The 52447-nt window shown below is 70.0% G+C and carries 48 protein-coding genes and 1 rRNA gene; 23 read left to right on the top strand and 26 right to left on the bottom strand.

Translation table 11 applies throughout. The annotated features are described in order from the left end of the window. Positions 1–3 precede the first annotated feature (3 nt). Together rrf and G3I60_RS21960 are read left to right on the top strand one after the other, a co-directional pair. Positions 4–120, top strand: a 5S ribosomal RNA gene (gene rrf, locus G3I60_RS21965). A 90-nt stretch (positions 121–210) separates the two neighbouring features. After that, positions 211–720, top strand: coding sequence for a GNAT family N-acetyltransferase (locus G3I60_RS21960; protein WP_164295088.1), 510 nt, complete (start codon positions 211–213; stop codon positions 718–720). 24 nt (positions 721–744) lie between these two features. On the opposite strand, the gene G3I60_RS21955 is transcribed toward G3I60_RS21960, so the two are convergent. Continuing rightward, complete coding sequence (locus tag G3I60_RS21955; RefSeq protein WP_239070073.1) at positions 745–1749, bottom strand: hydroxyacid dehydrogenase; 1005 nt, start codon at positions 1747–1749, stop codon at positions 745–747. A 309-nt stretch (positions 1750–2058) separates the two neighbouring features. Between G3I60_RS21955 and G3I60_RS21950 the strand changes: the two genes are divergently transcribed. The 4 genes from G3I60_RS21950 to G3I60_RS21935 all read left to right on the top strand — a co-directional run bounded on the left by G3I60_RS21950 (position 2059) and on the right by G3I60_RS21935 (position 6738). Then, the gene (locus tag G3I60_RS21950; protein WP_164295101.1) at positions 2059–2913 is read left to right on the top strand and encodes a sugar ABC transporter permease; all 855 of its coding nucleotides are present in this window, start codon (positions 2059–2061) and stop codon (positions 2911–2913) included. Beyond that, positions 2910–3797 carry a carbohydrate ABC transporter permease gene (locus G3I60_RS21945; protein WP_164295087.1) on the top strand — a complete coding sequence of 296 codons (888 nt, stop codon included), beginning with the start codon at positions 2910–2912 and terminating at the stop codon, positions 3795–3797. Before G3I60_RS21950 ends, G3I60_RS21945 begins: the two co-directional genes overlap by 4 nt. A gap of 61 nt (positions 3798–3858) precedes the next feature. Further along, entirely contained in the window at positions 3859–5514 is a 1656-nt protein-coding gene (locus G3I60_RS21940) for an extracellular solute-binding protein (RefSeq protein ID WP_164295086.1), read from the top strand. Between the two features lie 141 nt (positions 5515–5655). After that, a complete protein-coding gene (locus G3I60_RS21935; RefSeq protein ID WP_138358453.1) occupies positions 5656–6738 on the top strand; it encodes a LacI family DNA-binding transcriptional regulator in 1083 nt (360 codons plus the stop codon). A 53-nt stretch (positions 6739–6791) separates the two neighbouring features. On the opposite strand, the gene G3I60_RS21930 is transcribed toward G3I60_RS21935, so the two are convergent. From G3I60_RS21930 to G3I60_RS21905, 6 genes are all read right to left on the bottom strand, one after another. Continuing rightward, positions 6792–8549, bottom strand: a complete 1758-nt coding sequence (locus G3I60_RS21930; protein ID WP_164295085.1) for a type VI secretion protein — start codon at positions 8547–8549, stop codon at positions 6792–6794. Between the two features lies 1 nt (position 8550). Beyond that, complete coding sequence (locus G3I60_RS21925; protein ID WP_164295100.1) at positions 8551–9954, bottom strand: ATP-binding protein; 1404 nt, start codon at positions 9952–9954, stop codon at positions 8551–8553. Positions 9955–9973: 19 nt separating this feature from the next. Then, positions 9974–11518 carry an SCO6880 family protein gene (locus G3I60_RS21920; protein ID WP_138358457.1) on the bottom strand — a complete coding sequence of 515 codons (1545 nt, stop codon included), beginning with the start codon at positions 11516–11518 and terminating at the stop codon, positions 9974–9976. Further along, the gene (locus G3I60_RS21915; RefSeq protein WP_164295084.1) at positions 11515–12852 is read right to left on the bottom strand and encodes a hypothetical protein; all 1338 of its coding nucleotides are present in this window, start codon (positions 12850–12852) and stop codon (positions 11515–11517) included. Before G3I60_RS21915 ends, G3I60_RS21920 begins: the two co-directional genes overlap by 4 nt. Beyond that, positions 12842–13666 (bottom strand): hypothetical protein, encoded by an 825-nt coding sequence (locus G3I60_RS21910; protein WP_138358461.1) that lies wholly within the window; start codon positions 13664–13666, stop codon positions 12842–12844. Before G3I60_RS21910 ends, G3I60_RS21915 begins: the two co-directional genes overlap by 11 nt. An 80-nt stretch (positions 13667–13746) precedes the next feature. Next, positions 13747–14055 carry a hypothetical protein gene (locus tag G3I60_RS21905; RefSeq protein WP_138358463.1) on the bottom strand — a complete coding sequence of 103 codons (309 nt, stop codon included), beginning with the start codon at positions 14053–14055 and terminating at the stop codon, positions 13747–13749. 321 nt (positions 14056–14376) lie between these two features. Here G3I60_RS21905 and G3I60_RS21900 point away from each other — a divergent pair, with 321 nt between their 5' ends. Further along, positions 14377–15384: a bifunctional lytic transglycosylase/C40 family peptidase gene (locus G3I60_RS21900; RefSeq protein ID WP_138358465.1), complete on the top strand. Its 1008-nt coding sequence runs from the start codon at positions 14377–14379 to the stop codon at positions 15382–15384. 186 nt (positions 15385–15570) lie between these two features. Further along, positions 15571–16245 carry a phosphatase PAP2 family protein gene (locus G3I60_RS21895; RefSeq protein ID WP_138358467.1) on the top strand — a complete coding sequence of 225 codons (675 nt, stop codon included), beginning with the start codon at positions 15571–15573 and terminating at the stop codon, positions 16243–16245. Positions 16246–16307: 62 nt separating this feature from the next. On the opposite strand, the gene G3I60_RS21890 is transcribed toward G3I60_RS21895, so the two are convergent. Together G3I60_RS21890 and G3I60_RS44645 are read right to left on the bottom strand one after the other, a co-directional pair. Next, positions 16308–17858, bottom strand: coding sequence for an FAD-binding oxidoreductase (locus G3I60_RS21890; RefSeq protein WP_164295083.1), 1551 nt, complete (start codon positions 17856–17858; stop codon positions 16308–16310). Between the two features lie 180 nt (positions 17859–18038). Beyond that, positions 18039–18200 carry a hypothetical protein gene (locus tag G3I60_RS44645; protein ID WP_187144964.1) on the bottom strand — a complete coding sequence of 54 codons (162 nt, stop codon included), beginning with the start codon at positions 18198–18200 and terminating at the stop codon, positions 18039–18041. 196 nt (positions 18201–18396) lie between these two features. Between G3I60_RS44645 and G3I60_RS21885 the strand changes: the two genes are divergently transcribed. Together G3I60_RS21885 and G3I60_RS21880 are read left to right on the top strand one after the other, a co-directional pair. Continuing rightward, complete coding sequence (locus G3I60_RS21885) at positions 18397–19272, top strand: hypothetical protein (protein WP_164295082.1); 876 nt, start codon at positions 18397–18399, stop codon at positions 19270–19272. A gap of 133 nt (positions 19273–19405) precedes the next feature. Continuing rightward, the gene (locus G3I60_RS21880; protein WP_138358473.1) at positions 19406–19606 is read left to right on the top strand and encodes a hypothetical protein; all 201 of its coding nucleotides are present in this window, start codon (positions 19406–19408) and stop codon (positions 19604–19606) included. Positions 19607–19769: 163 nt separating this feature from the next. Here the strand turns inward: G3I60_RS21880 and G3I60_RS21875 are convergent, their stop codons facing one another. Beyond that, positions 19770–20132, bottom strand: coding sequence for a metal-sensitive transcriptional regulator (locus G3I60_RS21875; protein WP_164295081.1), 363 nt, complete (start codon positions 20130–20132; stop codon positions 19770–19772). 217 nt (positions 20133–20349) lie between these two features. Between G3I60_RS21875 and G3I60_RS21870 the strand changes: the two genes are divergently transcribed. Beyond that, the gene (locus tag G3I60_RS21870) at positions 20350–20970 is read left to right on the top strand and encodes a DUF47 domain-containing protein (protein WP_138358477.1); all 621 of its coding nucleotides are present in this window, start codon (positions 20350–20352) and stop codon (positions 20968–20970) included. A 6-nt stretch (positions 20971–20976) separates the two neighbouring features. Continuing rightward, positions 20977–21969 (top strand): inorganic phosphate transporter, encoded by a 993-nt coding sequence (locus G3I60_RS21865; protein ID WP_138358479.1) that lies wholly within the window; start codon positions 20977–20979, stop codon positions 21967–21969. A gap of 187 nt (positions 21970–22156) precedes the next feature. On the opposite strand, the gene pstB is transcribed toward G3I60_RS21865, so the two are convergent. From pstB to G3I60_RS21820, 9 genes are all read right to left on the bottom strand, one after another. Beyond that, a complete protein-coding gene (pstB, locus tag G3I60_RS21860; protein WP_138358481.1) occupies positions 22157–22933 on the bottom strand; it encodes a phosphate ABC transporter ATP-binding protein PstB in 777 nt (258 codons plus the stop codon). 38 nt (positions 22934–22971) lie between these two features. Next, complete coding sequence (gene pstA / locus G3I60_RS21855) at positions 22972–24045, bottom strand: phosphate ABC transporter permease PstA (protein WP_138358483.1); 1074 nt, start codon at positions 24043–24045, stop codon at positions 22972–22974. Next, on the bottom strand, positions 24042–25022 hold the full coding sequence (gene pstC / locus G3I60_RS21850) for a phosphate ABC transporter permease subunit PstC (RefSeq protein WP_138358485.1): 981 nt from the start codon (positions 25020–25022) through the stop codon (positions 24042–24044). Before pstC ends, pstA begins: the two co-directional genes overlap by 4 nt. A gap of 93 nt (positions 25023–25115) precedes the next feature. After that, on the bottom strand, positions 25116–26243 hold the full coding sequence (pstS, locus tag G3I60_RS21845) for a phosphate ABC transporter substrate-binding protein PstS (protein ID WP_138358487.1): 1128 nt from the start codon (positions 26241–26243) through the stop codon (positions 25116–25118). Between the two features lie 326 nt (positions 26244–26569). Beyond that, complete coding sequence (locus G3I60_RS21840) at positions 26570–27013, bottom strand: NUDIX hydrolase (protein WP_138358489.1); 444 nt, start codon at positions 27011–27013, stop codon at positions 26570–26572. Between the two features lie 6 nt (positions 27014–27019). Next, a complete protein-coding gene (locus G3I60_RS21835) occupies positions 27020–28207 on the bottom strand; it encodes a CHAD domain-containing protein (RefSeq protein WP_343241253.1) in 1188 nt (395 codons plus the stop codon). A gap of 31 nt (positions 28208–28238) precedes the next feature. Then, positions 28239–30614: an RNA degradosome polyphosphate kinase gene (locus G3I60_RS21830; RefSeq protein ID WP_164295079.1), complete on the bottom strand. Its 2376-nt coding sequence runs from the start codon at positions 30612–30614 to the stop codon at positions 28239–28241. 182 nt (positions 30615–30796) lie between these two features. Continuing rightward, complete coding sequence (mshD, locus tag G3I60_RS21825; protein WP_164607641.1) at positions 30797–31726, bottom strand: mycothiol synthase; 930 nt, start codon at positions 31724–31726, stop codon at positions 30797–30799. Positions 31727–31830: 104 nt separating this feature from the next. Further along, the gene (locus G3I60_RS21820; protein WP_203673451.1) at positions 31831–33129 is read right to left on the bottom strand and encodes an MFS transporter; all 1299 of its coding nucleotides are present in this window, start codon (positions 33127–33129) and stop codon (positions 31831–31833) included. A 252-nt stretch (positions 33130–33381) separates the two neighbouring features. On the opposite strand from G3I60_RS21820, the gene G3I60_RS21815 reads away from it, so the two are divergent. From G3I60_RS21815 to G3I60_RS21805, 3 genes are all read left to right on the top strand, one after another. Continuing rightward, positions 33382–35193 (top strand): bifunctional UDP-sugar hydrolase/5'-nucleotidase, encoded by a 1812-nt coding sequence (locus tag G3I60_RS21815; RefSeq protein WP_164295077.1) that lies wholly within the window; start codon positions 33382–33384, stop codon positions 35191–35193. A gap of 188 nt (positions 35194–35381) precedes the next feature. Next, positions 35382–39992, top strand: coding sequence for an RHS repeat-associated core domain-containing protein (locus G3I60_RS21810; protein ID WP_164295076.1), 4611 nt, complete (start codon positions 35382–35384; stop codon positions 39990–39992). 7 nt (positions 39993–39999) lie between these two features. After that, complete coding sequence (locus G3I60_RS21805; protein WP_164295075.1) at positions 40000–40635, top strand: hypothetical protein; 636 nt, start codon at positions 40000–40002, stop codon at positions 40633–40635. A 22-nt stretch (positions 40636–40657) separates the two neighbouring features. Here G3I60_RS21805 and G3I60_RS21800 read toward each other — a convergent pair whose 3' ends face one another. The 6 genes from G3I60_RS21800 to G3I60_RS21775 all read right to left on the bottom strand — a co-directional run bounded on the left by G3I60_RS21800 (position 40658) and on the right by G3I60_RS21775 (position 46240). Next, positions 40658–42085 (bottom strand): cell wall metabolism sensor histidine kinase WalK, encoded by a 1428-nt coding sequence (locus tag G3I60_RS21800; protein WP_164295074.1) that lies wholly within the window; start codon positions 42083–42085, stop codon positions 40658–40660. After that, positions 42082–42816 carry a response regulator transcription factor gene (locus tag G3I60_RS21795; protein WP_164295073.1) on the bottom strand — a complete coding sequence of 245 codons (735 nt, stop codon included), beginning with the start codon at positions 42814–42816 and terminating at the stop codon, positions 42082–42084. The genes G3I60_RS21800 and G3I60_RS21795 overlap by 4 nt, the downstream gene beginning before the upstream one ends. 44 nt (positions 42817–42860) lie before the next feature. Continuing rightward, positions 42861–43118, bottom strand: coding sequence for a hypothetical protein (locus G3I60_RS21790; RefSeq protein WP_138354045.1), 258 nt, complete (start codon positions 43116–43118; stop codon positions 42861–42863). Positions 43119–43161: 43 nt separating this feature from the next. Next, entirely contained in the window at positions 43162–44283 is a 1122-nt protein-coding gene (locus tag G3I60_RS21785; protein WP_164295072.1) for a S1C family serine protease, read from the bottom strand. 122 nt (positions 44284–44405) lie between these two features. Further along, on the bottom strand, positions 44406–45428 hold the full coding sequence (locus tag G3I60_RS21780) for a LacI family DNA-binding transcriptional regulator (protein ID WP_138354047.1): 1023 nt from the start codon (positions 45426–45428) through the stop codon (positions 44406–44408). A 32-nt stretch (positions 45429–45460) separates the two neighbouring features. Next, positions 45461–46240 (bottom strand): response regulator transcription factor, encoded by a 780-nt coding sequence (locus tag G3I60_RS21775; protein WP_164295071.1) that lies wholly within the window; start codon positions 46238–46240, stop codon positions 45461–45463. A 287-nt stretch (positions 46241–46527) separates the two neighbouring features. Here G3I60_RS21775 and G3I60_RS21770 point away from each other — a divergent pair, with 287 nt between their 5' ends. The 8 genes from G3I60_RS21770 (at position 46528) to G3I60_RS21740 (ending at position 51907) form a co-directional block, all read left to right on the top strand. After that, positions 46528–47322, top strand: coding sequence for an alpha/beta fold hydrolase (locus G3I60_RS21770; protein WP_343241252.1), 795 nt, complete (start codon positions 46528–46530; stop codon positions 47320–47322). Between the two features lie 120 nt (positions 47323–47442). Continuing rightward, on the top strand, positions 47443–47736 hold the full coding sequence (locus tag G3I60_RS21765) for a MoaD/ThiS family protein (protein WP_138354050.1): 294 nt from the start codon (positions 47443–47445) through the stop codon (positions 47734–47736). Between the two features lies 1 nt (position 47737). After that, the gene (locus tag G3I60_RS21760) at positions 47738–49012 is read left to right on the top strand and encodes a hypothetical protein (protein WP_164295069.1); all 1275 of its coding nucleotides are present in this window, start codon (positions 47738–47740) and stop codon (positions 49010–49012) included. Between the two features lie 145 nt (positions 49013–49157). After that, a complete protein-coding gene (locus tag G3I60_RS21755) occupies positions 49158–49871 on the top strand; it encodes a DUF2993 domain-containing protein (RefSeq protein WP_164295068.1) in 714 nt (237 codons plus the stop codon). Positions 49872–50031: 160 nt separating this feature from the next. After that, on the top strand, positions 50032–50112 hold the full coding sequence (locus tag G3I60_RS47100; RefSeq protein WP_358789501.1) for an Ms5788A family Cys-rich leader peptide: 81 nt from the start codon (positions 50032–50034) through the stop codon (positions 50110–50112). Between the two features lie 136 nt (positions 50113–50248). Next, positions 50249–51088 carry a sulfurtransferase gene (locus G3I60_RS21750; protein WP_138354053.1) on the top strand — a complete coding sequence of 280 codons (840 nt, stop codon included), beginning with the start codon at positions 50249–50251 and terminating at the stop codon, positions 51086–51088. Positions 51089–51133: 45 nt separating this feature from the next. After that, complete coding sequence (locus G3I60_RS21745; protein ID WP_138354054.1) at positions 51134–51424, top strand: DUF1416 domain-containing protein; 291 nt, start codon at positions 51134–51136, stop codon at positions 51422–51424. 162 nt (positions 51425–51586) lie between these two features. Next, positions 51587–51907 carry a DUF3099 domain-containing protein gene (locus G3I60_RS21740; RefSeq protein WP_164295067.1) on the top strand — a complete coding sequence of 107 codons (321 nt, stop codon included), beginning with the start codon at positions 51587–51589 and terminating at the stop codon, positions 51905–51907. 10 nt (positions 51908–51917) lie between these two features. Here the strand turns inward: G3I60_RS21740 and G3I60_RS21735 are convergent, their stop codons facing one another. Beyond that, positions 51918–52280 (bottom strand): DsrE family protein, encoded by a 363-nt coding sequence (locus G3I60_RS21735; RefSeq protein WP_138354056.1) that lies wholly within the window; start codon positions 52278–52280, stop codon positions 51918–51920. Between the last annotated feature and the right edge of the window lie 167 nt (positions 52281–52447).

Raw genomic sequence — 52447 nt, 5'->3', positions numbered from 1 at the left:
TGTTTCGGTGGTCATAGCGTTAGGGAAACGCCCGGTTACATTCCGAACCCGGAAGCTAAGCCTTTCAGCGCCGATGGTACTGCAGGGGGGACCCTGTGGGAGAGTAGGACGCCGCCGAACAATCATTGGCCTCAGGCCCGGGATCTCTGATCCCGGGCCTGAGGTTTTTTTGCGTTGCGATGCTGCCCGGACGGCTGACACGATCGCCCTATGGGATACGAGATACGTGCCACCCAGCCGCACGAGTGGAAGCAGCGGAGGCAGCTGAGGCTGGCCGCGCTGCTGGATCCGGCGAGCAGCGTGGCCTTCGTCAACACCTACGAGACGGAAGCGGCCTTCCCCGAGGAGACGTGGCAGCGCAGAGGGACCACCCCCGGGTTCGTGGCCGTCAACGAGGCCGGCGAATGGGTGGGTTCCGCAACCGTGCTGGTGGAGGTCGGAGCGGCGTTCCCGGTCCCGCAGACCCATATCGTCGGCGTCTACATGGCGCCGGAGGGCCGCGGCAACGGGCTGTCCGAGCGGATGCTGCGGGCCGCGATCGACTGGTCCTGGGAACTGCCCGAGAAGATCGGCCGGGTCCGGCTGTGGGTGCACGAGGACAACGCGCGGGCGCAGGCGTTCTACGCGCGGCTGGGGTTCACGAGGACCGGCGAGACGATGGCGTTCCCGCTCGACGAGTCGCAGACCGAGTACGAGATGGAGCTCCCCCGCCCTTCCTGAGCACGAGCCCACGCAACCGCGGGCCTACGCGATGCGCTCCAGGTCGGCCGCGCTGACCTCGCCGAACAGACGCTCGCCCCGGGTCCAGCGCCGTACTTCGTCGACGGCGTAGGCACCGAGCCGGCGGACCTCGCTGCCCTGGCAGCCGGCGATGTGCGGCGTGACCAGGACGTTGGGGAGGCCGAACAGCGGGTGGCCGTGAGGAAGTGGCTCCGGTTCCGAGACGTCGAGGTAGGCCTCCAGGCGGCCGGTGGAGCATTCGCGGACCAGGGCGTCGGTGTCGATGAGCCGGCCGCGGGCGGTGTTGATGAGTGCGGCGCCGTCGCGGAGCAGGGCCAGCCGCCGGGCGTCGAGCAGATGGTGCGTCTCGGGCAGATCCGGGGCATGGACGGTGACGACGTCGGAGGACCGGCACAGGTCGTCCAACTCCACGAGCCCGACGCCGAGTTCGGCGGCCGTCTGCGCCGATACATACGGGTCGGCGAGGAGCACGCGATAGCCGGCGCTCGCGGTCGTGAGGCGGTCGATGACGCCTCGGCCGATACGGGAAGCCCCGATGACGCCGATGGTCGCACCGTCGCCCCCCTGACGTTCGCCGAAGCCCGGCAGGTCGCCGCGGGCGTACTGGGATGCGGTGCCCAGGGTGCGGCGGGCGGCCAGCACGATGGTGGCCAGAGCGAACTCGATGACCGGGCCCGCGTTGGCGTCGGCCGCGGAGGAGACGGAGATTCCGCGCTGCCAGACGGCCGGGTGCACATGGTCCTTGACGGTGCCGGCGGCGTGGATGACGGCGCCCAGCCGGGGGGCCGCGGCGAGGGTGTCCGGGCCGATGAGGGGGCAGCCCCAGCTGGTGATGAGCAGGTCCGCGGCGCGGAGTGCCGTGCGGGCCGCGAGGGTGTCGAAGCCGCTGGTGATGACGTCGGGATGGAGTCGTACGCAGCTCTCGAGCCGGGCCCGCAGATCGGCGGGGAGTACCGCGTCGACCACGTCCGCGCGCATGGCCAGGACTGCGGTCGGTCGGTCCGGCATGACAACCCCCACGATGTAAACGGTTACTTGATGTTGATCGGAGGCTAGAACGGCCAGCCCCTCAGGTCAAGAACGACACTGGTTCAAGGTCTTGACCCCGCGTAGTAACCGGTTTAGTTTCCTCCCACCTTGACCGTCAGGGAGGACGCGATGGCGATAGCCAATCCGGGCGCCACCGACCGCAGTCATGCGGTCGTTGCGCCCTTCGAGGAGCAGGAACGGGAGGGGCGGGCGGCCGAGCCGGGTGGGCCGCCCCGCCGGGACTCGCGGTGGAAGCGGTTTCGCAAGGACCGGGTCCTGCTGCTGCTGATGCTGCCGGGACTGGCGTACTTCCTGCTGTTCCACTACGGCGCGATGGCCGGCAACGTCATCGCGTTCAAGGACTACGTGCCGTTCGACGGGCTGTGGGCCAGCCAGTGGATCGGGCTGGAGAACTTCCAGCGGATGGTCGAGGACACCGACTTCTGGGCGTCCGTTGTCAACACCCTGTGGATAGCGCTGCTGCAGCTGACGTTCTACTTCCCCGTCCCGCTCGCGCTCGCCATGCTCCTGCACAGCCTGACGAGGGACAGCGTCCGGCGTTTCGTGCAGAGCGTCGCGTATCTCCCGCACTTCCTGTCCTGGGTGATCGTCGTCGCGCTCTTCCAGCAACTGCTGGGCGACACCGGCCTGCTGAACAGCGCGCTCGGCGACGCCGGGCTGCACAGCGTCGACATCATCGGGAACCCCGACGCCTTCAAACCGCTGGTCGTGGCGCAGGTGATCTGGAAGGACGCCGGCTGGGGGACGATCATCTTCCTCGCCGCGCTCGCCCAGGTCGACGAGCAGCAGTACGAGGCGGCCGCGATCGACGGCGCCGGACCGTGGCGGCGCTTCTGGCACGTCACGCTGCCCGCCGTGCGGCCCATTGTCGTGCTGCTGCTGATCATGCGGCTCGGCGACGTGCTGTCCGTCGGCTTCGAGCAGATGCTGCTGCAGCGCCCGGCCGTGGGGCCGGAGGCGGCGGAGATCATCGACACCTTCGTCTACTACAAGGGCATCATCGGCGGCGACTTCGGGTTCGCCGCCGCCGCGGGGCTGTTCAAGGGCCTGGTCGGTGCCGCGCTGGTCTACACGGCGAACAAGATCGCCCATCGTCTCGGGGAGCAGGGGGTGTACCGATGAGCGCCGTCCGACCCAGCTGGATGGAGAAGCCGCGGCCGGTCACGCGGGCGGCGAAGGCCGTGGCGCTGACGGCGGTCGTGGCGCTGGTCCTCGTCCCGTTCCTGATCATCGTCTCGACCAGTCTGGCCTCCCACCAGGAGGTCGTGGACAACGGCGGCTGGGTGCTGTGGCCGCAGCACCCGACCCTGCGCGCCTACCACCAGATCTTCGACGGCGGGATCGTCGGCCATGCGCTGATGGTGAGTGCCGGGGTGACGATTGTCGGTACGGCTGTGAGCCTCGCGTGCACCATCGGCCTGGCCTACGCGCTGAGCCGCCCCGGGGTCTTCGGCGGCCGCCCGGTGCTGCTGCTGATCCTCTTCACGTTTCTCTTCCCGCCCTGCATGATCCCCGGCTTCCTGCTGGTCAAGGGGCTGGGCATGCTGGACAGCTACTCCTCGCTGGTCGCTCCCGTGCTGATCAACGTCTTCAATCTGATCGTGCTGCGCGGCTTCTTCCAGTCGGTGCCCGAGGAACTGTACGAGGCGGCCCGGCTCGACGGGGCGGGGGACTGGACGGTGCTACGGAAGATCGTCCTTCCGCTCTCCAAAGCGGCACTGGCCGTCGTCGGGCTCTTCTACGCGGTCTCCTACTGGAACGCCTGGTTCTACGCCTCGATCTATCTCAACTCCGACCACTGGCCGCTGCAGCAGGTGCTGCGGACGTATGTGATCAACGGCGCGCAGATCGCCGACACCGGGGTGAGCGAGGCGGGCATGGTGTCGGCGCCGCAGACGATCCAGATGGCGGTGCTCGTCGTGGCCACGGTGCCGATCCTCGTCGTCTACCCCTTCCTGCAGAAGTACTTCACCAAGGGCGTGCTCACCGGCGCCATCAAGAGCTGAGCTCCCCGCCCACCTTCGCGAGTCCTCCGTTGCGAGTCTTCCTTCCGAAAGGACACCTCCGTTGAGTTCCTCGTCGTACTCGCGGCGTACCCTGCTGCGCTCGATCGCCGCCGGTGGCGCCGCCCTCGCGGTCCCGTCCGTCCTCACCGCCTGTTCGTCCTCCGCGGGCGGGCACGACGTCTCCAACGCCGGCAAGAAGCTGGCCGCCTGGCCGACGCATCTGCCCTTCCAGGGGCCGGTGCCCGACCTGCCGGGTTCGGCGAACGGTGTGCAGGCCGGCTTCACCTCCTACCCGAAGAACCTGGTGCGGGCGGTGGCCGCCAAGCCGGGTGACGGCAGCACGATCAAGGTGCTGACGATCACGTACGGGACGCCGCCCAAGGCGGCCGCGCAGAACAAGTTCTGGACGGCCGTCAACGAGGCGCTGGGCGTGAAGATCGAGTACACGGTCGTCCCGGACTCGGACTACCCCAACAAGATGGCGACGCTGATGGCCGGCGACGACCTGCCGGACATCATCAACATCGGCGGCGGGTACGTGCTGCCGCGCGAGGCCGAGTTCGTGCAGTCCAAGTGCGCCGACCTGTCGGAGTTGCTGTCGGGCGACGCCGTCAAGCAGTACCCGAACCTGGCGAACATCCCCACGTACGCCTGGCAGGACATGGGCCGTATCGGCGGCCGGATCTTCGGGGTGCCGGTGGAGCGCTCCAAGCCCGGCAACCAGCTGTGGATCAACCGGAACCTGTTCGCCGGGGCCGGGATGAAGGACGGCTGGACCGCGGACGACTTCCTGGCCGTGTCGAAGGCCGCGACCAAGGGCAGGACGTACGCGCTGGGTGCCTCGCAGCAGGGCGTGTTCGGGCTCAACGTGCACGCGATGGCGTTCGGTGCGCCCTACGAGTGGAAGGTGGAGGGCGGCACGTTCACCGACGCGTACGCCACCCCCGAATTCCGGGCGGCCATCGAGTACATGGCGAAGCTGCGGTCGGCCGGGGTGTTCGAGCCGAACGCCTCGGCGACCTCGCAGGTGGATCTCAAGACGCAGTTCTACAACGGCACCGTCGGCTCGATGACGGACGGTTTCGGCGCGCTGATCAGCAACGTCCAGGGCATCAAGGGGAAGTTCGACCTGGACGTCGCGCTGCCGTACGACGCGAGCGGCTCGGGCGGTGCGAAGCCGGCGATCCAGCAGGCGCGCAACATCTTCGGCTACACCGTGCTGAAGAAGGCGTCGAACGACCGGATCAAGCTCATGCTGCGGGTGCTGGACTATCTCGCCTCGCCGTTCGGCAGCAAGGAGTACGAGCTGCTGCACTTCGGCGTCGAGGGCACCCACTTCAGCCGCGGTGCCGACGGGTCGCCGAAGCTGAACGACCTGGGGCTGCTGGAGGGCAACACCAACCTGCCGTTCAAGTACCTGTGCGACGCGCCGCAGGTGCTCTTCATACCCGGCCGGCCGGAGGCGGTCCGGATCAACCACGCGTGGCAGGTCAAGGCCATGCCGATGATGGTCCGCAATCCGCGCTTCGGACTGCAGTCGGCGACGCTGAGCCGGGTCGGCGCCACTATCGACCAGTATCTGAAGGACAGCGTGATGAGCATCGTGGCCGGACGGAAGCCGATCGGCGAATGGGACGCGGCGGTCAAGAAGATGCGCAACGACGGCCGCGCGAAGATGGCCGACGAGCTGGCGAAGGACTACGCCGCCAACACCTGAGCGGGCGCCTGGGCGGGCGGGGGGATCGGATCCGCTCTGCGGATCAGTGGGTGTGGAGGGCGCTGCCGCCGGGCGTGGCACGACTACGCTGGGTGGCAGCGTGGGGTGGGGCGCACGGAATCGGACGGCAGGCATGCGGGCATGACGGAAGCAGCATCACGGGCCGGCGGTCAGCGTCGGGTGACCATCCGGGACGTCGCCGAGCGGGCGGGCGTATCGGTCGCGACGGTCTCGCGGGTCCTGGCCGGGAACTATCCGACGTCCGCCGCGGCGCGCGCGAAGGTGCTGCGGGCGGTGAAGGACCTGGACTACGTCATCGACGCGCGGGCGCGGGCGCTGGCCGGGACCGGTCCGAAGACCGTCGCGGTGATCGTGCAGGCCGTCGACAGCCCGTTCTACGCCGAGGTCGCCCAGGGCGTCGAGCAGGAGGCCGCGGCCCGCGGCCGGCTGTGCCTGGTGTGCAGCCACGGCGGGGACATCGCGCGGGAGCTGGCGCTCGTGCAGATGATGCGCGAGCAGCGCGCCGAGGTGGTGGTGCTGGTCGGCGGCGCCGTCGAGGACGAGCCGTACCGGGCCCGGCTGAACGAGTACGCGCACGCGCTGTCGGCGGCCGGGTCCCGGCTGGTGCTGTGCGGCCGCCCGGCGCCCACCCCGGACATGCCGGTGCTCGTCGTCGAGTACGACAACGAGGCGGGCGCCTATGCGATCACCAGCCATCTGCTGTCGGCCGGGCATCGGCGGATCCTGTTTCTCGGCGGGATCCCGGGCCACAGCACCTTCGAGCCGCGCCTCTCCGGGTACCGCCGGGCGCTCGCCGACCACGGTCTGGACCCGGAGCCGGCGCAGGTCTCCGGATCGGGCATGGGGCGGGACAACGCCTATGCGGCGGTCCGGTCCATGATCGCGGTCTCGGGCGGCAGACCGGAGTTCACGGCGGTCTTCGCGGGCGACGACCTGGTCGCGGCGGGTGCGATGTCCGCGCTGCGCGACGCCGGACTGCGGACTCCCGAGGACGTGTCGGTCGTCGGCTACAACAACGAGCATTTCGCGCAGGACCTCAACCCGCCCCTGACGACCGTGCATATCCCCTCGTACGAGCTGGGGCGCGAGGCGGTCAGGATCGCGCTGTCCGAGGACGTGTCGGGCGGGCCGGCGCAGCGCCGCCATCTGCTGGGCACGCACATCGTGGTGCGCGATTCGGTGGGACGGGCGCCGCGGGGCTGATCGTCCTGCCGGCCCATCAGGAACGGTGACGGCAGGAACGGTGACGGTTCGGGTTAGCCGAGCCGGACGGCGTCCGGGATCTCGTCGGCGATCGCGCCGACCGGATCGCCCAACGACAGTCGCACGTCCGCCTGTTGCCAGAGCGCCGTCCGCCAGCGGTCCCTGGCCTGTTCCGGCGAACGGAACACCGCGAGCACCGGAAGCCCGTCGGCCTGTCCGGTGGCAAGCAGCGCGGGCAGCTCCGGGATCGGAGCCAGTGCCGCGATGTCGTCGAGGACCAGCGTGATTGGTGGGTCGAGCCGACCGGCAGATGACCTCGCAGCCATGGACCGGCCGTGCTCGACCACGCTCGATACGAGTGCGGTCAGCAGTGGCATCGCACCCGGGCGGGCTCGTGGATCCTCGATCGCTTCACCCACCACGTAGAGCGTTCCCCTCTCGGAGACGAACGACTCCCAATCGGGTGCACCGGCTCGACCGGGATTGCAGGCGTCCCTGATATGGATGGAGTTGAGGCACTCCAGCCCCCGGTGTATCAGCGCTTGCGCGGCATCCCGGCGCTCGGGGTGGGCGTGGAGTATCGACTCCAACTCGCCGCTCCAGCCGGGAGCGGCCGTTCGCGCCGTACGCAGGATCCGTACTGCCTCGCCGCCCGCGGCGCCGCCCGCCGCCCAGCGGTGCACCTGACGGAACGGCAGTCCGTCGACGGCCGCCGCGTGCAGCCAGCAGCGCAGCAGGGTCTCCGCCGCCGCGAACGTCAGGGAGTCCAGGCTGCTGGTGGGCCGCAGCGGTGCGAGGAGTGCGGCGGCGCGGGTCGCCGCCTTCGGCGCGTCCTCGCAGCCGGTGTGCGGGGCCCAACGGAGGCGGCCCGGAAGGTCGATCAGATGCGCCGGATCGTAGACGGTGACCGGGCCCAGCTTGCTGCGGTTGCCGACGGTCCTGCGGTACGTCTCGGCGTCGGCGGTCGTGACGATCACCGCGCCGGCGGCGTTCAGGATCGCGGGCTCCACGGCCCGCTTGGCCTTGTCGCCGCGCGGGGCCGCGAACAGGGCGTACGTACGGGTCAGTTCACCGCCGGCGAGCGGGTCGGCCGCGGGCGGGGCGAGCGGCGGTATCCCGTGTCCCGTGGGGACGGCGGCGTTCTGCTGGCCGGGAGCGCCCTGGCCGCCCGGTACCGGGGCGAACTCCGGCTGGACGGGGGTGCCGTGGCCCTGCGGCGGCGCGGGGGCGGTGGCCGGGGGCTGCGCCTCGTAGGCCGTGGGTACGGCGGGCGTCGGCTCCGGCCGCCGCTCGGGTTCGGGCTCCGGCTGACGTTCCCGCTCGGGGTCGGACTCGCGGTCGGGCTCACGTCGCCGGGGGCGGGGTACGCCGCCGATGTCCTCGGACTGTTCTCCTCCGGCGGTGTCCTGGGCGGCTTTCGCCGCCGCGCGGGCCTCGCGGTGGTTGGCGCGCACCACGCGGTACCGGGTGAGGACACCGATCAGGAAGACCGTCAGGACGAAGAGAACCATCAACTGGCCGATGAAGATGCCCCAGAAGAGCCCGGAGCCGGGGAGCTCGGGCGGCGGCGACTCCGGCCAGGCGCCGGGGATGTCGTGCGGGTCGCCGATGAGGTGGCGCATGGCCAGCGGGGTGCGGGTGAAGTGCACCGCGGTGGGCCACTGGCCGTGGGCGAACAGCCCCGCGATGCCGGTGGCCGTCCAGACCATGATGGTCATGCCCAGCAGAAAGCCGAGGATCCCGAGGATCAGCCCGTCGGGGACACCGCCCTCGGCCCGCCGCTCGGCGGTCCCGCGTCGCTCCGCCGCCACGTCAGGCCACCGCGTCGTCGGCCAACTGCTTCGCGAGCGAGACCTCCGCGGCCGCGGCCGCGTCGGCCACCGCCTCCGCCTCGACCTGGGCCGTGTGGTCGACGGACGACTGGGTCATCGCGCTGTCCGTGAAGACCAGCGGGCGTTCGGACTCGGTGATCAGGTGCTTGACGACCTGGACGTTGCCGTTGACGTCCCAGACCGCGATACCCGGGGTGAGCGTCGGGATGATCTCCACCGCCCACCGGGGCAGGCCGAGGACCAGACCCGTCGCGCGAGCCTCGTCGGCCTTCTGGGCATAGATCGTCCGCGTCGAAGCCATCTTCAGGATGGCGGCGGCCTCCTTGGCCGCTGCGCCGTCCACGACGTCCGACAGGTGGTGGACGACGGCGACGAAGGACAGGCCGAGGCGGCGGCCGAACTTCAGCAGCCGCTGGAAGAGCTGGGCCACGAACGGGCTGTTGATGATGTGCCAGGCCTCTTCGACCAGGAAGACGCGCTTGACCCGGTCGGGCCGGATCCAGGTGTGCTCCAGCCACACGCCGACGATGGCCATCAGGATGGGCATGGCGATCGAGTTGCGGTCGATGTGGGAGAGGTCGAAGACGATCAGTGGCGCGTCCAGGTCGATGCCGTTGGTCGTCGGGCCGTCGAACATGCCGCGCAGGTCACCGTCGACCAGCCGGTCCAGCACGAGAGCCACGTCCAGGCCCCATGCCCGGACGTCGTCGACATCGACGTTCATCGCCTCGGCGGAGTCCGGCATGGGATGTCGGAGCCGCTCGACGATGTCGGTGAGGATCGGCTGCCGCTCGGTGGTGGTCTCCGTGACATACGCGTGGGCGACCTTGAGGGCGAAGCCGGACCGCTCGTCCAGGGCGCGCCCCATCGCGACCTCGATGATCGTGCGGAGCAGCGCGAGCTGCCCGGTCGCGGCGATCGCCGGGTCCAGCGGGTTGAGCTTGATGCCGCCGTTGAGGGCGGCCATCGGGTCCAGGCGGATGGGAGTTATTCCGAGCGCCTTCGCGATCAGGTTCCACTCGCCGACGCCGTCCTCGCCCTGGGCGTCGAGCACGACGACCTGGCGGTCGCGGAAGCGCAGCTGGCGCAGCACGTACGTCTTCTCCAGCGCGGACTTGCCGTTGCCCGACTCACCGAGCACCAGCCAGTGCGGGGCGGGCAGCTGCTGGCCGTAGAGCTGGAACGGGTCGTAGATGTAGCCCTTGCCGGAGTACACCTCGCGGCCGATGATCACGCCGGAGTCGCCGAGGCCGGGGGCCGCGGTGGGCAGGTACACGGCCTGCGCCTGTCCGGTGGAGGTGCGGACGGGCAGCCGAGTCGACTCCACCTTCCCGAACAGGAAGCCGGTGAACGCGTCGGTGAGCGCGGCGAGGGGGTCCAGCATGGGCATGATGGGCCTCCTGTTAGCGGCGGATTCCGGTCGCGAACGGCAGCGTGTTCACGAACGCACGGTGGTGCTCGCGGTCGCACCACTCCAGTTTCAGATACGACTTACCCGCTGAGGCGCGGATCGTGCGCTTGTCACGCGCAAGGGCTTCGGGCGAGCGGGAGGAAACGGTGATGTAGCCGACGAGGTTCACTCCGGCGGCCCCGCTGGCGAGGTCCTCGCCGCGCTGGTCGACGCGGCCGTGGTGGGCGACGTCGCGCGGGTCGATCACCCGGTTCATCTTGGCGGCGCGGCTGGCGTCCGCGTCGTCGTTCGTCTTCTCGGTCAGCATCCGCTCGATGGCGACATCGGTCGGCTCCAGGTCCATGCAGACCGCGACCGTGCGGATCACGTCCGGGGTGTGGACGAGCAGCGGGGCGAGGAAGTTGACGCCGACGGGCGTCATCGGCCATTCCTTCACCCAGGCCGTGGAGTGGTGCCAGGGCGCGCGGGTGGACGATTCGCGGGTCTTGGCCTGCAGATACGTCGGCTCCGTCGCATCCAGCTCGGCCGGCCAGGCGTTGCGCCGGGTCATCGCCTGGATGTGGTCGATGGGGTGGTCCGGGTCGTACATCGAGTGGACGAGGGACGACAGCCGGGCCTGGCCGAGCGGCTGGCGGACCCGGATGTCCGCCTCGGCGAGCCGGGCGCAGATGTCGGTGAGCTCACGGGCCATGACGGCGGCGAGCCCCGCGTCCTTGTCGACCTCGGAGCGGCGGGTGACGGTCGCGCGGGCCAGCGCGTGGCCCTCGGCGGCCAGCTCGCGGGTGAAGTGCATACAGGCGACGAGATAGGCCCGGTGCTGCTCGGAGGAGGTCGACACCATCGACTGCAGCTGCTCGTAGGAGTCCTTGAGCCAGGACTCGGCCTGTGGGTCACCGCGCAGCGAGACGTCCTTCGCGTGCGCGTCCGGGTCGGCGGGCAGCGTACGGGCCAGCATCTGGAGGCGGGTGACGTAGCCGTCGCCGTTCGCCACGTGCTTGAGCAGCGTGCCGAACCGTTCCACCAGGGCTTCCTGGTCCTCGCTGTCGCGCAGCCCGACGCCGGGGCCCTCGATCTCGATCGCGGCGGTCACGGTCCTGCGGTCGATGTGCAGCAGTACGGCGATCTCGTCGGGGCCGAACGGCGCCGACAGCCAGTTGATCCGGCCGATGCCGGGCGGCGGCCCGACCTCGACCTCACGCCCGTCGAGCCCGATACCGGCCTCGGAGACCGCGGACCGGTAGGCGGGGGAGCGGCGCAGCGTACGGCGGTAGGTGCGGTTGATCTCGAACCAGCGGTAGAACGTCCGCCGCCGGTACGGCATGTAGACGGCGGCGAACGCCAGCAGCGGCCACCCGACGAGGGTGAGGATGCGCAACGGGAGTATCGGGACCAGCAGGCCGCACATCATGCCCAGGAACGCGCCGACGACGATCAGCGCGATCTCCCCGGTCTCCCGGTTCTTGCCGACGATCGCGTTCGGGCGGGCCTTGCCGATCAGATATGTGCGGCGCGGCTGGGTGAAGGGCTGGGACGTCACCGGCGATCACCTCCGTGCTTGTTTCCGTTGCCGTTGCTGTTGTTCCCGCGGTCCGGTGTGGTGCGGGGCGCGGGCGCCGCCGGGACGCCGTTCGAACCGCCGCCACCGCCTCCGCCGCTCGGGCCGGGGTTGCCGTTGCGGCTGCCGTGGGCGGCCACGCCGCCGGACACCGGGTTGGACGGCTGGCCGCCCCCACTGGTTGCCTGCTCCTGCGGACCACCGCGCGCGCTGTGCGTCTTGATGCCCTGCTTCACCAGCGCGGCGGGCGAGGAGATCACGGCCGCGGCCTGGGCGCCGCCGGCTTCCTTGCGGTTGTTCTTCAGGCTCACGACGTCATCGCCGAAGCCCGGCACGAAGCGGTAGATCATGAAGCTCGCGAAGATCGCCAGCAGGATGATCGCCAGTCCCGAGACGACGGCGGAGAACGAGTTCGGCCCGTCGGACGCGCTCAGCGCCCCCGCCAGGCCCAGCACGATCACGATCACCGGTTTGACGAGGATGACCGCGATCATGATGCCCGCCCAGCGGCGGACATGGCCCCACATGTTCTTGTCGACCAGCCCGGAGTACACCGCGGTGCCGAGCAGCGCGCCGACGTAGAGCAGCGCGGCCCTGATCACCAGCTCCAGCCACAGCACGCCGGCGGCCAGCACCGACACCATGGACACGACGATCAGCATGATCGGGCCGCCGCCGATGGCGTTGCCCTTGGCGAGGGCCGCGGAGAAGTTCCCGAAGAACGTGTTGGTGTTCTGCGAGGTGCCGGCGGCGATCACGTCCGTCACGGCGTCCGTCGCCGAGACCACCGTGTACAGGACCAGCGGCGTGAACGCCGAGGCCAGCACGGTCAGCCACAGAAAGCCCACGGCCTCCGTCAACGCTTCCGTGAGCGGAACACCGCGCACGGCGCGCTTGGCGACGGCCAGCAGCCAGAGGATGAGGGTGAGGATGGTGGAGGCGGCGAAGACGATCTCGTACTGGGTCAGGAAGGTGCTGTTGGTGAAGTCCACCTGGGTGGTGGAGTTGATCGCCTTGGAGAGCTGATCGATCACATAGGTGGCCGCGTCGGCACAGCCCTTGGCGACGGCGCTCAGGGGGTCGAGGGTGTCGGGGAGGGGGTTGGAGGGACCGCCACCGCCGCCTTTGCCCTTTTCGCAGTACTCCTTGGCCGGGCCCGAGATGAGCGCGCAGGGGTCGCTGCTCGCCGTGGGGGCCGGCGTCGGAGTAGGGGTCGGGGCCGCGGCGGCGCGGGTCGCCAGGAGAACGGCGGCGGTCTGGATGCCCGCCACGACTCCTGTGAGGGAAAGGGCACGTAGACGTCGGCTACCGCGCATACGTGAACCCTCCGAAACCCTTGACCGCGTCCGCGATCTCGCCAGCACCGGACACCGGATTGTCGCCGCTCACCGGGGTCGGGCCCTTCTTCTGTCCGGTATCGAGGACCTTCCAGTCCGAACCGTTCCACTTCAGCGTGAAAGTGACGGTGAACCAGTTGTTCGTCACCGGTTTGGTCGAGGCGTTGCCCGCCAGGCCGAACATGCCGGCGCACCATACCGAGACGTTCGCCGTGTCACCGTCGAACTTGTCGATCTTCGTGCCGGCCGGGATGGTGCGGTCGACGAAGGTCAGACCGGCCGGGGCGGCACCGTCGGCGCTCAGCCCGATGCCGGCCAGGAAGGCCTTCGAATAGTTGGTGTCGAAGCCTGCCTGCATCGTGCCGACCGTGCTCCTGTCCGCGATCGCGTCGATGATCGCGTGGCGGCGGTCCGTGTTGAACATCCCGTCACCCCCCAGCGCCACCGCGTAGTTCGCCGCCGCGGACTGTGCCCCCTGCTCCGACTTCGCGAAGCCCGCCGCGATCCCCGCGTTGTTGCCCGTGACCGGTTTGTCGCCGGTCGGGGCGGTCGGGTTGGCGTTGGTGCCCTTGGTGCCGCCGGAGGACGCGCCGTCGGAGGCGGTGTTGCCACCGCCCCGGTTGGCGAGGACGATCACGGCGACGAGGAGGACGACGACGCCGAGGACCGTCACCAGGGCGCGGCTCGGCTTGGTGCGGCGTGGCGCGGCGCCGTGCCCGCCGTGCCCTTCGGGCATGCGGGTGCGCGTCGGTGGGCCGTCCTGGCCGGTATCGCTGCTGGGGTGAGTGGGCATCAGCACGCAGCCTCAGGTGGGGGAGGGGGCCTGGGACGGGCTCCCGGGGACATGGGACAGGCTGGCTCTGGGCTACACGACTACACGGCCATGCCGTAGACGATGGTGAACAGCGTGCCGAGGGATCCGATGATGAACACGCCGGTCAGGCCGGCGATGATCAGACCCTTGCCCTGTTCGGCGCTGAAGGTGTCGCGGAGGGCTGTCGCGCCGATCCGCTGTTTGGCCGCGCCCCAGATCGCGATGGCGAGGCAGAGCAGGATCGCTACCGCCATGACCACTTCGATCATCACGCGTGCTTCGTTCCCGAGGGACCCGAAGGGCCCCCAGTTGGGGGCGATGCCACCGATAATGGTGTTGATGTCGCCCTTTGTGGCTGCCAAGAACATATGGAACTCACCACCCCGCTCGGTCAGTTGGAGCCCTCGCCGGGGCGCAAGGGTCCAGGGTCTATCTTGGCCGATGTGTCAACCGGTTCTTGTCGACTCGGCGACTTTCTCGACGGATCCCCCGTGTGATCCGGACCGCAGCGTCCAGAATGTTGCACGGACCGGTGTTCGATGGGACGTAGACGACTACTCTGTGTATCACGAGCGTCACCGTAGGGCAACGATTGGAACGAAGGCGCGGACGAATGCTGCGGAAAGTCTGGCGCACCGTCACCATCGGTGCCCCGCAGCCCGTGCATCACTCCTGAGAGGGCATGGCTGATGGCGAAGAAGGTCTGGCTCACCGTCACTCTCGGCTTCGGGCTGTGCCTTTCGTTCATGGCGCTGCTGGTGATCGGCACGTTCTCGGCCGCCGCCGGGCTGGCCGGCGGGAGCGGCGGGTCGGTCACGCTCGCCAAGGGTTCGGTGCCCGCGATGTACCAGTCGATCGTGCAGAAGTGGGGCAACCTCTGCCCGGAGATCAATCCGGCGCTGCTGGCCGCACAGCTGTACCAGGAGAGCGGCTGGAACCCGCGGGCGCAGAGCGCCGCCGCCGCGCAAGGTATCGCGCAGTTCATCCCGGGTACCTGGGCGTCCCACGGAGTGGACGGGAACGGGGACGGGAAGCGGGATGTGTGGGACCCGCAGGACGCGATCCCGTCGGCCGCCTCGTACGACTGCGAGCTGGCCAAGTACGTGAAGGACGTGCCGGGGGACCACAGCGACAACATGCTCGCGGCGTACAACGCGGGTGCGTACGCGGTGATCCACGCGGGCGGGATCCCGCCGTACCGCGAGACGCAGAACTACGTGAAGACGATCAGGACGCTGGAGAAGAGCTTCGCCGCGCCCGTGGGCCGCGTGGCGCCGTCCCAGCAGGCCGCGGCGGCGATCTACTACGCGCAGGGCAAGCTCGGCACGCCGTATCTGTGGGGCGGCAACGGGACGGCCGACCAGGGCGGGCGGTTCGACTGTTCCGGGCTGACGAAGGCGGCCTACGAATCGGTCGGCATCGAACTGCCGCGGGTGGCCAACGACCAGTGGAACGCGGGGCCGCACCCGAAGCGGGACGAACTGCTGCCCGGCGATCTGGTCTTCTTCGCCACCGACCTCAACGACCCCCGGTCGATCCACCACGTCGGACTGTACGTCGGGGGTGGGTACATGATTAACGCCCCGTACACCGGCGCGGTCATTCGCTTCGACAAGATCGACACGCCGGACTTCATCGGCGGGACCCGCGTGACGAAGGACGGAGCGCAGGCGCTGCCGACTACGGGCGCTGCGTGAGGCTTTGGCCTGGGGATGCGCTTTCCGATCTCTCTTGGATAACTTCCTGGTGATCATCCGGTAGAGACCGGAACGCTACGTACCGTGTCCGCCGTTGCACAGGGACAATGGCTCGAAGAAACGGCGTTCATGGCCTGGAGGCCAGCAGCGGGGCCGGAGTATGGACCAGGTAAGGGGCACCACCACATGGCAGAGCACGCAACCGACGGCTCGAACCCTGACGTGGGCCTGCTGCGCGACATCAACGGCCTTGCCAAGGACTCCCCGCACTGGGTCGACCGCTCCGTGGAGTTCATCGGCGAGTACGGGCTGATCGTGCTCATGCTGCTGCTGGCCGGCTGGTGCTGGTGGCGGGTCGCGCGGCGCAGCGAGCAGGCGCCCGCCGCGGTCGCCGGGGTGGTGTGGTCCGGCCTCGCCGCCGGCATCGCGCTGCTGCTGAACATCCCGGTGCGCGGTCTCGTGGAGCGGCCCCGGCCCTTCGTGGACCATGAGGGGCTCGACGTCCTGATCAAGGGGAAGTCCGACTTCTCGTTCGTGAGCGATCACGCGACGCTCACGATGGCCATGGCCGTCGGGCTGTTCATGGTCAGCCGCAAGGTGGGTGTCGTCGCCATACTGATCGCGCTCGCCGAGGGTTTCTGCCGGGTCTTCATGGGCGTGCACTACCCGACCGACGTGATCGGCGGCTTCGCCCTCGGTACCGCCACGGCGCTGCTGCTCGCACCGCTCGCGATGGCGCTGCTGACGCCCGTCACGGCGGCGATGGGCCGGTCCCGGATGCGCGGGCTCGTCCGGTCCCCGGCGCGGCGGGGTGGGGCGTACCCGATGCCCACCGCGTACGACAAGGACCTGGCGGCCTGAGCCCGCCGGCCGCCTGAGCCCGTCGGCGCCTGAGCCCGTCGGCACCGGGGCCCGCAGCGGGCCTACACGGCCTGCGGGTAGTCGAAGAGCCGGTCCGGGTCGTACTTCTTCTTCACCTCCGTCAGACGGGCCGCGGCGCTGCCGTAGTAGGCCTGGCGCCAGTCCTTCAGGGCCGGGTCGGCGTAGTTCTGGTAGGCGGCGCCCGAGGCGTAGCGGCGCATCGCCCCGTACAGCGTGTCCAGCCAGCTCGTCCGGCTGAGGGCGTCCGAGGCGATGTACTGCGCCAGGAAACGGGAACGGCGGTGCACGAACGCCGTCGCGCCGGGGTCGACCCGGTTGACCGCGCCGCCCAGGGCGGTCAGCGCCACGCTGCCGGCGCCGTCGCCGGAGAGCGAGCCGAGCCGCTCGACCTGGCCGAGCAGGGCCTGGATGCCCGCGGGCGACAGCGAGTGGTCGTAGAAGTCCGAACGGGCGGTGTACGTCTCGCGCTGCAGCCGGCCCTTGGGCGGCAGATGGCACTCGGCGGTGGTCAGGCCCGAGCAGCCCGCGTACGAGAACGTCGCCTCCATGTAGGAGCGCGGGTGCGTCGAGAAGGAGGGTGATCCGCCTCCCGCGGTCCCGGCGAGCCGGTCGACGGCGTTGGCCAGATCGCTCCGCGAGCCGGTCGACAGGGTGGCGAGCGAGACCGTCGGAGAGCCGCCCGTCGGCCCCTCCAGGTGGAGCGCCGACCAGATGTGGTCCGGCTGGTCGGGTCCCCACTCCTGCCAGGCCCGGACGACGGCCGCCGCCCGGCTCCACGGCCAGGTGGCGTACCCCGTCACGACGGACGGCGCGGGGTGGGTCGCGAAGCGGAGCTCGGTGACGACCCCGAAGTTGCCGCAGCCCGCGCCGCGCAGCGCCCAGAAGAGGTCGGAGTTCGTGGTCGCGTCGCAGTCCAACTGCTTGCCGTCGGCGGTGATGATGGTGGCGCCCGTGAGGCTGTCGCAGGTCAGACCGTACGAGCGGCTGAGTACGCCATGGCCGCCGCCGAGGGTGAGACCGGAGACGCCGACCGAGGGGCAGGAGCCTGCGGGGACGGTCCTGCCGTGCTCGCCGAGGCGGGAGTACACATCGATGAGTTTCGCGCCGGCGCCGACGGTGGCGGTTGTTCCGCCGGTGCTGATCGCGTTGAGCCGGGACACGTCGAGGACGAGGTGGTCCTGGCCGCCGCTGGACCAGCCGCCGTACGAATGGCCGCCGCTCCTTACCGACAGCCGGACCGACCGGGAACGGCGTGCGAAGTCCAGGCACTCGCGGATGTCGTCCGGGCCCGAGGCGTAGGCGATGGCGGCGGGGCGCAGCCCGTCGAAGCGGGTGTTGTAGAGCCGGCGGGACGCGTCGTACGCGCTGTCCTCCGGGCGGATCAGCGCGCCGCCCAGGCCCTTGGCCAGGGCCGGCCAGTCCGGCGGTGAACCGGGGGTGGCGGAGGTGCCGGTCCCGCTCGGGGTGGTGGGGGCCGGGGTGCCGGAAGGACCCGGCGGCTTCGCGTCGGCGCTGTCGCCCGTGCTGCAGCCGGCCAGCCACGTCGACGCGGCGACGCCGTATCCGGCGCGGAGCGCATCTCGTCGGTTCACGGCCGCAGCCTCCTGCCCGGGGCCCGCCTTCGGCGGGCGACTGCTCACCCTCCTACCCGCCGCATGCGGTACGCAAGGGGCAGCAGGTGCCGGAAACGCCGCGAGTGGTGCGGGGCCGGGGAGTTCAGGTCGGGAAGATCGGGAAGATCGGGAAGATCGGGCCGGGGGACGCCGGGGGCGTCAGCCGCCGGTGTGCGCCTCGGCGTCCCGGCGGGCGCGGTCGCGGGCGCGGCGGGCGGGGCCTTTCCAACCGCAGGAACAGCGGGCGCTGGCGAAGGAGCCCTGGTCGGTGACCGTGGTGTGGTGGGTTCCGGACGGGGCGGCGGCGGACTGGATGAGCACACAACCACGGTACGGGACGGGGGAGCGGGTCGTGGAGGGGTTGCTTCCCTGCGCTCGCGGCCGGTGGCCGCTCCCCCGCGCGCTCCCGTGCGACCGGGGCGTCACCCGCGGTTCGCGGCGGGCGCCGTTACGGGGGCAGGCGGCCCGTCGTTAGTCGGGCGAGGCCGGTGGCGGGATTCCCAGGGGGTAGCGGGCGATGGTGATGCAGCGCAGGCGGATGGTGACGGCCGCCGCCGCGGCGGGGTTCGTGTGCGGGGTGACGGTGCTGACCGGCTGTGCCGGGGACGGCGCGGCGGCCGACGGACCGGGCGCGGACTCCGGCGAATCCGTGCGCCGGTCGGCCGACGCCCTGATCCGGGCCGGGAGTTCGAAGGTCAGCACGTCGATGGAGATGGCGAGCGGCGGGACCCGGGTGGTGATCACCGGGTCCGGCGGGTTCGACTACGGCAAGGGCCAGGGTGAGCTGCGGGTCACCCTCCCCAAGGACGCCGCCGGGGCCGAGGAGCACCGCCCGGTCACCGAGCTGATGACGCCGGGTTCGCTGTACATGAAGGACCGCGGCGCCGGCGTGCCCGTCGACAAGTGGGTGCGGGTGGACACCACGCAGCTGTCCGACGGCAACCTCGTGACCGGTGGTGCGACCGATCCGCTGGCGGCGGCCGAACTCCTGCGCGGGGCGCAGCAGGTGGAGCTGGTCGGCGACGAGATGTTCCACGGGGTGAAGGTGCGGCACTTCCGGGGAGTGACGGACATCGCCCGCGCGGCCCGCGGTGCCTCGCCGGCCATCCGGCAGCCGCTCGCGGCGGCGGCCAGGGGATTCTCCGTGACGCAGGTGCCGTTCGATGTGTACCTCGACGCGCAGGGGCGGCCGCGGAAGGTCAGCCAGCGCTTCACCTTCAGCGGGACGGCGGGTGCGGCGGGTACAGCGGGTGCGGCCAAGCCGTCCGCGCCGAGCGATGTGACGGTGACGTCGATCACGCTGTTCGACGCGTTCGGTACGCCGGTGACCGTCGTTCTGCCGAAACCGGCCGATATTTACAACGGGAAGATCGTTACTGCACCTCCGAAATGACGGTGGGCGAAATGGTCCTTCCGTGCCATGCGCGGACCGTGTGCGGGTGCCTACTCTGACCAGTGGCCGATGAAACCGGCCACTGCTCGAGGACGAGGAGGTGGTGCACGTGGCTTTGTCTCGCGAAACGCACATGTCTACGCATAACGGGTCGAGTCAGGACTTCGTGGCCCTCGCGGAGATCGAGCTGTGCGGCGAGCTGATGATCGCGGCTTCCGCCGCCGGTGAGGAGCGGTTGAGCTTCGCCCGGATCGACGAGGTGCTCGAAGTGGACCGGACGACGGAGCTTCAGTCGGTGCGGATCCCCGCACAGGCGGCCCGGCGCCCGAACTGAACCACCGAACGACCGCATCACCGAACGACCGCAGCACCGAAGAACCGCAGCACTGAACAACCTCGGTACCGCATGACCGCAGCACCGGACCACCGTGGAGATATTCGTCTCGGTCGCCGGCCGGGTCCGTGGGAACGCTACGGGCCCGGCTGCCGGCCGGGGCTCAGGTGCGCAGCAGCCGGGCTATGGCCGCGGTCGCTTCGGCGACCTTGTCGTCGATCTGCGGCCCGCCCTCGGCGGCGGCCGCGGCGACACAGTGCCGCAGGTGCTCCTCCAGCAGCTGGAGGGCGAACGACTGCAGGCCCTTGGTACTGGCCGAAACCTGTGTGAGGACATCGATGCAGTAGACGTCCTCCTCCACCATGCGCTGGAGCCCGCGGATCTGACCCTCGATCCGGCGGAGCCGCTTGAGGTGGGCGTCCTTGTGGTCGCTGTAGCCGTGCGGGCCGGGCGGGCTGTGCGGTGCCGAAGCGCTCGGCACGGCCTCCGCGGTCTCGTCGGCCTGGTCGGTCTCGGTGGTCGTCATCCCGTTCTCCCTGCCCGAAAATACCCCTGGTGGGTATATCTTACCGATCGGTGCCTTATGGGGGCACCTCCCAGCGTTAGCTGGGGGAGTGGCCCCGGTGAGGGGCAGTCTGTCCGATGGGCGACACTGGGTGACGCCGGTTAGCCGTGGCCGGATGATGCGCCTAGCATCAACGAGACCTGACGAGACCGAATCCGATGCACCCCGAGGACCTCACGTGCGCTTTCGTCTGACCCCCAGGGAGACGAGCTTCTATGACATGTTCGCCGCATCCGCGGACAACATCGTCACAGGTTCGAAGCTCCTCATGGAACTGCTCGGGGCCGATTCGGCCACGCGTATCGAGATCGCCGAACGGATGCGGGCGGCGGAGCACGCGGGGGACGACGCGACCCACGCGATCTTCCACCAGCTGAACTCCTCCTTCATCACCCCGTTCGACCGTGAGGACATCTACAACCTCGCGTCGTGTCTCGACGACATCATGGATTACATGGAAGAGGCCGTCGACCTCGTCGTTCTCTACCAGGTGGACGAGCTGCCGAAGGGTGTCGAGCAGCAGATCGAGGTGCTGGCGCGGGCAGCGGTGCTGACCGCCGAGGCGATGCCGAACCTGCGGACGATGTCCAACCTCACCGAGTACTGGATCGAGATCAACCGCCTGGAGAACCAGGCGGACCAGGTCCACCGCAAGCTGCTCGCACACCTGTTCAACGGCAAGTACGACGCCATGGACGTGCTGAAGCTCAAGCAGATCGTGGACGTTCTGGAAGAGGCCGCGGACGCGTTCGAGCATGTCGCGAACACCGTGGAGACCATCGCGGTCAAGGAGTCCTGACCTTCTGTGGACACCTTTGCACTGATCGTGACCATTGGCGTCGCGCTCGGATTCACGTACACGAACGGGTTCCACGACTCGGCGAACGCCATCGCCACGTCGGTGTCGACGCGCGCGCTGACGCCGAAGGCGGCGCTCGCCATGGCCGCCGTCATGAACCTGGCCGGTGCCTTCCTCGGCAGCGGCGTGGCCAAGACGGTCAGCAAGGGGCTCATCGAGACGCCGCAGGGGCGGTCCGGGATGGCCGTCCTGTTCGCGGCCCTGGTGGGCGCGATCGTATGGAACCTGGTCACCTGGTACTTCGGACTACCGTCGAGTTCCAGCCACGCGCTGTTCGGCGGGATGGTCGGCGCGGCCCTCGCGGGCGGCATCACCGTCATCTGGTCGGGTGTGGTCGAGAAGGTCGTCATCCCGATGTTCCTGTCGCCGGTGGTCGGCCTGGTGGTCGGCTATCTGGTGATGCTCGCCATCCTGTGGATGTTCCGTAAGTCCAACCCGCACAAGGCCAAGCGCGGTTTCCGGATCGCGCAGACGGTCTCGGCGGCGGCGATGGCGCTCGGCCACGGTCTGCAGGACGCGCAGAAGACGATGGGCGTCGTGGTGATGGCCCTGACCATCGCTGATGTGCAGAACGGCGACTCGATCCCGACCTGGGTGAAGTTCGCGTGCGCGGCGATGCTCTCGCTCGGCACCTACGCCGGCGGCTGGCGGATCATGCGGACGCTGGGGCGCCGCATCATCGAACTGGACCCGCCGCAGGGCTTCGCGGCCGAGACGACCGCCGCCTCGATCCTCTACACGACGTCGTACGTCTTCCAGGCCCCGGTCTCGACGACGCATGTGATCACCTCGGCGATCATGGGTGTCGGCGCGACGAAGCGGGTCAAGGCCGTGCGCTGGGGTGTCGCCAAGAACATCGTGGCCGGCTGGTTCATCACGATGCCGGCCGCGGCCGTCGTCGCCGCGGTCAGCTACTGGATCGTCGCACTGATCTTCTGAGCACTGATCTTCTGAGCACTGGACTTCTGAGCACTGGACTTCTGAGCACTGGTCTTCTGAGTACGGGTCTTCTGACCTGCACAACCCGGAACGGCAAAAGGAATGGGCCCGCCCCCCTCACGGGGGCGGGCCCTTCGCCTTGCGGTGGCACCGCCATGCAGCACCGCAGGACGGCTCAGGTACCGGCTTAGCCGAAGCGGCCGGAGATGTAGTCCTCCGTGGCCTGGACCGACGGGTTGGAGAAGATCCGCTCGGTGTCGTCCAGCTCGATGAGCTTGCCGGGCTGGCCGATGGCCGACAGGTTGAAGAAGGCCGTGCGGTCGGAGACGCGCGCCGCCTGCTGCATGTTGTGCGTCACGATCACGATCGTGAAGCGGGCCTTCAGCTCGCCGATCAGGTCCTCGATCGCGAGGGTGGAGATCGGGTCGAGCGCCGAGCAGGGCTCGTCCATCAGCAGGACCTGCGGTTCGACCGCGATGGCGCGGGCGATGCAGAGGCGCTGCTGCTGGCCGCCGGAGAGGCCGGAGCCGGGCTTGTTGAGCCGGTCCTTGACCTCGTTCCAGAGGTTGGCGCCCTTGAGGGACTTCTCGACGACGTTCTCCAGCTCGCTCTTGCGGCGCATGCCGTTGAGCTTGAGGCCGGCCGCCACGTTGTCGAAGATCGACATGGTGGGGAACGGGTTCGGGCGCTGGAAGACCATGCCGACGGTCCGGCGGACCGCGACCGGGTCGACGCCCGACGCGTAGAGGTTCTCGTCGTCCAGCATGACCTTGCCCTCGACGCGGCCACCGGGGGTGACCTCGTGCATCCGGTTCAAGGTCCGCAGGAAGGTGGACTTGCCGCAGCCGGACGGGCCGATGAAGGCCGTCACGGAACGGGGCTCGACGGTCATCGAGATGTCGTCGATCGCTTTGTGGTTGCTGTAGTAAGCGGAGAGGCCGCTTACGTCGATGCGCTTCGCCATGGTGGGGCTCTCAATCAGAGGTCGCTGGGTTGGTCGCGTCAGCGACCGGTCTTGGGGGCCTTCCAGCGGGCGATGCCGCGAGCCACCACGTTCAGGATCATGACGAAGGCGATCAGCACCAGGGCCGCGGCCCAGGCTCGGTCGTACGACGCGTCGTTGCCGTTCTGGAACTGCTCGAACACGTAGTACGACAGGGAGGACTGACCACCCTCGAAGGGGTTGTTGTTGATGATCTGGCTGCCGAAGACGAGCAGCATGATCGGCGCGGTCTCGCCGGTGATGCGGGCGACGGCCAGCATGACGCCGGTCGTGATGCCGCCAATGGCCGTGGGCAGGACCACCTTGAGGATGGTGCGCCACTTCGGGACGCCCAGCGCGAGGGACGCCTCGCGCAGCTCGTTCGGAACGAGCTTGAGCATCTCCTCGGTCGAGCGGACCACGACCGGCAGCATCAGGATCGTCAGGGCCATCGAGCCGGCGAAGCCGGACGGGCCGTTGCCGAGCATCAGGACCCACACGGTCAGGATGAACAGACCGGCGACGATCGACGGGATGCCGGTCATGACGTCCACGAAGAACGTGACGGCCTTGGCGAGCTTGCCCTTGCCGTACTCGACCAGGTAGACCGCCGTCAGCAGACCGATCGGGGTGGCGATCAGCGTCGCGATGCCGACCTGCTCGATGGTGCCGATGATCGCGTGGTAGATGCCGCCGCCGGGCTGGATCGTGATGACCCCGCCCATCGAGTGGCTCAGGAAGTCGCCGTTCAGGACCTTGAGGCCCTTGGAGATCGTCGTCGCGATCAGCGAGTACAGCGGCACGATGGCCACGATGAAGCAGGCCCAGACGATGCTGGTGACGACGCGGTCCTTGGCCTGCCGGCGGCCCTCGACGGCCGTGGTCACCGCGTAGGTGCCGGCCACGAAGAGCAGCAGCGCGATCATGCCCCACTGGATCCGGCTCTCCAGCCCGGCCGCGAGGCCGATGCCGATACCGAGCAGGATCGCGGCGGCGGCGATGGCGGCCGGTGCCCAGCGGGGCATCCGGCGCTGCGACAGCCGGCGGGTCGCCGGGACCGCGGCGGGCGCCTTGTCGGCGATGGTGTGGCTCATGCGTTGGCCCCCGAGTACTCCTTGCGGCGGGCGATGATCAGGCGGGCCGCGCCGTTCACCAGCAGCGTGATGACGAACAGGACGAGGCCGGAGGCGATCAGCGCGTCACGTCCGAACGGTGACGCCTCGCCGAACTTGGCGGCGATGTTCTGCGCGAAGGTCCCGCCGACCGGGTCGAGGAGCTTCGCGGACAGCACCGGGGAGGCCGACAGGACCGTGGCCACGGCCATCGTCTCGCCCAGTGCGCGGCCGAGGCCGAGCATCGAGGCGCTGATGATTCCGGAGCGGGCGAACGGCAGCACCGACATCCGGATGACTTCCCAGCGGGTCGCGCCGAGCGCGAGCGCCGCTTCCTCGTGCATCTTCGGCACCTGCCGGAAGACTTCACGGCTGACGTTGGTGATGATCGGCAGGATCATGATCGCCAGCAGGATGCCGACGGTGAAGAGCGAACGGGCCGCGCCCTCGGGGTCGGTCTTGTCGAAGACTCCGGTCCAGCCGAGGTACTCGTCGAGCCAGAGGTTCAGGCCCTTCAGGTGCGGCACGAGGTAGATCGCGCCCCACAGGCCGTAGATGATGCTCGGGATCGCGGCGAGCAGGTCGACGACGTAGGCGAGCGGGGTGGCCAGCCGGCGCGGCGCGTAGTGCGAGATGAACAGCGCGATGCCGACCGCGATCGGGACCGCGAGGGCCATCGCGATCACGGAGCTGACGATCGTGCCGTAGATCAGGACGCCGATGCCGAAGACCGGCGGGGTCGCGTTGGCGTCCCATTCGAAGCTGGTGAAGAAGTTCGCGTGGTCCTGGGAGATGGCGTGCGTCGCGCGGATCGTGAGGAAGACCGCGATCGAGGCCATGACGACCAGGAGGAAGATGCCGGACCCGCGGGCGAGACCGCTGAACACGCGGTCCCCGATGCGGGTGACGGAACCCCGGGAGGGGGGAGGCAGTGCGCTGTCTGTCGGTGTTATGTCCATGAGGTTCTCCGGTCTGGGTGGGGGATGGCTCCCCCGGCGGCGGTGCACCGGATGTGCGGCCGGCCCCGTGCGGTACGGGGCCGGCCGCGCGTACTAGGAGAGGGTCGCGATCTGGGCGCGGACCTTGGTGGCGATCTCCGTCGGCAGCGGGGCGTAGCCGATGGAGGAGAGGCCCTTCTGGCCGTCCTCGCTCGCGATGTAGGTGAGGAAGGACTTCGCGAGCTCGAGCGTGTCGGCCTTGTTGCCCTTGTCGCAGGCGATCTCGTAGGTGACGAGGGCCAGCGGGTAGGCGCCCTCGGCCTTCGTGTCGTAGGCGAGCTTCAGCGACAGGTCGGTGCCGGTGCCGGTGACCTTGGCCTCGGCGATGGCCTTGGAGGCGTTCTCCGAGCTGGCCGCGACGGGGGCAGCGGCGCCGGTGGCGAGCTTGACCGTCTGCAGGTTGTTCGCGGTGGCGAACGACAGCTCGAAGTAGCCGATGGTGCCCTCGGCCTGCTTCACGTTCGAGGCGATGTCGGCGGAGCCGGGGGCGGACTGGCCGCCCTTGCCCTTCCAGGCCTTCGCGTGCTCGTAGGGCCACTCGGCCTTGGCCGTCGCGTTGAAGTACTTGGTCAGGTTGTCCGTGGTGCCCGAGTCCGTCGAGCGGTGGAACGCCTGGATGTTGCTGCTGGGGAGCTTGGCGGTCGGGTTGAGCTTCTTGATCGCCTCGTCGTCCCACTTGGTGATCGTCGAGTTGAAGATCTTCGCGAGGGTCGGCGCGTCCAGGACCAGGTTGTCGACGCCCGGCAGGTGGTAGCCGATCGCGATCGGGCCGCCGACCATCGGGAGGTCGATGCCCTGGCCGCCCTTGCAGATGGTCTTCGAGGCGGTGATCTCCTCGGGCTTCAGCGGGGAGTCGGAACCCGCGATGCTGACGGCACCCTGGTTGAACTGGGTGACACCCTCGCCCGAGGACGAGCTCTTGTAGTTGATGTTCGTGCCGGGGCAGGCCGCCATGTAGTTCTTGACCCACACGTCCATCGCGTTCTTCTGCGCGCTGGAGCCGGAGGCGAGCAGCTGACCGCCCTTGGCGCACGCGATGGAGCTCTTCGCGGCACCCGAGGTCTTGGTGTCGCCAGGCGAAGCGTTGTTGTCGGAACCACAGGCGGTCAGGACCAACGCGCTGGAAACCGCGACCGCGCCGACGGTCAGGGCGCGCAGTCCGCTGTTACGGGAAAGCTTCACCTTCTGTGTTCCTTCCAGGAGCCCGCCGGTGGACGGCGAAGCAGAGGTATGGAGGTCTGCATCCACCCGGCACAGCGTGATGCTCACCGGTAAGGCCGAAATTATGCAGAGGAAGTGAATCGACCAACGGGAGAGGGTGAACGCAAGGTGAACCTCGTCTATCAGTGCGGGGCGGCCTGTCGCCGACGGCGCTCCGAGGGGCGCGTGGGAGTCCTGGGACGCGTGGTGCCGGTCCGGGAAAGCCCTGGTCAGGGTGGGTCGGGCTGCCGGGTCGGCCAGGGCGTGTCGCGAAAGTCCCGCCTGGCCCACGACGCCTGGCACGCGCCCTAGCGCCGCCGGGCGGCGCCGGGCCGTACGGTCCGCAGCATGGCGTCGACGAGCGGGCGGTCGCGCTCGTGCGTGAGGCGGTTGCGCGCCGCCGCCGGGGGAAGCCAGACCAGCCGGTCGACCTCGTCGTTGACGGCGAAGGTGCCGCTGACGGCCTCGGCGGCCCAGTAGCGGACCTCCTTGGGGCGTCCGTCGGCGAGATAGCGGGCGGTCGGCAACGGCGCGCCGAGCACGCACTCCATGCCGGTCTCCTCGCGGATCTCCCGCAGCGCGGCGGCCACCGGGTCCTCACCGCGTTTGAGCTTGCCCTTCGGGTGCGACCAGTCGTCGTACTTGGGGCGGTGGATCAGCGCGATCTCCACGCCGTCGTCATGGGGCGAACGGCGCCAGAGGACCGCGCCCGCGGCCAGGACGGGGGGTTGTTCCCCCGGGGAACGCAGCATCGTGACTCACCTCGAACCGGGGACGGCGGGGGTAACGGGGACAGCTGGGACGGTGGTGGCGGACGGTACGGAGGTGCGCTGCCAGAGCCGGGCGAAGGCGAAGCGGGCCGCCTCGACCTCCTGCCGCTGGTCGGCGTGGAGCACGCCCAGCGCGTACGCGGTCGCCGGCGCGATCCGCGGGGTGCGGGCGGCGGTCGCCACGGCATTGGCGGACTCGGCGGCCTCCCGGTGCCCCTCCAGCAGCCGGGCCGCGTCCTTGAGCCGGTCGTGCAGGCTCTCACCGGCACGGGTACCGGCGCCGGCGTCCTGATCGTCCGGGCCCTGACTGCCGTCGGAGCCGTCGGAGCCGTGGGCGCCGGGTTCGTCCGGCGGGCAGACCTCGGCGGCGTAGCGGCTGAGCCGCAGCAGGGTGCGGGCCTGGTGCCACGGTGCGTCCTGCAGGTCGCTGGTCAGCTCCGGGCCGAGCGCGGCGCGCACGGCGTCGGCGTTGTACGGGTGCCCGGCCCGCGCCAGCGGCAGCGCGGCCGCCGCCTCGGCGAGCCGCTGGTGCGCCAGCCCCGCGAGCGGGGGCAGCCGCACGGTGGCGGGTGCGTCCGCCGCCGCGGACAGCGGCACCTCGGAGGCGAGTACGGCGACGGCGTCGGCCACCGCGTGGAACCGCGACGAGCCCAGCGCCTGCAGTGCGGCGGAGTGCGCCCGGGTGCGCGCCAGCGTCAGCTGCCGTTCCAGCAGCGCGCCCGCGCGGGCCGCCCCGATGGCCAGCGGCCCCTGCGAGCCGAGGGCGGGCTCCTCGGGCAGGGCGGGGTCGTCGGGGTTGCCGGGGTCGCCGGTGTCGAGGGCCGGCCGGTCGGGCTCCGAGGCCAGCCGGTGCAGGGCGGACAGCAGCCGCGCGAGCCGGGCGGCGTACTGGTGCTCGTGGGCCAGGGACGTCGAGACCCAGCCGAGCTCGGTGCGCAGCGGATCGGCCCAGCCGGGGTCGGTGAGCGTGCCGTACGTGTGCAGGGTCGCGGCGATCCGGCGGGCGGACCGGCGCAGCAGCAGGCCGGCGGCGGCACCTTCGTCGTCGGCCTGGGCACTCTGGCTGAGCGCGCGCAGGAACGTGGACGCCTGCTCATGGAGGTAGCCGGAGACCACCTCCCCGGCGCTCAGCGCGCCGAGGGCGGCCCCGCCGGCCGGTTTCCCGTCGAGGACGATTGCCGGCTGGCCGGCCTGGGCGTACGCGGTGTCACGGTGTCGCTGGGCCACGCCGGCGCCTCCGGGCGTCGATGAGCATCTCCTGGACATTGCGCAGCGGCTGCCCGTCGGGGCCGGTGCTGTGCCGGGTCCAGTTCCCGTCCGCCGCGAGGTGCCAGGACGCGGTGTCGTCCGCGGTCCCGGTCTCCAGCAGGCGGTTGAGGGTGGCGCGGTGGGCCGGGTCGGCGACCCTGACCAGCGCCTCGATGCGGCGGTCGAGGTTACGGTGCATCATGTCGGCGCTGCCGAACCAGACTTCGGGTTCGCCACCGTTGCCGAAGATGAACACCCTGGAGTGTTCGAGGAACCGGCCCAGGGTGCTGCGGACCCGGATGTTCTCCGAGAGTCCGGCGACACCCGGCCGGACCGCGCAGATACCGCGTACCCATATGTCGACGGGCACACCGGCCTGCGAGGCGCGGTAGAGGGCGTCGATGATTCCTTCGTCGACGATGGAGTTGAGCTTCATCCGGATGTACGCCGGGCGGCCGGCCCGGTGGTGGGTGATCTCCTCCATGATCCGGGAGACCAGACCGTCGCGGAGGTTGCGGGGTGCGACCAGCAGCCGGTTGTAGACCTCGCGGCGCGAGTAGCCCGACAGCCGGTTGAACAGGTGCGAGAGGTCCGCGCCGACCTGCGGGTCGGCGGTGAGCAGCCCCAGGTCCTCGTAGAGCCGTGCGGTCTTGGGGTGGTAGTTGCCGGTGCCGATGTGGCTGTAGCGGCGCAGCGTGTCGCCCTCCTGGCGGACCACGAGCGACAGCTTGCAGTGCGTCTTCAGCCCCACCAGGCCGTAGACGACGTGGCAGCCCGCCTCCTCCAGCTTGCGGGCCCACTTGATGTTGGCCTGTTCGTCGAAGCGGGCCTTGATCTCGACGAGGACGAGGACCTGCTTGCCCGCCTCGGCCGCGTCGATGAGCGCGTCCACGATCGGGGAGTCGCCGGAGGTGCGGTACAGCGTCTGCTTGATCGCCAGTACGTCCGGGTCGGCCGCCGCCTGGTCCAGGAAGGTCTGGACGGAGGTCGAGAAGGAGTCGTACGGGTGGTGCAGCAGCACATCGCGTTCGCGCAGCGCCGCGAAGATGTCGGGCGCCGACGCCGATTCGACCTCGGCCAGGTCGCGGTGGGTGCCGGCGATGTACTTGGGGTACTTCAGCTCCGGCCGGTCCAGGCCCGCTATCGCGAACAGCCCGGTCAGGTCGAGCGGGCCGGGCAGCGGATAGACCTCGGTGTGCTTCATCTTCAGCTCGTGCACGAGCAGGTCGAGCACCCGCGGAGCAATCGATTCTTCCACTTCGAGGCGCACCGGCGGCCCGAAGCGGCGCCGCATCAGCTCCCGCTCCAGCGCCTGGAGCAGGTTCTCGGTGTCGTCCTCCTCCACCTCCAGGTCCTCGTTGCGGGTGACCCGGAACATGTGGTGGTCCAGGACCTCCATACCGGGGAAGAGCTCCTCCAGGTGCGCGGCGATGACGTCCTCCAGCGGGACGTAGCGCTGCGGGCTCGCCTCGAGGAAGCGGGAGAGGATCGGCGGCACCTTCACCCGGGCGAAGTGCTCGTGCCCGGAGACCGGGTTCCGTACGACGACGGCCAGGTTCAGGGACAGGCCGGAGATGTACGGGAACGGGTGCGCCGGGTCGACGGCCAGCGGGGTCAGCACGGGGAAGATCTGCTGCCGGAAGAGGGTGAACAGGCGGGCCTGCTCCTTCTCCGTCAGCTCCGCCCAGCGGATGACGTGTATGCCCTCGTCGGCCAGCTGCGGTGCGATGTCGTTCTGGAAGCAGGCGGCGTGCCGGGCCATGAGCTCGCGGGACCGGGTGAGGATCAGGTCCAGTACGTCGCGGGGCTGCAGGCCGGAGGCCGAACGGGTGGCGACACCGGTCGCCATGCGGCGCTTGAGGCCGGCGACCCGGACCATGAAGAACTCGTCGAGATTGCTCGCGAAGATCGCGAGGAAGTTAGCCCGTTCGAGGAGCGGCGTGGCCGGATCCTCGGCGAGTTCCAGCACGCGTTCGTTGAACGCGAGCCAGCTGCGCTCGCGGTCCAGGAAGCGGCCCTGGGGGAGATCACCGTCGGCTTCGCCCTCGGAGGCGGGGCCGACAGCGGCCTCCACGTCGGGGACGAACTGGGGTCGGAAAGCGGCGCTGACCGCGCCTGCCCCCTTGGGCTGACCGGGGACACCGGCTTGATTCATCGAGGCCATGGAGTACGAGCCCTCCTCCGGTTCCGGCACGTCGAACACGTCGTACGGCTTGCCGGGAGCCCTCGGGGAGCGCCCTGGGGCCGTCCGTTCATTGTCCCGTGCCGAACGGGAAAGCGGCAGGTCGGGCGGTGGGGGGTGCTGCGGGTTGGGGGGAGGGGCAGCGGGCTGCATTCCGTGATGCTCGCAAGCCAGTCTGAATCAGCGGTAACGAGAACATGACGGGCCGGACAGCGGGGGGCGACTCCGTGGTGCACAAAGTCTCAGTACCGGCTCGGAACGATTCCGGTCCGGTGTCGGGCGGGCCGCGTCCCCCGCGGTGAGGTACATCGGGGACGGCGTACGGTCCTTCGCGATCAGCTCTCCGTGCGGTACATCAGGTCGGTCTCGTGGGTCGTGAAGCCCAGCCGCTCGTAGACGGTGACGGCCGGGATGTTGTCCGCGTCCACGTAGAGCATCGCGGTGGGCAGCTTCTCCTGGTCCGCGAGGTGCCGCAGGCCGATCGCGGTGAGCGCCTTGCCCAGGCCGCTGCCCTGCTCGTCCGGGTGGACACCGACGACGTAGACCTCGCCGAGCCGGTCCGCGCGGTGCACCTTCGTCCAGTGGAAGCCGACGACGTCGTCCCCGCGGACGGCGAGGAAGAAGCCCGCCGGGTCGAACCACGGCTCGGCCTCGCGGTCGTCCAGGTCACGCTGGGTGAGCGAGCCCTGCTCGGGGTGGTGGGCGAACGCGGCCGCGTTCACCGCCAGCCAGGCGGCGTCGTCCTGCCCGGGGACGAAGGTCCGTACGGTGATACCCGCCGGGATCACCGGCTCCGGCAGCGCGGGGCCGCCGTCGAGCGGGCGGCGCAGCTGCCGCAGCTCCCGGAACAGGCTCAGCCCGAGCTGTACGGCCAGGTGCCGGGCGGCCGGGTGGCCGCCGTGCGCCCACACCCGCAGCCGCTTGCCGCTGGCGTCGAGCAGCGCCCGGCCGAGCGCCTGGCCGTGGCCGTGCGCGCGGCGGGCGGCGCTGATGAGGAACTCGGCGGCGGGCGGCTCGACCGGGTCGGTGTCCTCGAGCTGCCCGTAGCCGGCCAGCTCGTCGCCCACGTACAGCAGCAGGTGCCGCACCCCGGGGCGGGCGCCGCCGCGCAGATTGAGCCGGCCCTGCTCGGAGACCGCCCACTGCCCGTCGGCCGCCGCCGCCTCGCCGAGGAGCGCGAGAACGTCCCGCGCGGTGTCGGGCGCGAGCGCGTCCACGGTCTCGATCCGGCGGGTGGGCGTGCTGGGCTGCGCGGCGTCGGTCATGAACCCGAGCGTAGAGCCTGTCCGGCGGATAGCGGGGGCCCAGGCATCGCCTGGTGGACGGGCGCCCCCGCCGAAGGCGGGGTAAGGCTTGCGAGGCTCCCCCGTTACCGCTGGGAAGGGTCCCCGGCACCTGCGAACGCGGTGGTGTGCGCCGTGGACAGGTCCGCTCCGCCGGCCACCGGATCACGGGAGGGAACGAGGACGGCCGCGAGGCAGGCCGCGGCTCCGGCGACGGCGAAGCCGGGCCAGTAGCCGGCGCCGGTGATCAGGGCGCCGATGACGGGCGGGACCAGGGCGGCCGTCAGGTTCTGGCCGGTGTTGTGGATGCCCAGCGCGCGTCCGGACCAGGCGGGCCCGGCGCCCTCGGCGGTGGCGGTGAAGGACAGCCCGTTGGTGCTGGCCGTGATGCCGATGGCCAGGACCAGGGCGACGTCGGTGAGGGGGGACGGGAAGGCCGCGGTCAGCGCGGTGGCCCCGATGACCGCGGCGGTGATCAGGGCGAGCTGCCGCATCGGCCGCATCCGGCTGCCCACCCGGTCCGACCAGCGGCCCACGACGATCCGCGAGACCGCGCCCAGCCCCTGGCCCAGCGCCACCAGCTGCCCGGCCGCGACCGGCGACCAGCCGCGTGCGTCGACCAGCAGCACCAGCGCGAAGGCACCCGCCGTGAACTGCGGGACGACCAGCAGTGCGCCGGAGCCGTGGATGCGCCACAGCACCTTCGAACCGCGGTACGGATTGGCGGTACGGACGGCCGTCCCCGCGCTCCTCGCGGCGCGGGCCGGGTCGGCGGCGAACGCGGCGATCAGGACCGCGATCACCCCGCAGAGCGCGGCGAGGAACGCGATCGCGCCCCGCACCCCGTACGCGGCGGCGATCGGCGGCATCGTCAGCGCCGCCATGGCCATCCCGAGCGGGGTGGAGGTCTGCCGGATGCCCATGGCCAGCCCGCGCTCCCCGGCGCCGAACCAGCCCATCACCAGCCGGCCGCTCGCCGAGTAGACGGAGGCCGAGGCCGCGCCCGCCAGGGCGAGGACCAGGCCGAACGCGGTCATCGAGCCGATCGTCGTGGCCACCCCGAGCAGCACGGCCGCCAGCCCCAGCCCCGAGGAGATGACGATGCGCTCGCCCCAGCGGTCGGCGGCGGCGCCCCAGGCGATCAGGGCCAGCACCAGCCCCGCCGTCGGGCAGGCGGCCAGCAGGCCGACCTGCGTGAGGGTGAGGTGCTCCGCGGAGCGCAGCTCGTCGGCGAGGGACGGGATCGCGTAGACGAACGCGCAGGCCGAGGTCTGCGCGGCGGTTCCCAGGGCGAGCATCAGCCAGCGCTTCGCCTGCGGGGGCGTCAGCGGGGACGTCGGCGGGAGCGTCCGGGCCGGTGGCTGAGGGGAGTTGGGCGTCTGCATCGCTGGGTGCGCCTCCTCGGTCGGTGGTGGACACAACTATGCCGCCGTACTGCATGGTGAGACAGAGTGTTTCGCATTCTGGGACGGCGCGTCGGCGGGACGGTCGGCCGGCCGCTGGAGCTCCGCGGAGTTCCGCGAGTCGAAATCAGCTTTTAACCCTCGAACGCCTGTCGCGCTACGCGCGTTGACCCTAGGCTCCCCGAATCGGCCACACCTGGACGGCTCTTTACCTTGAGGACGCAGAGGGAACCCATGTCTCTGGCACGTAGATTGACCGCCGCGGCCGCGGGGCTCGCGGCCATCGGCGCGCTCGCCGCCGCCGCGCCCGCGCACAGCGGCCACGGTGGCTACGGTGGCGGTCACGGCGGCAACGGCCACGGTGGCGGCGGCCACGACAGCCGCACCGTCGACCTCCAGCTGCTCGCGCTGAACGACTTCCACGGCAACCTGGAGCCGCCCGCCGGTTCGTCCGGCCGGGTCACCGAACTCCAGGCCGACGGCACCACGAAGACCGTCGACGCGGGTGGCGTCGAGTACCTGGCGTCGAGCCTGCGCACCGCCCGCAAGGGCCACGACCGCTCGATCACCGTCGCCGCCGGTGACATCGTCGGGGCCAGCCCGCTGATCTCGGGGCTCTTCCACGACGAGCCGACCGTCGAGGCGATGAACAAGCTCGGCCTGGACGTCACCAGCGTCGGCAACCACGAGTTCGACGAGGGCAGGACCGAGCTGCTGCGCCTGCAGAACGGCGGCTGCCACCCGACCGACGGCTGCTACGAGAAGGGCCGGAAGTTCAAGGGAGCGGACTACCCGATCCTCTCGGCGAACGTCGTCAACGAGAAGACCGGTAAGCCGCTGCTCGCGCCCTACTCGATCCAGAACGTGAACGGCGTGCGCGTCGGGTTCATCGGCGTCACGCTCAAGGGCACCCCGAACATCGTCTCCGCCGACGGCGTCAAGGGCCTCAAGTTCCTCGACGAGGCCGAGACGATCAACAAGTACACGAAGGAACTGAAGCGCAAGGGCGTCAACGCCGTCGTCGCGCTCATCCACGAGGGCGGCTTCCCCGCGTCGCCCGCGTACAACTACAACTGCGATGCGGGCGGCGCCGGTTCCGGGCTGTCCGGGCCCATCGTCGACATCGCCAAGAAGACCTCGGCCGACGTGGACGCCCTCGTCACCGGCCACACCCACAACGCCTACGTCTGCACCATCCCCGACCCGGCCGGCAACCCGCGGCTGGTGACGAGCGCGTCCTCGTTCGGCCGGCTCTTCACCGAGCTGGACATGAAGTACGACCGCAGGACCCAGGACATCGTCCGCACGTCGGTCAAGGGCTCCAACCACGTCGTGGACCGCGTCCAGCCGAAGGCCGCGGACCTCACCAAGCTCGTCGACCACTGGCGCACGCTGGCCGCCCCGGTCGCGAACCGCACGGTCGGCTACATCAGCGCGGACGTCAAGGCGAACGACGCCGACGGCAACGAGTCGCCGCTCGGCGACGTCATCGCCGACGCGCAGCTCGCCTACGGCAAGACCCTCGACCCCAAGACGTCGATCGCGCTCATGAACCCCGGTGGCATCCGCACCGACCTCGTCTACGCGCCCTCGGGTACCGAGGGCCCCGGCGTCGTCACGTACGGGGAGGGCTTCGCCGTCCAGCCGTTCAGCAACACGGTGAACCTCGCGGATCTCACCGGCGCTCAGGTCATCACCGCTCTGCAGCAGCAGGTCAGCGGGGCGAACCAGGCTTCGCCGAAGATCCTGCAGGTTTCGTCGGGGCTGACGTACACGCTCGACCTGACGAAGACGGGCGCGGACCGCGTCGTCGCGGACACCGTGAAGCTCGGTGGGGTTCCGATCGATCCGGCCGGTGTCTACCGCGTCGCCATGAACTCGTTCCTGGCGGGTGGCGGGGACGGGTTCGCTGCTCTTGGCGCTGGGAAGAACCCGCTCGTCGGGGGGGACGACCTCGCTGCGCTCAATGCTTACCTGACGGCGAACTCGTCGGCTGCGGCGCCGCTTGTGCCTCCGGCGGCTGACCGGATCACGGTCGTCAAGTAGCACCGCCCAACGTGGAGTTGGGAGACGCGGGCTTAACCGCGACAGGGGCCCGGGTCGCGGAAGGACATCCTTCCGCGACCCGGGCCTTCTGCTGCTCGGGGTCGCAGGGTTCGCGCATGGGTCAGTAAGGTCATATGACTGCAGAGTGACGTGCGCGCAACGGGACTTCGATGCACGGGGGGCATGGCATGACGAAACGTCCGACGGATTGGCACGTCCTGGATCTGGACCGGGATCCGGTGCCGGGTGATCCGTATGAGGTGAAGGAACTCGCCCGGAAGTTAGGGGACTTCGCGGATGACGTCTCGTCGGCGCTGCGGTCGGTCAAGGGCTTGAGCGGCAACAACGCGGTGCAGGACTGGGCCGGGCTGGCGGCGGACGCGTACCGGGAGCAGTTCGGGGATCTGCCCGGTGAGTTGACCAAGCTGGAGAAGTCCTACCGGTTGGCGTCGGGGGCGCTGGAGACGTACTGGCCGAAGTTGGAGACCGCGCAGGCGGACGCCGACCGGGCACTGGCGCAGGGTCGTACCGCACGGCAGGACCTGGACGCGGCCAAGACGACGCAGACGAACGTGAACGACTGGGTGAAGCGGGCGGGCGACAAGTCCAAGGAGTACCAGGGCGATCCGAAGCCGGGCGTGGAGCCGCCGTCTGCCGAGGAGGTCCGCACGGCCACCCGCAACGCGCTGGACGCCTCGAACGCCCAGAAGTCCGCGAACACCGCGGTGCACGACGCCCAGCAGCGCCTGGACGCCGCCAAGGAGCTCGCGGCTCAGGCCGCCCATCTGCGGGACACCGCCGCGAGCACGGCGGAGCACGCGCTGCACGAGGCGTCGGACGCGGGGATCAAGAACAAGCACTGGTGGGAGAAGGCGGTCGACTGGGTCGCCGACCACTGGGACGACATCGTCGCCGTCTGCAAGGTCATCGTCGCGGTCCTCGGCATCATCGTGATGATCATCGGCGGGCCGCTCGCCTGGATCGTGCTCGCCGCGGCGCTGGTCGTCCTTGCCGACACGCTCATCAAATACGCCCAGGGCAAAGCCTCCTTGTGGGACGTGCTGTTCGCCGCGATGGACTGCATACCCGGCTTCAAGGGACTGACCACCGCCGGCGGCCTGCTCAAGATGGCCAAGAACCTGCCCGCCCTCCTCAAGAGCGGCAAGGCCCTGGAGAACATCGCCAACAGCGTCCGCAAGGGCGGTCAGGCGGTGAAGGACCTCGCGGGGTCGCTCCGCAGGGGCGCCAAGGATGAGGTCAAGGCTGCCAAGCCGATGGAAGGGCGCTGCAAGAACGGCGAGCCCGTCGACATGGTCTCCGGCGAGATGGTGCTGGCGCAGAAGGATGTCGATCTTCCCGGGCTCCTGCCGCTCGTGCTCCAGCGCACGCACCTGTCGTCGTATCGGGCGGGCAGGTGGTTCGGCCGCTCCTGGGCGTCGACCCTCGATCAGCGACTGGAGGTCGACGGCGACGGGATCGTCTGCGCTGTGGATGACGGGATGCTGCTGTCCTACCCGGTACCGAGGCCGGGCGAGGCGGTCCTCCCCGTTCATGGTCCGCGCTGGCCGTTGGTATGGGAGGGCGAGGCCGGGGGAGAGATTCGCATAACGGATCCGGCCGGCGGATGGACCCGCCGATTCGCGCCTCTGCAGTTGTCGCACGGTCCGATGACCCTCCCGATCCGGTCGATGTCCGATCGCAATGGCCACCGCATCGATTTCGACTACGGACCGGACGGTGTTCCCACCGCTGTCCGGCACAGCGCCGGCTATCACATAGCGGTGGACAGCGCCGACGGCCGCGTCATCGGTCTGCGGCTGGCCGGTTCGGGCGGTCCCGACGGTACGACGGTCATGCGCTACAGCTACGACGCAGCCGGTGACCTGGCCGGGATCATCAACTCCTCCGGACTGCCACACCGTTTCGAGTACGACGGCGACGGGCGTATCACCCAGCGGACCGACCGCAACGGGAACTGGTACCGCTTCGAGTACGACGACGAGAACCGCTGTGTCCAGGGCTTCGGTGCGGACAGCTTCCTCGACTGCACCATCGCCTATGACGTCGACGCCCGCACCACGGTGTACACCGACTCGCTCGGGAACGCGACGACCTACCAGCACAACGCATTGCGCCAGATCGCGGCTCAGACCGACAGCTTGGGCAACACCACGCTCAGCGAATGGGACAGCGACAACCGACTGCTCTCGCGCTCCGATCCCTTGGGCCGGACCACCCGGTTCGCCTATGACGGTGCAGGGAACCTGTCGGGCATCACCAGGCCCGACGGAAGCACGACCGGAGCCACCTTCAACGGACTGCGCCAGCCGCTCACCATCACCGGGCCGGACGGCGCGACCTGGCACTACACCTATGACGACCGCGGCAACCGGACCTCGATCACCAATCCCGGGGGTGCGACGACGCGGTACTCCCACGACTCGCTGGGACGCCTGACCGCGGTCACCGACGCCTTGGGCGGGACTACGCGTATCACCTGCAGCGCGGCGGGTCTTCCGACCACTGTCGTGGATCCGCTGGGCGCCGTCACCCGCTATGTCCGTGACGCCTTCGGCCGCGTCACCCGAGCGGCGAATCCGGTCGGGGGCACCACGTGCTTCGCCTGGACGACGGAAGGGAAGCTCGCCCGGCGTGAGCTTCCGGACGGGTCCGCGGAGCACTGGGCGTACGACGGCGAAGGAAACCTCGTCGAACACCTGGACGCGGCCGGCCGGGCGACGCGTTTCGTCTGCGGCCAGTTCGGACTGACGAAGCGCCGCAGCACACCGGACGGCGCACATCTGGATTTCTCCTATGACACCGAGCTCCGGCTCACGTCCGTCGTCAACGCGCAGGACCTCAGGTGGACCTACACCTACGACATGGTCGGCCGCCTGGTCAGCGAGACGGACTTCAACGGCAGGACTCTCCACTACACCAGCGATGCCGCGGGTCAGCTCACGTCCCGGACGAACGGCGTTGGCCAGACCGTCCGGTTCCGGCACGACGCGCTGGGACGGACGGTGGCCCAGGAGACCGATGACTCGGTCACCACATTCGCCTACGACCCGGTGGGCCGTGTGCTCCAAGCGGTCAACGAGGACGTCGACCTGTCCTTCACCTACGACGGACTCGGCCGGATCCTCGCCGCCACCAGCGATGACCGCACTCTGACCAGCGAATACGACCTGCTCGGCCGCCGCACGGGGCGGCGTACACCGTCGGGCGCGACGAGTGCGTGGGAGTGGGACGCCAATGGCGAACTGTCCACGCTGCGATCGGCCGGCCGGATCCTGGACTTCGACCGGGACGCCGCGGGTCGGGAGGTCGAGCGCCGGGTGGGTGCCGGTCTCCGGTTCACCCACGAATGGGATGCCAACCACCGTCTCACGTCCCAGAGCGTCAGCGCTTCGGTCCCGGGTGAGGCCGCGCGCCCGCTTCAGGAGCGGAGTTATCAGTACTCGGCCGATGGATATCTGTCGGATATCGATGAACTCACCCGTGGCCGACGGCATTTCGATGTCGACCAGGGGGGCCGGGTCACCCGCGTGGCGGCCGAGAACTGGAACGAGACCTACGCCTATGACAGCGCGGGCAATGTCGTCCACGCGGCGTCGCCCGATGGCGGAGACGGCCTCGGCGAGCGCGTACTGGCCGGCACGTTGCTCAGGCGCGCGGGCCGCAATCGCTATGAATACGACAGCCAGGGCCGGGTCGTCAGAAAGAGTCGCAAACTCCTCTCAGGAGGAAGCCGCACCTGGACGTACACCTGGAATGTCGAGGACCGGCTGACCGATGTCAGCACACCGGACGGAACCCACTGGCACTACACCTATGACGCCCTGGGCCGACGAACGACCAAGCAGCGACTGGGGGACGACGGAAGCATTCTGGAAAGTGTCACTTTCGTCTGGGACGGCAGTCGTCTCGCGGAACAACACGATTCAGGCACCGGCCGTTCCACCACGTGGGATTGGGCGCCGAACTCACACCGCCCCCTTGCGCAGACAGACAAATACACGTCCCAGGACGAGGTGGACGAGCGCTTCTACGCGATCGTCACCGATCTGATCGGTACCCCAACCGAGCTTGTGGACGAAGCGGGTGCCGTCGTATGGCAGAACCTGAGCACTCTGTGGGGTGTCCGGTTCGCACCGGAATCCGGGGAACAGGCCGAATGCCCGCTCCGATTTCCCGGGCAGTACTACGACCAGGAGACCGGGCTCCACTACAACGTCAACCGGTACTACGACCCCGAGACCGCGCGGTACCAGTCGCCGGACCCGCTCGGCCTCGCACCGTCGCCCAACCCCTTCGCGTATGTGCCCAACCCACTGCACTGGGCCGATGTTCTCGGCCTGTCGTGCACGGAACCGAGCCCCGGAACCCAGGATGACGCGCTCCTCGCTCTCGATCGGGCCGAAGAGCTACAATCCATGCGAAATGACTATTGGATGGCACATGAGAGGGGCACCACTGCAGCAATCGGGGTATTCGATTCTGTGACCAAGAAGTTCTCGGTCAGAATCGGGATCAATGGTGGTGGCGCAATGCCGGCGGGTTGGACATTGAAGCCGGGAGAAGAATTCTTCCAGGCGGCGGGCCATGCGGAGGAGGGGATCCTCAATAACCTTGGCCCACACGAGTTCGCGGTCTACGGCGGAACCTCAAGGAACTTCTGCAACGACATCTGTCTGAAGTTGATTGACACGCCGGGTGTTCATATAGGTGGAGAGGGAATACGTGGCCACGCCGCGCAGAACTCCCCCTTCACACTCTTCTGGTCCAGAGAGGACTGACAAGCACGTGAGCCGGTACATCGATGTGATCGAGCCGATGAGGCAAGCCTCGGATCAATCGATCGTGGCCTTCTGCGCCTCCTGCGCGGAGCAGGCGGCCTCGCTCTACAGGGGTTTGGGGAACGCCGAATTCCAGGAGAGGTTCGAGGAACTGCTCGAACTGTGCTGGGAGGCTGCCGGTGGCCGGGCGGACGAGGACGACTGCGTGGAAGCGCTGGAGGAGCTGGAGGTCGCACCGGAGCTGGATGAGGACGACTCCGACCGGCAGGAGTTCTATGCCGGACACTCCCTGGCCCTCATCGCCGGAACTCTCGCCGCCTCCATGAGACCTGACCCGGGCAAGGGCGAACTCTCAGGGCAGACGGTGGAGACGGTGCTCTCCGAATTCGACTGGGTGCTCGCCGGTAGCGTGCCGCGCGTCGTCAGAGCCGGTGACCCGCTGCCGGAACCGGGCCCGCTGCACACCGCCGCGCTGGACGCTCAGCGCACGGTCCTCGAAGCGATCCGCGACAACGGGTCGGGAGGCACGGGCGATCTCGATCTGACCCGGCTGCGTGAGGTCAGCCGTGAGCTGGCCGCTGAGATCACCCGTGCGCTCCCCGATGTTGCCGCGCATCGGGGCTGGGATGTGGCGGAGGCCTGACGACGCCAGTGGTCGTCCCGGTTCATGTCAGGCCGGGCGGGGCCTTGGGGGCGCCCGGGAGGCGGACGGTGGCCACGGTGCCGCCGCCGCCGGCCGGGCGGAGGCTCACCTCGCCGCCGGACTGCTGGACGGTGCGGGCCACGATGGACAGTCCCAGGCCGCTGCCGGGCAGGCTGCGGGCGGACGGGGAGCGCCAGAAGCGCTCGAAGACGTGCGGGAGTTCGTCCTCGGGGATGCCGGGGCCGTGGTCGCGGACCGTCAGCACGCCGTGGTCCAGCCGTACTTCGACCGAGCCGGCCGGCGGGCTGAACTTCACCGCGTTGTCCAGCAGGTTCACCACTGCGCGTTCCAGAGCGACCGGCTCCGCGCGGACGTACCAGGGCGCCAGCTCGGCCCGGATCGCCAGATCGGGCCCTCGCAGCCTGGCCCGTTCCAGCGCGGCTTCCGCGATCTCGTGCAAGGCCACCACCTGGAGCGTGGGCTCCCCGTCAGGGCGGGAGAGCTCCTGAAGGTCGCCGATCAGCGCCGCCAGCTCCGTCATCTGCGCCTTCACGCTCGCCAGCAGCGCCTTACGGTCCGCCGGGGGGATGGGCCGCCCGGCGGCCTCGCTGCGCTCCAGCAGTTCGATGTTGGTGCGGAGGGAGGTGAGCGGGGTGCGGAGCTCGTGCCCCGCGTCCGCGATCAACTGCTGCTGCCGGTCGCGGGACGATGCCAGTGCGGCCGTCATCGCGTTGAACGATTCTGAGAGCCGTGCGATCTCGTCCTCCCCTTCGACGGGGATCCGGACGCTGAGGTCTTCGGTCCGTGCGATGTGCTCGACGGTCTCGGTGAGGCGGTCGACCGGCTTCAGCCCGGCCCGGGCGATCAGCAATCCGGCGGCGCCGGCCCCGAGGACGCCGATGCCGGCGACCGCGAGCAGGACCCAGGCGAGGGTGTTCAGGGGGTCGGTGATCTCGGACAGCGGGCGGGCCACGGACAGGGCGAGCGGCTGTCGGCCGAGGGCCAGGTTGGTGCCCATGGTGTAGACGCGCAGCTCGGTACCGTCCGCGGTCGTCACGTTGTGGGTGACGGCATGCGGAGTGCCATCGGGCTTGAGGGGATCAGCGGCGATGGCCTGGTCGACCTTCGTCACGGGGAAGGCGGCGGTGCCCTCGACCCAGCACGATTTGCCGTTGGGCTGGACCACTTGGGCGGATGTGTTGTTCGTGTTGATGAACGGATATCGCCCCGGGCCGACGTCCTGCACCGGCGGGGTGGCCAAGCATCCGTTCTGGTTGATCGATCGCGAGATCTGAGGAACCGCGTCGGCCTGGCGCAGCGACCGGTCCAGCTGCTCGGTGAGCTGCTGCTTCGTGATCAGCCAGCAGGAGAGTGCCACCGCGGCCACCGCCACCGCCACCGCGGCCGCCGTGAGGATCGCCAACCGCGAACGGAGTGGCAACCGCTTCATGACTTGCCGTCCGGCGCCCGCAGCGCGTAGCCGACGCCGCGGACGGTGTGGACGAGGCGGGGGAGGCCGTCGATCTCGGTCTTGCGGCGGAGGTACATGACGTAGACGTCGAGGGAGTTGGAGGAGGGCTCGAAGTCGAAGCCCCAGACGGACTTGAGGATCTGCTCGCGGGTCAGGACCTGGCGGGGGTGGGCGAGGAACATCTCCAGCAGGGTGTATTCGGTGCGGGTGAGTTCGACGGGGCGGCCGGCGCGGGTGACCTCGCGGGTGGAGGTGTCCATGCGGAGGTCGGCGAAGGTGAGGGCGTTGTCCTCGTCGGCTGCGGCCGCCGCGGCCGCGTAGGAGCTGCGGCGCAGCAGGGCGCGGAGGCGGGCGAGGAGTTCGTCGAGTTCGAAGGGCTTGACGAGGTAGTCGTCGGCGCCCGCGTCGAGGCCGGTGACGCGGTCGCCGACGGTGTCGCGGGCGGTGAGCATCAGGATGGGCACGGTCACACCCGTGGCGCGGAGCCGGCGGGCGGTGGTGAGGCCGTCCATGCGGGGCATCAGGACGTCCAGGATGATCGCGTCCGGCCGGTAGCCGTCGACCTGGTCGAGGGCCGCCATGCCGTCGGCGGCCATGGCGGTGTCGTAGCCCTCGAAGGCGAGGCTGCGCTGCAGCGCCTCGCGTACGGCGGGCTCGTCGTCGACGATCAGGATGCGGGCGGGGGCCTCGCCGTTCTCGCCGGGGCTCATGGGGGTCGCGACCTCGTGGTGGTGAAGGGGGGTGGGGACGGTTCTCAGCCTCGCACGGCGGCGGGGCGGTGGCGTGCGGAGCCGCGTCGGACGGGTGCCGGGGTGGCGACTTCGGCGGCGCGGGGCGGCTGCGGGGCGGCTGCGGCGGCCGGTGTGACCGGCATTCCGTGCAGCAGGTCGAGGTCGGCGGGCCCGGTGCGGACGGCGGCGTCGGGTGCGGGGCCGCCCGCTCCCCAGGAGACGGCGGCGGCGAGGGCGTGCCGGGCACGGTTGACGTTGACGGTGATGGCGTTGGTGGTCATGGGACTGCCTCCCCTGAGGTGGAGCTCGGGTGCGGACCGCAGGTCAGTTGGTGCCGCCGCTGCGCAGTGAGTCGAGGTCGGCCTTCACGGTGTTGATCGGGATGGAGAAGCCGAGGCCGACACTGCCGGCGCTGCTGCCCGAGGAGCCGGACGAAGCGGCCGAGTACATCGCGGAGTTGATGCCGATGATCTCGCCGTTCATGTTGATCAGCGCGCCGCCGGAGTTGCCGGGGTTGAGGGACGCGTCGGTCTGGATGGCCTTGTAGGTGGTCGTGGAGTTGCCGGTGTCGCCGTTGTACTGGTTGCCGCCGAAGCTGAACGGCCACTGGTCGGAGCCGCCGCTGCCGCCCTGGCCCTGGCCCCGGCCCTGGCTCTCGTCGGTGGAGACGGTCACGTCGCGGTTGAGCGCGGAGACGATGCCGCTGGTGACGGTGCCGGTCAGGCCCTCGGGCGAACCGATGGCCACGACCTGGTCGCCGACGGCGATGCCGTCGGAGTTGCCGAGCTTGGCGGCGGTGAGGCCGCTGGCGTTGTCGACCTTGATGAGGGCGAGGTCCTTCTTGGCGTCGGTGCCGACGACCTTGGCGGTGGCCGTCCTGCCGTCGCTGTAGGTGACCTTGATGCTGGTGGCGCCGGCGATGACGTGGTTGTTGGTGATGATCTCGCCGTTGCTGGTGATGATCACGCCGGCGCCGGTGGACCGGCCGGCGTTCGAGGTCGCGCCGATCTCGACGATGCTCGGGCTGACCGCGGCGGCGACGCCGGCCACGCCGGTCTTGCTGGAGCTGGCGTTGACGGCGGCTGCCGCGGTGCTGACGGTGGGGTGCGAGGTGGTGTTGCCGATCAGCGCCACCGTTCCGCCGCCGACGACGCCCGAAGCGATCGCCACGGCGGCGAACAGGGCGATCGGCTTGCGGACCTTGCGCCGGGAGGTGGGGACGGGGGAGGGACCGGGCGAGGGCTGTGCACCGGGGGGCGGCGGCGGGTACATGCCGTCGGAACCGCTGCCCGCCGGGGGCGCCTGGTGGGTGGTGTGCGGTCCGCTGGGCCACACGGTGACCCCGGAGGGGGTCGTCACGGGCTGCTCCGGCTCGTACGCCGGCGGGGGCGGATAGGCCGCGTTCGGGTCGTAGTCGCTGTTGCTGCGCTGCGTGTGATCGGTCATGTCACTGACTTTGCGGCGGCAACATGAGAGCTTCCTGAGCGTCCGCTGAGAAGCCCGACAGAAGTAGGTATGCCCGATATAAAGGTCAGTGGCCCCAAGGGGGGCGGGCCTTTAGCGGGGCCTTACTGGCAGCCGCAGGAGGCCCGTACGACGAGCCGGGACGGGAACTGCCGCAGCCGGTCGCGACGGGTGCCGTTGACGCGCAGCGAGTCGTCCAGGACGAGGTCCACCGCGGCGCGGGCCATCGCCTCACGGTCCGAGGCGACCGTGGTGAGCGGCGGGTCGGTGAGGGCGGCTTCCTTCACGTCGTCGAAGCCGGCGACGGCCAGCCCGCCCGGTACGTCGATCCGCAGCTCGCGGGCAGCGCGCAGCACGCCGATCGCCTGGTCGTCGGTGGCGCAGAAGATGGCGGGCGGCCGGTCCGGGCCCGCGAGCAGGCCGAGGGCGACCTGGTAGGCGTCGTAGCGGTTGTAGGGGGCCTGGAAGAGCCGGCCCTCGATGGAACGGCCGGACTCCCGCATGGCCCGCCGCCAGCCTTCGACGTGGTCGGTGACTGGGTCACCCAGGACCGGGGTCTTCTCGGTGCCGCCCAGGCACGCCACGTACTCGTGGCCGTGCTCCAGCAGGTGGCGGGTGGCGAGCTGCGCTCCGCCGATGTCGTCCGTGACGACCGCGTACTCGTCGATCGCCTCCGGCCGCTCGTGCAACAGGACGATCCGGGCGTCCCACGCCTCTATCTCGGCGGCGGCGTTCGCGCTCGGGCCCTGGCTGATCAGGATCAGCCCGGAGACCCGCATGCCGAGGAACGCGCGGAGGTAGTGGATCTCGCGGTCGTCCAGATAGTCGGAGTTGCCGACGAGGACCATTTTTCCGCGGTCGGACGCCGCCTGCTCGACCGCGTGCGCCATCTCGCCGAAGAACGGCTGACGGGCATCGGGGACGATCAGGCCTATGAGGTCCGTGCGGCGGCTGGCCATCGCCTGGGCCACACGGTCCGGGCGATAACCGAGCTGCGCGATGGCCGCCTGCACCCGCTCGCGGGTGGCCGGGGCGACCGGCCGGGGTCCGTTGTTGATGACATAGCTGACGACGGCGGTGGACGTACCCGCCAGCCTGGCCACATCGTCACGCGTCACCTTTGCCACGGGCCGCAGTCTACGCGGGTCCACCCCGTCCGTTACGCGGATCTGTCGGCGCTCGCCCGCGCTCGGGCCTGAGCCTGGGCCTCGGCTTGCGCCTGGGCCTGGGCCTGCACCTTCGCGGCTTCCTCGGCGGCCCGCTCGACCTTTTCCGGGGTGACGAAGCGGTAGCCGACGTTCCGGACGGTACCGATCAGGGACTCGTGCTCAGGGCCGAGCTTCGCGCGCAGTCGCCGTACGTGGACATCCACCGTCCGGGTGCCGCCGAAGTAGTCGTATCCCCAGACCTCCTGCAGCAGCTGCGCGCGGGTGAAGACCCGGCCCGGGTGCTGCGCGAGGTATTTGATCAGCTCGAATTCCTTGAAGGTCAGATCCAGCACCCGGCCCTTGAGCTTCGCGCTGTACGTCGCCTCGTCGACCGACAGGTCGCCGTTGCGGATCTCCATCGGGCTGTCGTCGACGCCGATCTGCTGGCGGCCCATCGCGAGCCGCAGCCGCGCCTCGACCTCGGCGGGACCCGCGGTGTCGAGCAGGACGTCGTCGATGCCCCAGTCGGCGGTGACGGCGGCGAGGCCGCCCTCGGTGACGACCAGGACCAGCGGACAGCCGGGGCCGGTGGAGCGGAGCAGCTGGCACAGCGAGCGGACCTGGGGCAGGTCACGGCGGCCGTCGATCAGAATGACGTCGGCGCCGGGGGTGTCCACCAGGGCCGGTCCTTCGGCCGGTGCCACGCGGACGCTGTGGAGCAGCAGTCCGAGCGCGGGAAGTACTTCGGTGGACGGCTGGAGCGCGTTCGTCAGGAGCAGGAGAGAGCTCACTTGTCGCTCCCATCGGTCGTCCGGTACTGCTGCTGCACACTTTGCTTGCCCATTTGCGAACCCTCCTCGGTCCCTGCGAGGACGTACCTGGTGAAGCGGTGTTTCAGAAAGCGGTGTCTCAACATGTGGTCGGAAAACCTGGTTCAGAAAGCACGAAAGGACCCGGGGGCGACGCTGCCCGGATCCTCTTCCCCAGGAGAATAGCCCACATGGAGAGCCTCGGTGAGTCCCTGAACGGGCCTTTGTGTGTTTCATCGATCACTTCGGGTGGTCGGCGTGCGGTTCTGTTGACGGAGGACGGCGTACGAATCGAGGCCGAACACCGGCCGTCGGACGGCGGAACTTCCGACGCGGGGAACCCGGCGTACGAGGGCTGCGCGATCGTGGTGGCGCACGGTTTCACGGGGGCGCTGGAGCGGCCCGCGATCCGCCGGGCGGCGGAGGTGTTCGCCGAGTTCGCGGGCGTGATCACCTTCTCCTTCCGGGGCCACGGTGGCTCCGGCGGCCGGTCCACCGTCGGCGATCTGGAGGTGCTCGACCTCGACGCGGCCGTGGGGTGGGCGCGACGCCTGGGGTACCGGCGGGTGGTCACGGTCGGCTTCTCGATGGGCGGCTCCGTCGTGCTCCGGCACGCGGCGCGGTCCCCGGAGGCGCTCGCGGGGCGCACGGAGGCACCGGCCGCCGGACGGCTGGGCGGCGTCCCGGACGCGGTCGTCTCGGTGAGCGCACCGGCCCGCTGGTACTACCGGGGGACGGCGCCGATGCGGCGGCTGCACTGGGTGGTCACCCGGCCCGCGGGCCGGCTCGTCTCACGCCTCGGACTCGGGACCCGGATCCACCCGCGCGAGTGGGACCCGGTCCCGCTCTCGCCGATCGAGTCCGCGGCGCTGATCGCCCCGACGCCGCTGCTGATCGTGCACGGCGACCAGGACGCGTACTTCCCGCTCGACCACCCCAGGTCGCTGGCGGGCGCCGCAGGGGACGCGGCCGAGCTGTGGATCGAGCCCGGGTTCGGCCACGCGGAGAACGCGGCCGACGACGCTCTGCTGCGCCGGGTCGGGGCCTGGCTCGGCACGGTCTGACCGGCTCGCGCCGGGGCTCACATCCCGGCCCCCGGACGGGTGTCATCATGGACGGCGGCTGTACCTCGCAGGAGCCGCAGGGAACCCGTGAGACCGCAAAGACAACGACAAGGAGCCGCTATGGCGGCAAGCGACATTCCGGTGACGCCCGCCCCAGGCGCCGGCACGATCCGCTACTGGGCCGCGGCCAAGGCAGCGGCCGGCACGGCCGAGGAGCCGTACCGCGCCGCCACGCTGGCCGAGGCGCTCACCGCCGCGCGCGAACGGCACGCGCGGCAGCCGGAGTTCGCGCGCGTGCTCCTGAGGTGCTCGTTCCTGGTCGACGGCAACCCCGTCGGCACGCGGGACCACGCGGGTGTGGCCCTGGCCGACGGCGGCACCGTCGAGGTCCTTCCGCCGTTCGCGGGTGGGTGACATGACCTCCTCCGACTGGGACCAGAACCCGCAGCAGAACCATCAGCAGAACCCGAACGCGTACGAGCCGTACGACCCGTACGCGGCCGGGCAGCCGCAGGCGCACCCCGGGCCGATGCCGCCCGCCGAGCCGGTGTGGCAGAACCAGGCCCCCGGCGATCAGTACGGCCGGCAGAGCCAGCCGCAGGGCCAGCCGCAGGGCCAGCAGCAGAGCCAACCGCAGAGCCAGCAGCAGGGGCAGCAGTACGGCGACGGTTACGCGACGCCCGGCTACGACGCTCCCGCGCAGCAGCCGTACGGCGACCAGCAGCACGACCAGAACAGCGCCCCGCAGGCTCAGTACGACCAGTACGGGCAGTACCCGCCCTACGACCCGGCGGCGGAGGGCGACCACACCGCCGTACTGCCGGCCATCGACGACTTCCCGTCCCAGCCCGCGCAGACCGTCCCGGAACCGGCGTCCGCGGAGCCGCGGGCCGGTGGCAGGCGTGCCGCCCGTGGCCGGGCCGCGGCGCCCGCCGCCGGGCAGCGCACCGGTTCGCCGATCATCGCGCCCGGGATGCAGCCGGCCGCGCTGACCGCCGTTCTCGCCCTGCTGATCGCGGGCGGGGCCGTCGTCGGCCGTCCGGGGCTCGCGCTCGTGGTGGCGGTTCTGCAGGCCGTCACCGCCGCCGGCTGGTTCCGGCTGAACGGCATGTGGCCGGCCCGGCAGGGCATCGTGCTGGCCTTCCTGGCGGGCGTCACGGCGGACGTCGCGCTGCTCGCGACGGACGGCGACAACGTGCCGGCCGTGGTCGTCGGCACGCTGGGGACCTGGCTGCTGCTGGTCCTCGTGCTGCAGATGCGCCACCGGGGGACGACGGACGAGCGGCTGTCCTCGCTGACGGCCACTTCGGCGTCGACGCTGATGACCGTCCTGGCCACCGGCTTCCTCGCGGTCGCCTGGACACCCGGCGGCAGCGATCCGGTGGTGGTCGGCGCGGTGGCGGTCGCCGTCGCGACGCTCGCCCGTGCTCTGCCGCTGCCCGGCGCCGCCTCCGTCGTGGTGGCCGTGCTCGCCGCCGCGGGCAGCGGCATCGTCACCGGCCGGCTGACCGACCTCGGCACTCAGGGCGCGCTGCTGGGCCTGGCCGCCGGTGCCTGCGCCGTCATCGGGCTGCGGGTCGCCAGCTACGACTTCCCGTCGCGCTTCGTCCACTTCACCGCGGGCGTCGCACTCCCCCTGACGGCCGCGGCTCCGGTCGTGTACGTACTGGGCCGGGTCCTCACCGGCTGACGGAAGGCCGAACGCCCCGGCGCCGGAACCCCGTTGCCCCGAGTGGGCCGCTGTCACAACCTCACGACAAACGACAGCGGTCCACCCGGGTGCCGGGGGAAGGCGGGTTAGGGTCGGTCGATCACGCCTGAACCCGGGGAGCGCCATGCGAGCCGCACGAATACTGCTGATCGTCCTCGTCGTTCTCGGCGGGCTGTTCGTCGCGGCCGACCGCATCGCCGTCTCGGTGGCCCAGGACAAGGCGGCCGAGCGCGCCCAGCTGACCCAGGGCCTGAGCTCGAAGCCCGACATCTCGATCAAGGGTTTCCCGTTCCTCACGCAGGTCGCCTCGGACAAGCTCGATGACGTCAAGATCACCGCGCACGACATCCAGGCGGGCACCGGCGCCGAGCGGCTGCGGATCGACAGCTTCACCGCCGACCTGCGCGGCGTGAACCTCTCCGGCGACTACCAGCGGGCGGTCGCCGACACGGCGGACGGCTCGGCGTTCATCACCTACGCGGACCTGTCGGCCGCCGCGCCTCCCGGAGTGACGGTGGCGTACGGGGGCGAGAGCAAGGACGGCAAGGGCCGGGTGAAGGTGACCGGCAGCGTCTCCGGGGTGCCGGTGCTCGGGACGGTCAAGCGCAGCGTCACCAGCGTGATCAGCGTCGAGCACGGCGACACGGTGCGACTGCACGCCGATGTGATCCCTGGTGTCGGCTCCATCCCCGGCCTCGACAAGCTGATCCGCGAGAAGATCGACTTCACCCGGAGCCTGGTGGGACTGCCCACGGGCATCAAGGTCCAGTCGGTCGTGACGACCCCGAGCGGCATATCGGTGGCCGCGTCCGGGACGAACGTCGTTCTCGCGGGCTGAGACGGCGGCGTCCGCACCTCAGTCGGAATCGGCGGGAGAACCGCTCCCGGGCCCGCCGCGTAAGGGCCGACCCTTCCCACGTCCCAATATCCGGACAATCTTGTCTCGGTATATGACACGCTGGTGACACTTTCGGGGAGGTTTCCCTACGATCGGGGTCATGAAGCGACAGGCGGATCTTACGAAGCGGCGGGCAGTCGACCTGTGCCGCGTCGCCGCCAGTCTCTGTCGCATGCCCTAGGGGCGGCAGCCTTCTACGTACCGGACCAGGCCCGACGGCCGTTCGTGTGCGCCTGCCTCCCCGGCGTTTCTCTCACATTCTGCGCAATGTCGCGCCCCCGTTCTGGCGCATCCGTACTGCCCCGGAGGAGAACAAAATGAGCCGCAGTGACGTCCTCGTGGACGCCGATTGGGTCCAGAGCCACATCGACGACCCCAAGGTGGTGATCGTCGAGGTAGACGAGGACACCTCGGCCTACGAGAAGAACCACATCCGTAACGCCGTGCGCATCGACTGGAAGTCCGACCTGCAGGACCCGGTCCGCCGCGACTTCGTCGACCAGGCCGGCTTCGAGGCCCTGCTGTCGGCCAAGGGCATCGGCAACGACGACACCGTGGTCCTCTACGGCGGCAACAACAACTGGTTCGCCTCGTACGCGTACTGGTACTTCAAGCTCTACGGCCACGACAGCGTCAAGCTGCTCGACGGCGGCCGCAAGAAGTGGGAGCTCGACTCCCGCGACCTGGTCGTCGAGGTCCCCGAGCGGGCCGCGACCACCTACAAGGCCAAGGAGCAGGACACCTCGATCCGCGCGTACCGTGACGACGCCGTCGCCGCGATCAACACGCTGAACCTGGTCGACGTCCGCTCGCCCGACGAGTTCTCGGGCAAGCTGCTCGCCCCGGCCCACCTCCCGCAGGAGCAGTCGCAGCGCCCGGGCCACATCCCGAGCGCCCGCAACATCCCGTGGTCGAAGAACGCCAACGACGACGGCACGTTCAAGTCCGACGAAGAGCTGACCAAGCTCTACCAGGACGAGAACGTCGACCTGGCGAAGGACACCATCGCGTACTGCCGCATCGGTGAGCGCTCCGCGCTCACCTGGTTCGTGCTGCACGAGCTGCTCGACCAGCCGAACGTCAAGAACTACGACGGCTCGTGGACCGAGTACGGCTCCCTCGTCGGCGTCCCGATCGAGCTCGGCGCCAACGCCTGAGTCCGGTTCCAGACCCGTTCAAGACCACCCCTCAAAGGATCAGACATGTGTGGAGCAAAGGCCGGCGGCCCGGACTTGGCAGGAGTTGACGTGGCGAGCGAGACGATCATTCAGGGTTCGGTAACCCGTGACGGCGAGCCGATCAGCGGCTACGTCCGGCTGCTCGACGGCGGCGGCGAGTTCACCGCGGAGGTCCCGACCTCGGCGACCGGACAGTTCCGCTTCTTCGCCGCCCCCGGCACCTGGACGCTGCGCGCGCTCGTCCCGGGCGCCACGGTGGACCGTACGGTCGTGGCCCAGCAGGGCGCGGCGGCCGATGTGGCCATCGCGGTCTGAGGCGCTGAGTCACTGAAGCACTGAGTCACCGCCGTCGAGCCGTTCCTCGACGGCGGTGACTCAAGCACTGAACGGCCGAAGGGCCGCACCCCTGGGTTGGAACTTTATGGGGTGCGGCCCTTCGTGCTGCCTGTTTGCGCTGCTCGGACGTACCGTGGAGCTATGTACGCGCGCCGGCGTCGCCACTGGTATTTCGCCATGATGGGCAGCTGCATCCTGCTGTTCGTCCTGGCGTGGGCCGTGGTGCGCCTGTGGTCGGTGCCGGCCGCCGTCGCGATGTGCGTGGTCGCGATGGTGATCCCGCCGTTCGCCGCCATCGTCGGGAACCGCCGCGAGCCCGGCGACTTCTGGGACGACCCCGCCGACAGCTGGCTGGAGGACGAACCGGCGGACGACTCCTGGATCCGGGACGAGGAGGCGGCGCGGGCGAAGGCGGCCGGAAAGCGACCGGACGACGGGGACTTCGACGACAGGGCCCGGTAGACGATCCGGCCTAGTAGACGAGGGCCTGGACGCCGTCGGCCATGACTTCCTGCACGAAGACCTGCGCACCCGCGATCCGTACGCCCTCGATGACGTCCTTCTCCCCGATGTCCCGGCGGGCCGCGCACTGCGTGCACAGCGTGATGCCGCCGCCGGCGAGGATCCCGTCGATCAGGTCCGGCAGTGGTGCGGCGTGCGGGAGTTCGAACTCCGCGGCGCGGCCCGGGAGCGCGAACCACGCGGACTCACCGGTGAGCCACAGCGAGACCTCCACGCCGCTGGCCACCGCGACCGCCGCCACCGTGAACGCCTGCGAGCAGCGCTCGGGCGCGTCCGCGCCCGCTGTCACCTTGATCACGAGCTTCTTCGCCATGGGCTCAGGCTAGCGGCTCTCCCACCAGCACCGTTGGCCCCACCTGTGTCCCATGTCACGGCAAAAGGATTGGGGGGCCGACGTGTCGGCTGGACATAATGCGATTCCACTCACACTGCGACACGCGTGCGAGTGCGAGTGCGAGTGCTGAGTTTGTGCCCGGGGGG

Source organism: Streptomyces sp. SID13666, from assembly GCF_010548325.1.
GTDB lineage: Bacteria > Actinomycetota > Actinomycetes > Streptomycetales > Streptomycetaceae > Actinacidiphila > Actinacidiphila fildesensis.
The sequence above is the reverse complement of the archived record's forward strand: the minus strand, read 5'-3'. Positions and strand labels throughout refer to the sequence as shown.

Coding starts and splice junctions, on each gene's coding strand:
- G3I60_RS21915 (WP_164295084.1), bottom strand. CDS start 12,852: ATGCGCGGTAGCCGACGTCTACGTGCCCTTTCCCTCACAGGAGTCGTG.
- G3I60_RS21765 (WP_138354050.1), top strand. CDS start 47,443: ATGGCGGCAAGCGACATTCCGGTGACGCCCGCCCCAGGCGCCGGCACG.
- G3I60_RS21735 (WP_138354056.1), bottom strand. CDS start 52,280: ATGGCGAAGAAGCTCGTGATCAAGGTGACAGCGGGCGCGGACGCGCCC.
- G3I60_RS21905 (WP_138358463.1), bottom strand. CDS start 14,055: ATGTTCTTGGCAGCCACAAAGGGCGACATCAACACCATTATCGGTGGC.
- G3I60_RS21750 (WP_138354053.1), top strand. CDS start 50,249: ATGAGCCGCAGTGACGTCCTCGTGGACGCCGATTGGGTCCAGAGCCAC.
- G3I60_RS21790 (WP_138354045.1), bottom strand. CDS start 43,118: ATGACCACCAACGCCATCACCGTCAACGTCAACCGTGCCCGGCACGCC.
- pstC (WP_138358485.1), bottom strand. CDS start 25,022: ATGGACATAACACCGACAGACAGCGCACTGCCTCCCCCCTCCCGGGGT.
- G3I60_RS21925 (WP_164295100.1), bottom strand. CDS start 9,954: ATGCTGGACCCCCTCGCCGCGCTCACCGACGCGTTCACCGGCTTCCTG.
- G3I60_RS21840 (WP_138358489.1), bottom strand. CDS start 27,013: ATGCTGCGTTCCCCGGGGGAACAACCCCCCGTCCTGGCCGCGGGCGCG.
- G3I60_RS21895 (WP_138358467.1), top strand. CDS start 15,571: ATGGCAGAGCACGCAACCGACGGCTCGAACCCTGACGTGGGCCTGCTG.
- G3I60_RS21760 (WP_164295069.1), top strand. CDS start 47,738: ATGACCTCCTCCGACTGGGACCAGAACCCGCAGCAGAACCATCAGCAG.
- G3I60_RS21810 (WP_164295076.1), top strand. CDS start 35,382: ATGACGAAACGTCCGACGGATTGGCACGTCCTGGATCTGGACCGGGAT.
- G3I60_RS21755 (WP_164295068.1), top strand. CDS start 49,158: ATGCGAGCCGCACGAATACTGCTGATCGTCCTCGTCGTTCTCGGCGGG.
- pstB (WP_138358481.1), bottom strand. CDS start 22,933: ATGGCGAAGCGCATCGACGTAAGCGGCCTCTCCGCTTACTACAGCAAC.
- G3I60_RS21950 (WP_164295101.1), top strand. CDS start 2,059: ATGCTGCCGGGACTGGCGTACTTCCTGCTGTTCCACTACGGCGCGATG.
- G3I60_RS21815 (WP_164295077.1), top strand. CDS start 33,382: ATGTCTCTGGCACGTAGATTGACCGCCGCGGCCGCGGGGCTCGCGGCC.
- G3I60_RS21830 (WP_164295079.1), bottom strand. CDS start 30,614: ATGCAGCCCGCTGCCCCTCCCCCCAACCCGCAGCACCCCCCACCGCCC.
- G3I60_RS21910 (WP_138358461.1), bottom strand. CDS start 13,666: ATGCCCACTCACCCCAGCAGCGATACCGGCCAGGACGGCCCACCGACG.
- G3I60_RS21745 (WP_138354054.1), top strand. CDS start 51,134: ATGTGTGGAGCAAAGGCCGGCGGCCCGGACTTGGCAGGAGTTGACGTG.
- G3I60_RS21875 (WP_164295081.1), bottom strand. CDS start 20,132: ATGACGACCACCGAGACCGACCAGGCCGACGAGACCGCGGAGGCCGTG.
- G3I60_RS21935 (WP_138358453.1), top strand. CDS start 5,656: ATGACGGAAGCAGCATCACGGGCCGGCGGTCAGCGTCGGGTGACCATC.
- G3I60_RS21795 (WP_164295073.1), bottom strand. CDS start 42,816: ATGAGCCCCGGCGAGAACGGCGAGGCCCCCGCCCGCATCCTGATCGTC.
- G3I60_RS21820 (WP_203673451.1), bottom strand. CDS start 33,129: ATGCAGACGCCCAACTCCCCTCAGCCACCGGCCCGGACGCTCCCGCCG.
- G3I60_RS21800 (WP_164295074.1), bottom strand. CDS start 42,085: ATGAAGCGGTTGCCACTCCGTTCGCGGTTGGCGATCCTCACGGCGGCC.
- G3I60_RS21955 (WP_239070073.1), bottom strand. CDS start 1,749: ATGCCGGACCGACCGACCGCAGTCCTGGCCATGCGCGCGGACGTGGTC.
- G3I60_RS21885 (WP_164295082.1), top strand. CDS start 18,397: ATGGTGATGCAGCGCAGGCGGATGGTGACGGCCGCCGCCGCGGCGGGG.
- G3I60_RS21945 (WP_164295087.1), top strand. CDS start 2,910: ATGAGCGCCGTCCGACCCAGCTGGATGGAGAAGCCGCGGCCGGTCACG.
- G3I60_RS21740 (WP_164295067.1), top strand. CDS start 51,587: ATGTACGCGCGCCGGCGTCGCCACTGGTATTTCGCCATGATGGGCAGC.
- pstA (WP_138358483.1), bottom strand. CDS start 24,045: ATGAGCCACACCATCGCCGACAAGGCGCCCGCCGCGGTCCCGGCGACC.
- G3I60_RS21900 (WP_138358465.1), top strand. CDS start 14,377: ATGGCGAAGAAGGTCTGGCTCACCGTCACTCTCGGCTTCGGGCTGTGC.
- G3I60_RS21880 (WP_138358473.1), top strand. CDS start 19,406: ATGTCTACGCATAACGGGTCGAGTCAGGACTTCGTGGCCCTCGCGGAG.
- G3I60_RS47100 (WP_358789501.1), top strand. CDS start 50,032: ATGAAGCGACAGGCGGATCTTACGAAGCGGCGGGCAGTCGACCTGTGC.
- G3I60_RS21960 (WP_164295088.1), top strand. CDS start 211: ATGGGATACGAGATACGTGCCACCCAGCCGCACGAGTGGAAGCAGCGG.
- mshD (WP_164607641.1), bottom strand. CDS start 31,726: ATGACCGACGCCGCGCAGCCCAGCACGCCCACCCGCCGGATCGAGACC.
- G3I60_RS21785 (WP_164295072.1), bottom strand. CDS start 44,283: ATGACCGATCACACGCAGCGCAGCAACAGCGACTACGACCCGAACGCG.